Raw genomic sequence first — 50,284 nt, forward strand, 5'->3', positions numbered from 1 at the left:
CCACGGACACCTCCAGCCAACTGCTACGCCGAACGCTGGGTCCGAACCGTCCGAGCCGAATGCACTGACCGCCTGCTGATCTACGACGAACGCCACCTGCGATCGGTCCTGAACGAGTACGCCGAGCACGACAACGCGCACCGCCCACACCAGTCCCGCCAACAACGCCCACCTGATCAAGTCGAGCACGACGTGGTGCCGCTGGAAGGCCGGATTCAACGCCGAAAGGTGCTTGGCGGAGCCATCAACGAGTACCACCGAGCCGCCTGACTAACCCGAAGAAACACCAGCTCAAACCACGTGCACGAGTTTTGAAGCGGTACAGGGTTCCCGGTCGCGCCATCGGCGGGCGGCGCGACCGGGACGCGGCTCAGCTGATCGGGCCGAAGATCTCGGTGCGGTCGAAGTCGGCGTCCATGCCGTCCAGCACCGCTCCCAGTTGCTTCTCCTCGTACTTGAAGTGCGTCTCCATGACCGCCTCGATCCCGTCCAGGTGGCGGTGCGCCACCTCCGGGTCGGTCGAGTCGGCCACCGCCTTCCGCAATTCACCGATGAGGTGCTCGATCATGTTGTGGTCCTGAGTCAGCTTCGCGACCACTGGCGCCAGGTCGGGTCGCGCCCGTACCAGTTCCGGGAACAGCGAACCGTCCTCGGCGCGATGGTGGCCGGACAGGGCGGCGCAGAACCCGTGGCAGAACAACAGCAGGTCGGTGGTGGCGTCAGCGGGGTCGCCGCCGTCCAGTCCCGCGCGCGCCAGAGCCAACGCATTGCGCAGCTTGCCGTGCACCCGCTGCAATTCTCCGCCCCAGGCGGTGACGCGGTCAGTCGGCAAGGACGCCCTCCCGTCGCAGCCAGGCGGCGCACGCGGTCGTCCAGGACGCGGTGTGCGGCTCGCGCGCAATGAACCTATGTGGCTCGCCGCCGTATTCCACGCCGTCGGCCAGGCCGATGCCGTGGCTGCCGTCCGGGTAGACGTGCAACTCCACCGGTACTGCGGCTGCCGCCAGCGCCCGGGTCCACTCCAGCGCGTTAGGCAGGCCCGGCGGGTCCTGAGCGGTGGCCCATACGAAGGTCGGACACACCGACGCGTCCACATGCTTGGCCGGGGATAGCTCGTCCTTGATGGGCAGCAGGTCGCCGAGCAGGTTCTCGACCACCGGCGGCGGCAGCAGGTCGAGGTCGGCCAGCGCATAGGCCAGGATCGCGAAGTCCGGTCGGGGCGGGTCGGTGACGCCTTCCTCGATGGACAGGACCCGGCCGGTCATGAGCAGGCCGGCGAGTTGGCCGCCCGCGCTTGATCCGATAACGCCGACCCGGCCGACGTCGAGGCCGTGGTCACCGTCGCGGATGTGGTCCAACCCGGCCCGGGCGTCTTCGAGCGGGGCCGGGAACCGGTCCGGCAGCAGCCGGTAGGACAGGACGAAGGCGTGGATGCCGAGGCCGGACAGCCAGCGCGCGTAACCTTCGCCCTCGTGCGGTGGAAGTTCCCGGAAGCCGCCGCCGGGCAGGACGAGGACGGCGGGTCGAGGGCCGAAGAACCGGTCCTCGGCGGGGTAGAGCGTGATCTTCTGTGAAATTGAAGTGGGAATGGCCGTAGCCACCCTTTCGATACGACGCCTCCATGCCTGACGATCCATCCGCCACCAGCACGCGACGCTTCTTGACATTGTACCGCCAAGGCCAGATGGGCGATGGTCATCTTGGGTTGTTGACGCATTCCCGCAGGTCATAGAGATGTGATCTTGTCAGGCACGTAAGGCAAGTGGGCCCAGCCTCCACGGCAAGTTGCGGCGAAGGCGTGTCCAGGTGCGCCGTCGATGGTCCCGCACAGCCGGTCACCGCGCATCGCATGCCGCTGGACGCAGCCAACGACGACCGGGCATGGGCGGGCAAGGCCGCCGCGGCGCTGCCACACGCTCAGCACGTCCGACAGATCCAGGGCGTCATCGACTGCGCGCGTGGTCAGACGCACCGCAGTGGCCAGCAGCGTGGCCAACCGGCGCCGATCGCTGTGCCGACGCAGCAGCGAAGCCTTGCCGTCGATCCCGTACCGCGACAACTCCGCCAGCCGCCGCGGCGGCACCCCCGACACATCCAGCTCGACCATCCCCAGCGCGGCGATCTCGGTGGCCCGCTCCAGCGCCCGCACCGTCTGCGGGCCCGACACCCGCACCGGACCGTGCCGCAACCGGTCCAACTCCGACACCCGGGCCCGGCGGCACCTGAAGCAGCCAGTCCAACGTCGCCCGCTGACCCACGCTGAGCAGCCCGTACAGGCCGTCCCGCAACCGCTGATTGGCCGCCTCCCGCACCGACCCCACCAGCCGTTCCAGCGTCGTGGCCCCCGGCAGCAGCACCCGCCGCTCCCGCAGGTACTCGGCCACCTCGGCCGGCACCTGTCGGGGGTCGGCCATGAACCGGCCCAAGAACCGCACGCTGGTCAACTGGACCGCGAATCCCAGCCGGTTGTGATCTCGACGCTTGTCCTGGATCAGCTTCCGGTCGGTGTCGTCCAGGAAGAAATACCGCTCCAACTCCGCCCGCGACAGCGTCCCCGCGAACGCCCTGTACCCCGCTGCCTGCTCATCGGTCAGGAACTCGACCGCCACAACACCCTCCGAAGATCGACAAAACGACCCACGAAGGCTCCAGCGGCAAATAATCCCAGGTCAAACCGGCGCAGACGACTCCGAACGCTTAGCGCACGGTTTCACAGAGATGTTCCTCACCCCCCTAGACCCAATGCCGGTTAGTTAGGGCTGGGTCTGGATTTGCGAGCCCTTGGTGATCAAGACATGAGAACGGAGATCCGGTAGAACGGGTGATCTTCCCGAACCATCCGTCGCCCACTGGATCTCCGTTGAGTGCTGAGTCTGTCAGGTCGCAGCTAGCCTGCGCCATTGCTGTGGTGAATCGTCAGGTCCGAACGGCCGCGGGAGTGTTCGCTCCTGGCCATCTGGGTGAGCTGACACAGTTGGTGCCGTTCGAGATGGTCGATGAGGTGCTGGCCGAGGCGGGTGGCCGTGAGCGGCGGTTACGTGATCTGCCCTCGCGGGTGGTGGTGTATCTGCTGCTGGCGGCGGGCTTGTTCGCAGAACTGGGGTATCGGCAGGTGTGGGCCCGGCTGGTGTCGGGGCTGGCCCCAGCCGGGGTTCTCCCGAACCAGACGCAGGACGAGGGCACGGATGGAGCGGACCGTGGGTGGGTGGCCAGGCCGCTTCGGCCGACAGGTACGGGCGTGACGCCGTTTCGTCAGATCGCGGTGCCGGCGCAAGACGATGTCCGGGCGGATGAGCAGCCGCAGCCGGCGGAGGACCTCGCGGGGCAGCGACGTCAGGAGAGCGGCAAGAAGGCTCGGTCCTCGGGAGCGAATCTGAGTTTGGTGTCGGCGCCGAGTTGGCGTTCAAGGACGGTGATCTGGTGGCGCAGGGCGAGGATCTCGATGTCCTTGTCCCGATCGCCCACGGGGAGCAACCGCAGCGCGGTGTACGCGTTCGTGACGGTGAGACAGGCCAGACGAAGGAGCACGGCCGATCATCATGCCGTATGCGTTCGCCCTCTCCCGGTGGTTGGAGCTCGCGCCGCGACGTGAAGCCTCCAGATGGCCATGACCTGGGCGGATGTCATTATCGGCAGGCGCAGAGCCGGCGCAGGCCGTCCCGATCGCCAAGCCGGACGTGGACGAGAAGTGGATCGTCGTCCCCGCCGAGGTCGGGAACGTGCGGGTGCGGATCGTCAAGCCGGCCGGCTCGTGCGTGAGCTCGCCGTCGGCGTGAGAGCGGCGGTGTCGTTCGTGGAGTACGACCGCTCGCCCGAGGCCCGCTACCCGGTGGCCGTCGAGCAGGCTTACGCCACAGCCCGGTGGATCACGAGGTTCGGGGCCGAGGAGGGGCTGGACCCCTCGCGGCCGGCCGTCGCGGGCGGCGCGTCGGCTGAACCTGGGGACGTGCCGCCGTGATCGAAGGCCGTCCTCTCCGCTACCGCGTGGGCGGCGGAGAGGACAGGAGTCACCGGGTTCGCGTCACCAGCTCGCCGATCTCGGGGAGGACGGCGTCCGCGACCGTGATCTTCCGCTGGATGAGCCCGTTGGCGTGGAACAGGTCGGCGGCGTGCTGCTGCTCGGCGACGAACTCCGCGCTGACCGGGTGCAGCCCCCACGGGCGGGTGCGCAGCGCGTGCTCCCACGCGTCGAGGTCGCCGTCGAACAGGGCCGCGGCCTCGCGCGGGTGCTCCTCCGTCCAGTGGTCCGCCCGCTGCAGCGCGGTGACGATCCTGGCCAGCTCCTCCGGCCGTTCCTGGGCGAAGTCGCGGCGGGTGAACCAGAGCGAGCGGTGGCTGAACAGGCCCTCGGTCTCCACCAGCGTCCGGGTGCGCGATTCGACCGGCGTCAGGTACGGGTAGGAGCCCACCCAGGCGTCCACGTCGCCGTTCACCAGCAGCTCGGCGGCGTTGCCGTAGGCGTCCACCGGGACGATGTCGCCCCACCCGAGCCCGGCCCGCTCCAGCGCCAGCAGCAGCAGGGTGGTCTGCCAGGAGCCGTGCCCGAGCGCCACCCGCCTGCCCTTCAGCTCCGCCACCGAGCCGATCGGGGAGTCGTCCCGCACCACCAGGCGGCCGTTCTCGACCCGCGGCCCCGAGATCGCCACGTACGCGATGTCGTGCCCCTTGGCCTGGGCGGTGACCGGGGGCGTGGAGCCGGTGCCGATGAAGTCGTATCCGCCGTCGAACAGGTGGTCGCCGTGGACGGACGGCAGGGCCCGGGTGGGATCGACGCGCTCGCCCCGGCCGAGGGCGTTCAGGTCCACCCATTCGACGCCGGGCAGCAGGTCCAGGTGGCGGGCCACCCAGAGCGTGTTGTTCTGCGGGAAGAAGCCGACCTTGGTGGTCATCAGGAGCGTCCTTTCAGTAGCGGCAAAACGTGGCGGCCCACGCGGCGGGCCTCTTCGAGATGGGGGATCCCGGCCAGGATGAGGGCGTCCACCCCGAGGTCCAGCAGCCGGTCGAGGCGGTCGGCGACCTGGTGGTAGTCGCCGACCAGGCCGAAGGCCGGGCCGTCGCGCAGTTGGCTGAACCCGCCCCACACGTGCGGGGCGACCTCCAGGGCGCGGGGGTCGTCACCGGCTCCGGCGAGGAAGGCGCGGCTGCGTCGCACGCCGACGGAGTCGCCCTCGCCGGCGTCGCTCTCGCGCGGCCGGGCCCGCCAGCCGGCCTCGATCTCCGCCCACGCCTCCTCCTCGCTCTCCCGGGCCAGCAGGTCCACCCGCACGGCGAACCGGGGCGGGGTGGCACTGTGCGCGCGCACCGCGTCGAACTTCTCCTTCAGCGCCTCGAACGGCTCCAGCCAGGACAGGTAGTAGTCGGCGTGCCGGCCGGCGGCGTCGATGGCGGCGGGGGAGGAGCCGGAGAAGAAGATCTCGGGGAACGGCTGCCCGGCCAGTTCCTCCGGCAGCCCGGCGTTCTCCACCTGGTAGAAGCGGCCCCGGTGGGTGTGCCCGCCCTGCCAGACGCCCTTGAGCACGTCCAGGAACTCCGAGGTGCGCGCGTAGCGGTCGTCGTGGTCCACCTTGTCGCCCCACCAGAGCTGCGCCGGGCCGCCGCCGCCGGAGATGACGTTGTAGACGATCCGGCCGCCGGTGGCCCGTTGCAGCGTGGCCGTCATCCGGGCGGCCTGGACGGGGTGCAGGAAGCCGGGCTGGAAGGCCACCATGAAGCGGTACGACGTGGTCTCGCGGGCCAGTGTCGCGGCGGCGGCCCACGGGTCGTCGGTGTGCGGGAAGTTCGGCAGCAGCCCGCCGGTGAAGCCGCTGTCCTCGGCGGCCCTGGCGACCTCGGCCATGTAGTCGGCGTGGCTGTAGCCGTCGTCCCGGCCGTCCCTGGTGCCGGGGGCGGTGCCGCCGGGGGCGAAACCGCCTCGGCTGCGGACGCGGCGGCGCAGCGAGGGCTGGTCGCCCTCCATGTGAATGCGCCAGTAGATGTCAACGGTCAACAGACCGCTCCTTCACGTGCTCGCCGAGGCGGTAGACGTCCTCGGTCTGGAGGAAGAACTCGGTGACGCCGAGCGCGGCGTACTCGTCGGCGGCCTCGATCGAGGGCAGGTGCACGCCGTAGCGCAGGCCGGGCAACTCGGGGATGAGGGCCGCCAGGTCGTCACCGGCCGCGAAGACATGCACGTCGGCGTGGCGGCGCGACAGCTCCAGGGCCTCGGGCGAGGCGCCCGACAGGTGCACCTCGGGGAAGGGCGGGGACGACAGCGGCGCGCCGAAGCCGCCCTTGACCACCTCGTAGAAGTCCCCGCCGAAGTCGAACGGGCCGCCGCCCCAGACGCCCTTGGCCACGGTGAGGAACTCGTCGGCGCGGGCGAACCGGGCGGCGCCGGTCAGGAAGTCGCCCTGCGCCCTGGCCACGGCCGGGTCCAGATCCACCGCGAGCCGCCAGCCGAGCCGTCCGGCGGAGAAACGCTGCAGGGACGCCGAGAGCTTGGCCGCGTAGACCGGGGTGGCCACGGCCGGGTGGAACTCGGCGACGACCCGCAGGTGGCGGGTGCGGCGCAGGGCGTTGGCGGCGACGGCGAGAGATTCCTGGCCGGCGGGGTCGAAGGGCGAGAGCGCGCCCGCCCACCCGGACAGGTCCGCGGCCACGGCGGCCCGCCCGGCGGGGTCGGCGAGCACCGGCCGCACGTCGGTGACGAAGGCCGGCAGCTTGGCGGGGGCGGGGCTCGTGGTGGGCAGAACCAGGTGGAAGCGCGTGGTGCGGTGCGCCGTCATGCCGCCGCCCCCAGCGGGACCTCTTCCAGTAGGGCGTCGATGCGCGGGAGCAGCTCCCCGGCCAGCGGATCGATCTGGGTGTCCAGCACGAACAGGCCGCGCGTGACGTGCCGCGCGCCGAGCACGCTCAGCACCGGGCGCAGGGCGTAGTCCACGGCCAGCAGGTGGGCCGGGGTGCCGCCGGTGGCGATCGGCACCACCGTCTTGCCGGCGAACGCGCCCTGCGGCAGGACGTCCAGGAACGCCTTCAGCAGCCCGGTGTAGGACGCCTTGTAGATCGGGGTGGCGACGACGATCGTGTCGGCCGCGGCCACCTGCGCGGTGGCGCGGGCCAGCTCGGGATGGGCGGTGTCGCCGCGTAGCAGGGCCTCGGCGGGCAGGTCACGAAGGCGCAGTACGGTGGCGGGCCGGCCCAGCCGCCCGGCAAGGTGGTCGAGCAGGAGTACGGTGCGCGAGGCGGCCGATGGGCTGCCGGAGATGAGCAGGACGGACATGTCAGATCTTTCCTAGGGGTTCAGCGGAAACGGGCGGCGTCCGGGTCGGCCGCGGCGACTGGCCCGTCTCGTCGAGGAAGCCGGGCGGCGGCAGGTGGTACGGCGGCTCGGCGCCGGCCGGCAGGAGCGCGGGCTCCCGTTCGCGGGAGTCGAACTCCGCGCTGACCGCCGCCAGCGTCTCGGGCTGCTCGACCAGCGTGACCGCCGCCGTGGCCAGGTAGCGGGCGGCGGCCAGCAGCCCGGCGTGTGCGATCGGGGTGCCGGTCGCCGCGGTGGCCGCCCACGAGTGCAATGGCACCCCGAGCGGCACCACGGCCGCGACCAGGCTGAGGTGCGGCGCCGTCCAGCTCACCTCGGAGGTGTCGCTGGACGGGCCGCCGAGGTCAGGACCGGCGGGCGGGCGCAGCGGCAGCACCTCGCCGGCCAGGCCGGCGGCCGGCCGGCCGATCGCCGCCTGCAGCCGCCGCGCGAACGCGTGGTCGGCGTCGGTGAACGCCGGCGGCCCCAGCTCGCTCATCGTGTGGTGCAGCAGCTCGGCGCCCGCCCGGTTGCCGAGCCCCTGCCTGATGGCGGTGACCAGGCGGTGCTCCAGCCGGGTCCCGCTGCCGGCGGCGGCGGCGTGGGCGCAGGTCACGACCTGGTCGTAGAGGGTCCTGGCGGCGGCGGCCGTGGACTCGCGGACGTAGACCCAGACCGTCCGCAGGTCGGGGGTGACGTTGGGGGCGCCGCCGCCGCTGATCGTGTAGCTGACGCGGCCGGAGGGGGAGACATGGCCGGCGCGCAGGCGCTCGACCATCTCCGTCAGCAGCAGCGCGCCGTCCAGGCCGCTGCGGGTGCCCAGCGGGTTCGAGCCGTGGCCGGGCGAGCCGAGGAAGGAGAACGTGGCCGAGTACAGGGCGCTGGTGACGTCCCAGCCGGTGCCGGTGACGGGAGCGGGGTGCCAGTCGAGAAAGGCGTCCAGCCCGTCGTAGGCGCCGTCGCGCACCGCGTACGCCTTCCCGACCAGGTGCTCCTCGCCGGTGGACGCGAACACCTTGATCGTGGCCCGGCTCCCCAGTGCCGTGGCGGCGGCGATGGCCGCGCCTGCCGACGCCGCCGCCAGGGCGTTGTGGCCGCAGCCGTGGCCGGGGCCGTAGGCGGGGGCGTACTCGTCGCCCTCGAACGCGACCGGCTCGTGCCGGGCCGCGCCGGCCCGCTGGGACAGGCCGGGCAGGGCGTCGTACTCGACGTTGAAGCCCAGCACCGGCCCGCGGTCGCCGTGGGTGGCGACGAACGCGGCAGGCAGGCCGGCCGTGCCCCACGCGATCGTGAAGCCGTGCGCGCGCAGGAGCGCGGCGGTGGCCGGCGCCGAGCGCCATTCGCGCAGCGACGGCTCGGCGTAGGCCCAGATCCGGTCGGCGAGCCCGGTCAGCGCGGCGGCGTTCTCGGCGATCCAGCCCGCCGCCGTCATGGCCCTGCTCCCGGGCGCCGTCATGGCGCCGCTCCCGCGTGGGCGTCCACGCCGAGGTCGGCGAGGAGCCGGCGGCGCAGCTCGACGAAGTCGGGGTCGGTACGGTCGCGCGGCCGGTCGAGCTCGACCCGCGCATCGGTGACGAACGTGCCCGCGCGCAGCACCGCGATCCGGTCGGCGAGCAGGATCGCCTCCTCCACGTCATGCGTGACCAGCACCACGGCCGGGCGGTGCCGGGCGCACAGCTCGGCGATCAGGTCCTGCATGTGCAGCCGGGTCAGGGCGTCCAGCGCGGCGAACGGCTCGTCGAGCAGCAGCAGCTCCGGCTCGCGTACCAGGGCCCTGGCCAGCGCGACCCGCTGGGCCTCGCCGCCGGACAGCGTCGCGGGCCAGGCGTCGGCATGGCTGCTCAGCCCCACCTCGGCCAGGGCCGCCAGGCCCTTGGCGCGGGCGGCGCGACCTTGCCCGATGATCACGTTGGCGAGGGCGCGCTTGGACGGGACGAGCCGCGGCTCCTGGAAGACGACGGTGCGCACCGGCGGCACCAGCACGCTCCCGCCGCCGGCCGCGTCCAGCCCGGCCAGGATGCGCAGGAGCGTGGTCTTGCCGGTGCCGCTCGCGCCGAGCAGCGCCAGGAACTCGCCGCGCCGCACGTCCAGGTCCACCCCGTCCAGCACGGCCCGCTCGCCGAAGACCTTGCGCAGCCCCCGGGTGCGTACGGCGAGGCTCATCGGATCGTCACCGCCCTGCGCCAGGGCATCGTGACCCGCTCGGCCAGCCGCAGGGCCAGGTCGGCGGCGAGCCCGATCACCGCGTACAGCAGCACGCACAGAGCGAGGATGTCGGTGCGCAGGTAGTCGGTGGCCCGGGCCATGAGGTAGCCGAGCCCGGCCGTCACGTTGATCTCCTCGGCGGCGATGAGCGCGATCACGCTGAGCGTGGTGGACAACCGCAGCCCGGCGAAGATCGACGGCAGCGCGCCCGGCAGCACGACCTCGCGGGCGACGGCCAGCCGGCCCAGTCCGAACGAGCGGGCCGCCTCGACGACCTTGCGGTCCACGTTGCGCACCCCGCTGGAGACGTTGATGTACATGGGGAACGTGCAGGCCACCCCGATCAGCAGGATCTTGGACGCCTCCTCTATCCCGAACCAGACGATGAACAGCGAGGTCAGCGCCAGGAACGGGATGGCGCGCAGGGCCTGCATCGAGGAGTCGACGAGCTCCTCGCCGAGCCGGGTGAAGCCGGAGACGACGCCCAGCGTCAGCCCAGCGGAGGCGCCCAGCAGCAGGCCGAGCCCGGCCCTGGTGACCGATACGCGCAGCGCCTCGGGGAGCTGGCCGTCGGCCCACAGCTCGCCGAAGGTGTTGACGACGTCCTGAGGGCCGGCGAGCACGTCCTGGGTGAGGGCGCCGGTGGCGGTGGCCGCGTACCAGGCGGCGAGCAGCAGGACGGGGCCGGCGGCGCGCAGCGCGAGCGTGACGGCCGGGTGGCGGCCGGACGAGCGCGGCGGCTGGGGCGCGACGAGCCCTTCGACGCCGGCCTCCGTGTGAGTGGTCACGCTCATGACCGCGCGCTCCCGAGCGTGTTCACGTCCACGACGTGCTGGGAGACGTCCAGCGGCGCGGTGAGCACCTTCTGGTCGAGAAAGAACCTCGCCACGTCCTGATATTTCGTGATTTCGGCGGCGGTGACCGCCTGGACGGGCCTGCCCTTCTCCTGGATGCCGACCACGAGCTCCTTCTGCTCGCCCTGTACGGCCTGCGGGCCCGTCTGGGTGAAGACGTTCAGGTACGCCGCCGGATCGGCGATCTCCTTGGCACTGCCCTCCTTGATGAACGCGAACAGCGCCTTGACCACCTCGGGATGCTCCTGCAGCAGCTTGTTGGCGGCCACGTAGATCACGTAGTTGTCCGACTTGATCGCCTCGCCGTCGGCCAGGACGCGCGCGCCCAGATCGGTGACGGCGGGGATGAGGAAGGTGGAGAAGGTGGACCAGGCGTCCACCTTGCCCGAGCCGAAGACCGGCGCGGTCTGCGGCGGCGGCAGGTAGACCCGCTTGACCTTCTCGACCGGCACGCCGAACGTCTGCAACGCCTTGAGCAGCAGGTACTCGCTGGTGCCGCCGTGCCCGACGGCCACGCTGCGCCCGGCCAGATCGGCCACGGACCTGATCGGCGAGTCCTTCTTCACCACGATGCCCTCCCCGGCCAGGTCGGGCGGGACGGTGGCGAAGATCTTGAAACTCGGCTTGACGGCCAGCGCGGTGACGCCGGAGGTGATCGAGCCGGTGGCGATGTCGAGCGAGCCCGCGTTGATGGCCTGGGCGGCCGGGGCGAACACGGAGAAGTCACCGGCCCACTTGACCTTGGCGTTGACCTTGGCCAGGGCCGCGTCCAGGCTGCCGTCCTTCTTCGCGACGGCCAGGAAGCCGCTGTTGCCGGGGTCGGAGATGCGCACGACGACCTGCTCCTGGCCGGCGGCGGTGGTGGTGGTGTCCGGGCCGCCGCAGGCCGTGGCCAGGAGGGCGAGCGGAAGGGCGAGCAGCAGCTTACGCATGGGTGACTCCTTGGAGCGGGGTGTGGTCGGCCCAGGCGGCGACGTCCACGGGTGATTCGAGGAAGCCGTGGCCGCGCAGGAAGCGCTCCTGCTCGGCCAGCAGGTCGAGGCGTTCGGCGGACAGGTCGAGGTGGAGCGAGGCGCCGGGGCGGTAGGCCGCGGCCACGCCGGTCGCGCCGGCGCCGGTCTCCGCGCCCAGGATCCTGGCCACCTCGGACGGGTGCGCGGCGGCCCAGTCCGCGGCGCGCAGCAGGACGGCCAGGAAGCGGGTGACCACCTGCGGATGCTCGTCCAGCAGGCGCTGGTGGACGGTGATCGGGCGAGGGGTGCCGTTGTTGATCCGCGCGCGCCGGTCCGGCACGGCGTCCAGGTCGATGCCCACCTCCGCGCCGTGCCGCAGGGCGGCCTCGACGGCGAGCGCGCCCTTGACGTAGACGGCGTCCACCCGGCCGGCGGCCAGCGCGGCCAGCTCCGCCTCCCACTGGCCGCCGCCTGGCTCGGCCTCGACGTCCACCAGTTCGGCGTCATCGAGCCCGAGCCCGGCCAGGGAGAGCGCGCCGTGGAAACCGCGCAGGGCCATGGCCCGCCAGAAGTCGATGGCGATGCGATGCCGGGGCGCCGCCAGCCGCAGGCCCTTGAGCTGCTCGGGGCTCTCCAGGGCGGTGCCGCCGCGCACCAGCACGACCTGCCGCTCCTCGATCCAGGTGAGCCCGATGAGCCTGGTCGCCTCGCCGCGCGAGCGCGCCCACAGCGCCGGCACGTTGCCGCCCTCGCGGAACAGGCCGGTCAGAGCGTGGGTGTAGTGGGTCTCGCGGGGTACGCCGGGGTCGTCGTCCTGCAGCGAGCGGACCTCGATCCCGTCGCCGGCGAACTCTCCCGCCAGCCAGCCCTGGTCGGCCGCGATGCCTGTGGCGGTGGGGACGGGACAGCGGGTGAACCAGATGGCGTCGAGTGCGGCTGTGGTCATGGGCAGAGTTTGCAAGTAAATTGGTAGGAAATGCAAAGATTGTCCCGCGATGCGGGAAGCGTTCCCGGCCGGACCGGCTCTCACCTGGTCCCCGATCTCCCTACTCGGAAGACGGAGTTTCCCGCATGGCAACAGACGACAGCGTCCAGTCGGTGCGCAGGGCGATCGGCCTGCTCGGCTGCTTCGGGGGCGGTGACGCCTCGCTCGGCCTGTCCGACCTGGCGCGCAGGATGGGGCTGTCCACCTCGACCACCCACCGCCTGGCCAGGACGCTGGCCGCCACGGGCTTCCTGGAGCAGGAGGCGCGCACCGGCCGCTACCGGCTGGGGCCGTCCATCACGGAGCTGGGGCAGCTCTCCTTCCACCGGCGCGGCCTGCACCGCATCGCCCCCGAACTGGCCGAGCTGGCCCGCATCACCTCCGCCACCGTGGACCTGGCCGTTCGCAACGACCGGCACGCGGTCATCCTGAGCGGCGGCTCGCTCAACCCCGACAGCGGCGCCGGGCTGCGCCGCCCCCTGCACTCCACGGCGCTGGGCAAGGTGCTGCTGGCCTGGGATCCGGAGGGCAGCGCCGACCTGGAGGCGCTCGGCCCGCTGCCGGCGCTGACCGGCCGCACCATCGTGGACCACGCCGAACTGCGCGAGGAACTGGTCCGCGTGCGCGAGTCCGGGTACGCGCTCAACGACGGGGAGTCGGGCGACGGCATCCGCACCGTCGCGGTGCCGGTGCTCGACCGGCACAACCACGTCCGTTACGCGCTGGCCGTGCGCTCCACTCCGCTGGTCATCAGCGACGCGCGGATCGACTGGTTCGCCGCGCACGCGCGGGCCTGCGCCCGTGCGCTGGAGGTGCTGCTGATCCCACCGGCCGAGCGCCGCCTGCGCCCCTCCGCCTGAGTCACGCCTTCCGCCGGCTCCTGCCGCAGCCGGCGGCGGCGTTCCAGTTCACGTCGCGGGCGATGCGGCCCTGCGCCATCGCGGCGAGCCTGTCCTCGGCGTCCGCCCACGCCTCGCCGGCGGTGTCGCGGACGACGGTGGTGACGCGCAGGCCGAACTCCAGCGGCGGATGCGCGCGGCCGAGCCGGTCGGCGAGCCCCTGGGTGATTTTACGGGGAAGGTGTGACGGAGGCGAGGAGCGCCAGCTTCTCGGCGCTGCCGGTGCCGGGGTCCGGGTGCAGGACGATGAGCGTCTGGCCCGCCGCGCCGCTCACGCCCAGCCTCTCCCGGTTCAGCCACAGCTCACCGACCTGGGGATGGTCGAGGCGCTTGGGCGCGCCTTCGCACGTGTCCACGTCGTGGCGGGCCCAGAGCCTGCTGAACAGCGGGCTGGCGAGGGAGAGCTCGCCGACGAGTTCGACGAACCGGGGATCGTCGATGTCGGCGCCGACGGACTTGCGGAAGCCGGCGACCATGCCCTGCGCGGCGTTCTCCCAGTCCGGGTAGAGAGCCTGCTCGGCGGGGTCGAGGAACACGTCCCGCAGGCGGTTGCGCCCCGCCACGAGCCGCGGCGACAGGGCGGTCGCCGGCGCGTTGGCGGCCAGGACGTCGAAGGAGCGGCCCTCCACGTACGCGGGCAGCGCGAGCGCGGCGACGAGCTTGGCGATGCCCGTGGGAACGCTCTCCTTGCGGGGCCGCCGCCGTCGCCGCCGGGGATCGTCCGCCCCGAGGCGCAGTAGATGGGCCGTCGCGTCGTCGTCGAGCCGCAGCACGCGCGCGAGGGACACCAGCACCTGCGCGGACGGGTTGCGGTCGCGGCCCTGCTCCAGGCGCAGGTAGTAGTCGGCGCTGATGCCGGCGAGCATCGCGACCTCCTCCCGGCGCAGGCCCGGCACCCGCCGTACGCCCACGGAAGGGATGCCGGCCTGCTCAGGAGTGACGAGCTCCCGGCGGGCGCGTACGTATTCGCCCAGAAGGTTGGATTCGCCGCCCATGCGTCCCACGGTAATGGCGCACCTCGGCGCGTGCCTGGCCCCCTCACCCCCAGGATCGCGAGGGCTCTGGCTGCGTCGGCGGACGCGCGGAAACCTCACTCGGGAACGAACACCCCTTTGATGAGCAAGGAGCCGCACATGTCAACGTACGTGCTGGTACACGGGGCCTGGCACAGTGGACGATGCTGGGAGCGGGTGGTCCCGCTCCTGGCCTCGGCCGGGCATCAGGCGGCCGCGCCGTCGCTGACCGGCCACGGCGACAAGGCCCATCTGCTCGGCCCCGAGGTGGGACTGGACACCCACGCCGGCGACATCGTCGAGCTGATCACCGCGAACGACCTCACCGACGTGATCCTGGTCGGCCACAGCTACGCCGGGCTGGTCATCTCCTCCGCCGCCAACCGCATCCCGGAACGCATCGCCCACCTGGTCTACCTCGACGCGATGGTCCCGGAGGACGGCGAGAGCGCGGTGGACGTGCAACCCGTCACCCAGGCCCTCATCGACCGTGCCGCGCAGTCCGGGACCGGCTGGCGGATCCCGCCGATGCCCGAGCTGCCGCCGCCCATGGGCCTGTTCGGCGTCACCGACCCGGCGGACGTGGCCTGGCTGCGGGCGATGCTGTCGGACCAGCCGGCGCTCTGCCTCCAGCAGCCGGTCCGGCTGGACAACCCCGCCACGCACGCGATCCCGCGGACGCACATCCACTGCGTCGCGGGCGTACCGGAGGGCATCACGCGGCGGCCCGTCCCGGCGACGCAGCCCAACGGCAGCCCGGCACGGGTGTGGGAGCTGCCGACGGGCCACGACTGCATGATCACCATGCCGGCCGAGCTCACCGAACTGCTGCTCAAGCTGGGGTGACCCGGTGGCCTGGGGCAGACCGGGATCCAGTTGCCGTGGAAGCCCGTGGGGATGCGCACCGGGACGTGCACCTCGGCGAGCGGGGGGCGTGCCAGGTCGGCGGCGTCCAGGATGGCCGGTAACTCGTACCGGCGCCGCGGTCGTGGGCGAACGTTCACCAGGAGGCCCTCGTTCTCACCGGTCCCTGCCCAAGGCACGAAGACGGCCTCGCCGCAGGTGTGGCCTGGAGGAAGGCGGTGAACCGCGCGTTCGCCGCCGCCGGTGAGGTCGTAAGCGTAGATCTCCGACCGCTCGGGCTCGGCGTCCAGGGAGAAGCTCGTCGCGTAGCCGTGACGGTGGGGCAGCCCGAGAACCGAGTCGGCCACCGGGGGATGTTAGCTGGGCGCGTCGGCGAGTGATTCTTCGGCGACCGCCCCCGACCTCAGGTCCAGCGTCCAGCGGTACACGACCGGAAGCCTGCCCTCCAGATCGTCGGCGCTGCCACGCCACAGCGTGGGGACGCGGGGGCCAGGGACGGTGCTCGTGTCGCCCCGCGGGTCCTCGAAGGCGTTCATGGTGTGCCACACGTAGCACGGGGCGACGTCGAATCAGCGTACGGGCGCGTCGTCGCCCGCCGTACGCGCCAGCACGCCGAACCGGGCGCGGTGCGCGTCGTCCCAGCGCCACGGCGGCCCGCCCGTGCGGCCTGGGCGTGGTCGAAGACGACCGGCAGATCCATGAAGATCACGTGGTTTCTGGTGATGGCGAAGTCGTGCATCATCGTCGCGCGCGGCACGTCCACGACCCGCGTCTGCACCACCTCACCGACCGCCGAGACGCGGAAGCAGGTCAGGTACGGCGGGTGCAGCTGATATCCGAAGAACGGGATTGCGGGACGTTGTCACCGGACGTACCGAGGCATTGTTGTAGAGGATCCACTTCAGGTCGACGTACTCCCCGTCTTCCAGGCCTTCCCTCGTGGACCTGGTGGAGGGTGGACGGCGCCGGCACGCCGGCATCGCCTCCTCGGCGGAGGCGTAAATCCGTGGTGTGGGCGGCGCGTGCCGTACTACAGTCGGGCACGCCTTCACCTCGCGGCTGCTGAACCACGAGGCCCGCGGCGGCGGCTCCGGTCCGTCGCCTTCTTCGGCGCGCTTTCGGTCGCGCCCGCCCCTTGCATCGCTTTTCAGCAGCCCGAAGGACTTCACCATCATGCGCACCCGTCAGGACCGCCGTCTCCTGCGCCGCGACGAGCAGTGGCTCACCCTCCCCAACCCTTGGGACATCCCCGTCGACATCTGTGCCGACGAACGTGTGCCTCTCGAACCGGCCGCCGTCGACGAAGTGCTGTCCGTCCTGGAGACCGCCGACACCCTCGACCGCCTCGCCGAGGCCGTACCCGGCCACGACGGTCCGCTGCCCCGCCTGGTCCGCCTCGTCCTCACCCCTGACTTCCACAAGGGCGCGGGCATCCCGATCGGCACGGTCATCGAGACCGAGGGCGCGCTGCTCCCGCAGGCGGTCGGCAACGACGTCAACTGCGGCATGCGGCTTGAGGTGACCTCACTCACCGTGGAGCAGGTACGGCCGCGCCTGGACGCCCTGGAACGGCGGCTGCGGCACCTGTTCTTCGAGGGCGGCCGTCGCATCGCCCTCACCCCCGCCCAGCGGGAGGCACTCCTGCGCGACGGGCTCCCAGGGCTCATGCTCACCGGCGACGCCCCCTGGCAGGGTCAACAGCCGACCGACACCGAGGACTGCCTGGATCGCATGCACGCTCCGGCGCACCCGACCGGTACCGCCGAGGCGTTCGCCGACTGGATCACCAGCGCGGGCGGCACCGAGGCCGCCAGCCATGACAGCCTGATAGGCAGCATCGGCGGCGGCAACCACTTCGCCGAACTGCAGTACGTGGCACGGATCCACGACCCCGCCGCCGCGTACGCGTGGGGCCTGACGGCGGGCGCGGTCGTCCTGATGGTGCACAGCGGCTCACTGGCGCTGGGGCACCAGGCCAACGCCACGGCGCTGGACCGGCTGCGCCGGACCTGGCCGCCGGGGTTGTCGCGACCCCGCAACCAGATCCTGCCGTTCCTGCTGGACGAGCGCACGGCCGCCGCCCGGCGCCGCTACCTGGACGCCTTCGGCAACGCCGCCAACTTCGCCTCAGGCAATCGGTTCTTCCTCGCCCTCACCATGCGGGCCGGGCTCGCCGCCGAATGCGGCCAGATGACGGCGCGCCTGGTCTACGACGCGCCGCACAACCTGTTCTGGCAGGAGGAGGACCGCGTCATCCACCGCAAAGGCGCGACGCCGGCGGGTGGTCACGAGCAGATGAGCGGCGGCCCGTACGCGATCTGGGGTGAGCCCGTGATCGTGCCCGGGTCGATGGGAGCGTCGAGCTACCTGCTGCGGGGCCACGGCAACGCCCGCACGTTGGCCAGCGCCTGCCACGGCGCCGGACGGCGGGTCCCGCGCGGCGCCACCGCACGGGCCGGCGACCGCGACCTCGACGCGTTCCTGCGGGAGTTCCGCGTGGTCACGCCGCTGGACCACCGCGATCCGACCGTGGCGCGCCGCGCGGACGTGATGGCGGCCTGGCGGCGCGACCTCAAGCAGGAAGCTCCGTGGGCGTACAAGGACATCGGGCCCGTGGTGTCGAGCCTGCACGCGGGAGGTGTGGCGGACCCGGTGGCCGAGTTGCGCCCGCTCCTCACTGTCAAGGGCTGACCACCCGCCCTCGGCTGCCGTCCCATGTAGAGGCCGCCTCACAGCTCGGGGTACATGGTGATCGCCAAGCCCTTGACAGGGGGGTGCCGCTCGAATGCCCGGCGTCATCGTCGGCGAATGGCCGGCCCAGTTGCGATCGTCGGGACTAGGCAGGCCTGCACGGTAAACGTACCGTCATCACATGAATACAGAAAGTAGCAGTGTTGTGCGGGAAGGTCACCGCCAACCACCCCCACCCGCCAACCGCAGACGCCGAGAGATCCGGCGGCGAGGAGTCGCCGCCGGCCTGACCGTGCTGGCGTTCCTCACCACCACAGCCGCCCCGGCCGCGGCGGCCACCCACCTGTCAGCGCAGCGGAGCATGCGGGTCAACACCTGCGACCGGGGCACCTTCTACTCCTTCGACCAGTGGTCCAAGGGCAACGCGCAGCTGTGCGTGAACACCTGGCAGCGCGCCGACGGCAGCTACGCGGTCGAGGCATCCTTCTACGCCGACTTCTACTACTACTGGGGGGCCGCCTGGTACTCCGACGGGACCTGCGTGTTCGGCTGCTCCCTGAGCGGCCATTTCGCCCTCGAAAAGAGCGACGGTTCGCGCATGTACGGCTGGTTCAGCAACAGCCTGAACGGCAACTCCGGCTGGGCCGGCCACACCTTCGACGTGGGCAGCGGCCGCTACCAGCTGACCGCCTCCGTACGCAAGGAAGGCGGCTACTGGCGCAACCAGGGAAGTGGCCAGTACTCCGCCAGTTCCGTCGTCCCGATGAACGACCTGAAGATCACAGTCGACCTCCCCTGAACGACCGCCGCCCCACACCCTGCCCGCAGGCGGGATAGCCTGAACGGCCATCTGACCACGGCCACGAGGGCTGGTACGAGGGGCTACCCGACCGCTTCTTCAACGCCGTCCGTACGGGGCGCGGACATGCGCTCCAAGGGTGGGCGCATCGAACGCCTCCACCCGCCCCCGTCCTGAAGGGCTTCCCGCGCGGGTCTCCGGCCCGGGAAGCCCTTCGCCGTGTTCGAGGTCCGGCCGCCGCGCAGGCCGTGCCCCAGACCGTCGTTCACCGGGCGGGGTTGCTGGGCGTGAGTCACCGCGCCGGCGAGGGGCCGCACGCGCGAGTGGATGCCTGCCAACGGTTGCACGAGAAGGGCTCGCTCCCGATCAGGCACGAGCCCTTCTCGGGCCTATCCGCGAGTGATGCTTTCTCCGTCGTAGGTTCCCTCGGAGCAGACCGCGCCATATATGGGGTCGAACGAGACGTACCCCCCACCGGCGATGCAGTCGGCTCGGGTAACCGCCGGGGCGGCGCCGGCGGCCGCGGCCGTTCCGAGCAGTAGTGCGGCGGAGGCCGCGCCTGCGGCGGCGAGCTTGAGAATCGGATGCATGGTTCTCCCATCGTTGGGGGAACAGCTGTCTTGCCGGTTCCCCTCCCTCCGGATGACTACCGATCGTCGCCTGCAACTACACTCTGCTATCGCTCTGGCTCGGGATGTGGTTGCTCCGCCCTGTTCCTGATCGCCGCGGTAGCCGCCCGAGTTGGAGCACGACCTGATCTCCGAGCGCACTCTGGACGGCCTGGACGCCCGCCCGCGCCGCCGGCAGGGGTTGGCGGACGCCCGGCTCCGGTCACCGACGACGTGCTCGCCGTGGCGCGGGCCCGTCGCGGCCTGCGGCCAGTTGGTCATCCACATCGCCCGGGAGCTCGGTGTGGGCCGCTCGACGCTGTACCGGGCGCTGGAGGGCGACGACCAGGGCAGTCCCATGGTCTGACCGCTCCGCTGGATCGGGTGGCCGGGTGTGCCGTTCGCCGGTCCGGTCCGCGGCACCTCAAGACGGCACCTGCGGCCCTGGTCGTGTGGATCTGCTGACCGGGCGGACTCAGCCGTTCAGGGTTTGATGCTCGACCGCCAGGTCAGCGGGGAATGATGTCCTTGCTTTTCTCCCCGCGTCCTGTGGCAGGCTTGCGACGATGATGGCGGAGCGGGTGCTGCGCTACCCGATCAGTTCCCATCTAGGCCATCTGCGTGGTCTGGTGCACGCTCACGCGCACGCCGGTGGTCTGGCCGGGGAGCGGTTAGAGGATCCGCCCGGAGACATCCTCCACCTGAACCGCGACAGCGCCAGGCCGGGCGAGGAGGGTGAGCGTACCGGCCGCGCCCCCGTGGTCGAGCACGTTGGTGACCGCCTCGTTGATCGCCAGCACCTGGGCATACCCGGTGGATCGGCAAGGGCGCCTGATCCGTCGTTGTGAGAAACCGGTCCGGCCTTGGCTGTGCCACAACAGGGGCAAGCAGGACAGGGCATTGGGGCAGCGTGTCGGCATCGTCCTCGCCCGGATATGGGTGAGGCGGTGATGCGGGTCGGGCGGTTACGTGCGGGGCGGCTGCGCTACCGGATCGGGTGGGAAGAGCTGCTGCACCAGCCGGGCGATGTGTTCGCCGCCCGGCCCGACGGGCCGTTCCGGACGAGCCTGAGCGATCTCGCCTGCGATGTTGCGGTGTCGTCAAGGAGCACCGCGTCCGTCTGGAGGCCGCGCCGTGCCGTCGCCTTCGTCCCTCATCGTCTCATATGAGCCTCTTGCACCAGGAGTCCCGGGGACGCATTGACGGGAACAAGAGGAGAAGGATACGTTCCGAAAGATTCACGGTTGTCCAAGGGAAATCCGGTGAGATGCCGGTGCGGACGCGCCACTGTATCCGGGACGCAGATCCCGGGAGCCAGGTCGCTTGGGCAGCCGTGACCTCGCTAGATGGGACGCGTCACCCTGAGGAGGCTTGACATGAGTGGGTTGTCCACCCCTTCGTCCATTCCCTTTCCGCGCCTGCGGCCCTGGCTGCTGGCCGTACCTGTGCTGTTGCTCGTGGCGTACCTGGTGCTGATGGACAACGGTGCCATCTCCCAGACGGGCACGTTCCTGCACGAACTCATGCACGACGGGCGGCACCTGCTCGGCGTGCCGTGCCACTAGAGGCCGGGATGGTACGCATCCTGCTGGTCAGGGGCCTGCTCGTAGGGCTGCTGGCCGGACTGGTCGCGGGCGGCTTCGCCTTGGCCTTCGGTGAGCCGCGGGTGGACGACGCCATTGCCCTGGAGGAAGCCGCCGCACAGGTGGCCTCACCGGAGCCCGCCGGGCACGCCGAGGAGGCCGGCCACAGCCACGGCGAGGAGGCCGAGGTGAGCAGGCCCGTGCAGAAGGGCGGGCTCTTCCTGGCCACGGGCCTGTACGGACTCGCCGTCGGAGGCGTCTTCGCGCTCGTGTTCGCGGGCCTGCGCGGGCGGGTCGGACCGCGATCCGACGGACGGCTCGCCCTGGCCGCGGCCGGGACGGCGTTCGCCGCAGTCATCGTCGTTCCTTTCGTGAAATATCCCGCCAATCCACCGGCGGTCGGTGATCCCGACACCATCAACAGCCGCACGCTGCTCTATGTGGTGATGATCCTCGTCGGCCTGGCCGCGACCGCGATCGCCGTCGCGACGGCCCGCCGCATCACCGCGGGCCCCTGGGCTCGCTGGGTGGGGACGGTCGTCGCCTTCCTGGTGCCGGTGGTGGCCGCCTGGTGGTTGCTGCCGACGGTCAACGAAGTGCCCGACGGCTTCCCGGCAACGCTGCTGTGGCAGTTCAGGCTCGCCTCGATCGGCACCCAGCTCGTCTTCTGGACGGCGTTCGGCGTGCTGTTCGGCTGGGCGAGCGATCGCGTGCCCCGGCGTACGGCGGCTCCGGCGCACGTCGCCGCGCCGGGCTGAGAGGAGTGCTCTTCGTCCGGCACGCGACGACGCCGGGGATGCGGGCCGCGTGTTTCCCCTCCGACGAGGAGGCGGATCCGGCCGGCCTGGCCAAGGCCGCCGCGTTGACCCTCACGACGGCCTCCGTCGTGTGGGCGGCCCCTGCCAGGGCGGCACTGCAGACCGCCCGTGCCATGGGGCTGCCCGCGCGCGAGTCCGCCGCCCTCGCGGAGGCGGACTGCGGCCGGTGGGTCGGCCTCTCCTTCGAGCAGGTGGCGCGGGAGGAGCCGGAGGCGCTGGCGCGCTGGCTCACCGACGCCGGCGCGGCGCCGCACGGCGGCGAGTCCCGCACGGCGCACGCGGTCAGGGTGGCGAGCTGGCTCGACTCCGTCCGCGACGAGCCGGACCAGGTCGTCGTCTGCGAGGTCGGGACCATCAGGGCGGCGCTCGCCCATGCTCTGCGGCTGGACCCGCTCGGCGCCACCCGCTTCGACGTGGCGCCCCTGTCCACCACCGAGCTGGTCGTCGTCCGGGACGGCTGGCGGATCTCTCATGTCAACCGGAAGGTCTGAGGTTTTGATCGTCACGTATCCGTTCAGTGCCGTCGTCGGGCTGGCGGACCTGAAGCTGGCTCTGGTGCTGAACGCGGTCTCGCCGCGGGTGGGCGGAGTGCTGGTACGCGGGGAGAAGGGCACCGCCAAGTCCACGATCGTGCGGGCGCTGGCGGCACAGTTGCCCACCGTCGAGGTGGTGCCCGGCTGCCGGTTCGCCTGCGATCCCGGCGCGCCTGACCCCGATTGCCCGGACGGCCCCCACGAGCCGGGCGCCGAAGGCGTCGCCCGTCCCGCCGTCCTGGTGGAGCTGCCGGTGGGCGCGTCGGAGGATCGCCTGGTCGGCTCGCTCGACGTGGAACGGGCGCTGACGGAGGGGGTGAAGGCGTTCGAGCCGGGGCTGCTGGCGGCGGCGCATCGCGGAGTGTTGTACGTGGACGAGGTGAACCTGCTGCACGACCACCTCGTCGACCTCCTGCTCGACGCCGCCGCGCTGGGCACGTGCTACGTCGAGCGCGAGTCGATGTCGGTGCGGCACGCCGCCCGCTTCCTGCTGGTAGGGACGATGAACCCGGAGGAGGGGGAGTTGCGCCCGCAACTCCTCGACCGGTTCGGGCTGACGGTCGAGGTGAAGGCCTCCCGCGACCCCGGCGAACGCGCCGAGGTGGTGCGGCGCCGCCTCGCCTTCGACGCCGACGCCCCGGCGTTCGCGAGCCGATGGGCCGCCGAGGAGACGGCGCTGGCCCGGAGCATCGTCGCGGCCAGGGCGCGGGTCTCCGCGGTGCGGCTGCCTGACGCGCGGCTGCGACAGATCGCGACCGTCTGCGCGGAGTTCGAGGTGGACGGGCTGCGGGCGGACCTCGTCACGGCGAACGCCGCCATGGCCCACGCCGCCTGGCAGGGCCGGGACACGGTGACCACCGAGGACGTGCGGGCCGCGGCCCGGCTGGCGCTGCCGCACCGCAGGCGGCGCGACCCGTTCGACGCGCCCGGCCTGGACGAGGAGCTGCTCGACGAGCTCCTGCGGCGCACCTCAGAGGACGAAGAGCCCGACGATCCGGGGCCGGGGAACGATGCCGGCCCCGACGGCACGCCGCCGGACGCTCAACCACCGGCCCGCCCCGAGGACGGCGATCCCGCGGGGGACGCCGCGTCGTCCGGGCGTCCGGGCGACCCGGCAGGGCCAGAACCGGGGCCGGCCGAGGGACCTGAAGCTGGGAGCGCACAGGCGGGAGCTCCGGCCGCGGAGACGGGGGCGGCAGGGCAGATCGCCGGGGTGAGCGCTCCGTACCGGGTGCCGCTGCTGGAGGTTCCGGGCCTGGGGGAAGGCGCCGTGGGCAGGCGGTCCCGGTCGCGGACCCGGCAGGGGCGGAGCATCGGCGCGCGACGTCCGTCCGGTCCGGTGCGCGACCTGCACGTCATGGCGACGGTGCTGGCCGCCGCGCCGCAGCAGAGGAGGCGCGGGCGCAGCGGGCCGGGGCTGGTGCTGCGCGGCGACGATCTGCGCGAGGCGGTGCGCGAGGGCAGGGAGGGCAACCTCGTGCTGTTCGTGGTGGACGCGAGCGGTTCGATGGCCGCCCGCAAGCGCATGACCGCGGTCAAGACCGCCGTCCTCAGCCTGTTGCTGGACGCCTACCAGCGGCGGGACAAGGTCGGACTGATCACCTTTCGGGGAGCGGGCGCCCAGGTGGCGTTGCCGCCCACGTCCTCGGTGGAGGCGGGCGCGGCACGGCTGCGGTCCCTGCCCACCGGCGGCCGAACGCCGCTGGCGGCCGGGCTGACCCGCGCGGCGGAGGTGCTGCGGGTGGAGCGGCTGCGCGACCCGGCCCGGCGTCCGCTGCTGGTACTGGTGACCGACGGGCGGGCCACGGCGGGCGGCGACGTGGACCGGGCCGCCGGACTGCTGTCCGGCACCGCGTCGGTGGTCGTGGACTGCGAGAACGGGCCGGTCAGGCTCGGCCTGGCCGTCCGGCTGGCGTCCCGGCTGCGTGCCCGTCTGGTTTCTCTCGACTCCATGGCCGACCTCGGGGCGGTCGTCCGTGACTACAGGAAGGCGATCTGATCATGCCGCAGGGAAAGCCGGCCGTCGTGCCGGACGACGGCCTCACCACACGCCAGCGGCGCACCCGTCCGCTGCTGATGGTTCACACCGGCCCTGGCAAGGGCAAGTCCACGGCTGCGTTCGGGATGGCGTTGCGAGCCTGGAACCAGGGCTGGCCGGTCGGGGTGTTCCAGTTCGTGAAGTCGGCCAAGTGGCGCATCGGCGAGGAGCGGGCGCTCCAGGTGCTCGGTGAGAGCGGCGAGGGCGGCGCGGTGACCTGGCACAAGATGGGCGAGGGCTGGTCGTGGATCCAGCGGCCAGGCACCGAGGAGGACCACGCGGCCGACGCCCGCGAGGGCTGGGAGCAGATCAAGCGCGACCTGGCCGCCGAGACGTACCGGTTCTACGTTCTGGACGAGTTCACCTACCCCCTGAAGTGGGGCTGGCTGGACCTGGACGACGTGCTGACGGCGCTGACGTCCCGGCCGGGGAACCAGCACGTCGTGATCACCGGCCGGGACGCGCCCGAGCGGCTGATCGAGGCCGCCGACCTGGTTACCGAGATGAGCAAGGTGCGCCATCCCATGGACGCCGGGCAGAAGGGACAGAAGGGCATCGAGTGGTAGTTCCCCGGCTCGTCGTCGCGGCTCCGTCGTCGGGCAGCGGCAAGACGACGGTGGCCACGGGGCTCATGGCGGCGCTGCGGGCGCGCGGGCTGCGGGTGTCGCCCCACAAGGTGGGGCCCGACTACATCGACCCGGGCTACCACGCGCTGGCGAGCGGGCGTCCCGGCCGGAACCTGGATCCCTGGCTCGTCGGCGAGGAACTGGTCGCTCCGCTGTTCCTGCACGGCGCGGCCGGGTGCGACGTGGCGGTGGTCGAGGGCGTGATGGGCCTGTTCGACGGCAGGGGGGACACCGGCTTCGCCTCGACCGCGCACGTCGCGACGCTGCTGGACGCGCCGGTGGTGCTGGTCGTGGACGCGGCCAGGCAGAGCAGATCGGTGGCGGCGGTGGTGCACGGGTTCGCCACCTTCGACCCGGACGTGCGGGTGGGCGGGGTGGTGCTCAACCGGGTGGGCTCCGATCGGCACGAGGAGCTGTGCCGGTCCGCGCTGGCGGCGGCGGGCGTCCCTGTGCTGGGGGCGATCCGCCGCGACGACGCCGTGGCCACGCCCTCCCGGCATCTGGGGCTGGTACCCGCCGCCGAGCGCCGGGCCGAGGCGGTCGCCGCCGTGGACCGGCTGGCCGCGCTGGTGGCGCGTTCGTGCGACCTGGACGCGTTGTTGCGGCTGGCGTGCTCTGCTCCTCCGCTGGGCGGCCCCTCTTGGGCGCCGCCGACGCTCCGCGCGACGAGCGACCGGCCGGTGGTGGCCGTGGCCGGTGGGGCGGCGTTCACCTTCGGCTACGCCGAGCAGGTCGAGCTGCTGCGGGCGGCGGGCGCGGAGGTGGCCGTCTTCGACCCGCTGCGCGACACGCGGCTGCCGGACGGGACCGGCGCGATCGTGATCGGCGGCGGCTTCCCGGAGATGTACGCCGCCGAACTGGCCGCCAACGAGCCCTTGCGCGAGCAGGTCGCCGCCTTCCCCGGCCCGATCGCCGCCGAGTGCGCGGGACTGCTGTACCTGTGCGACGAGCTGGACGGGCAGCGCATGTGCGGGCGTGTCCCCGGGCGGGCGCGGATGACGTCCCGGCTGACGCTCGGCTACCGGGACGCCGTCGCGCTGCGGCGCTCGCCGCTCACCAGGACGGGCGAGCGGCTGCGCGGGCACGAGTTCCACCGCACCGCCGTCGAGTACGCCGCCCCGCCCCTGCTGAGCTGGGACGGCGGCCACGACGGGTACGGCGACCCCGGCGTGACCGCGTCCTACCTGCACCTGCACTGGGCGGGTGCGCCGCACCTGGCTCAGCGGCTGGTGTCGTCCTCCAGGTCGCCCTCGGTCTTGAGGTAGACCTCCCGCAGGTCGCGCAGGACCTCCGGGTCGGGGTGCTGCCACATGCCGCGCTCGGCGGCCTCAAGGAGGCGTTCGGCGATGCCGTGCAGCGCCCAGGGGTTCGAGCGGGCCATGAACTCCTGGTTCTCGGGGTCGAGCACGTAGGTCTCGGTGAGTTTGTCGTACATCCAGTCGGCGACCACGCCGGTCGTGGCGTCGTAGCCGAACAGGTAGTCGACGGTGGCGGCCAGCTCGAAGGCGCCCTTGTAGCCGTGGCGGCGCATGGCGGCCAGCCAGCGCGGGTTGACCACCCTGGCGCGGAAGATCCGCGAGGTCTCCTCCGACAGGGTGCGGGTGCGGACGGCGTCGGGGCGGGTGCTGTCGCCGATGTAGGCGGCCGGGGCCCTGCCGGTGAGCGCCCGCACGGTGGCGATCATGCCGCCGTGGTACTGGAAGTAGTCGTCGGAGTCGGCGATGTCGTGCTCGCGGGTGTCGACGTTCTTGGCGGCGACGGCGATGCGGCGGTAGGCGTCCTCCATCTGGGGGCGGGCGGCGACGCCGTCGAGGCCGCGGCCGTAGGCGTAGCCGCCCCACACGGCGTACACCTCGGCCAGGTCGGCGTCGTCGCGCCAGTTGCGGCTGTCGATCAACGGCAGCAGCCCGGCCCCGTACGCGCCGGGCGCGGAGCCGAAGACGCGCATCGTGGCCAGGCGCTCGTCGCCGCCCGTCGCGGCCACATGGGCGCGGACGTAGTTGTCCTCGGCCGGCTCATCCAGCGACGCGACCAGCCGTACGGCGTCGTCGAGCATGGCCACCACGTGCGGGAAGGCGTCGCGGAAGAAGCCGCTGATGCGGACCGTCACGTCGATGCGCGGACGGCCCAGCTCGGCGAGCGGGACCGGCTCCAGGCGGGTGACGCGACGCGAGGCCTCGTCCCATTCGGGGCGGACGCCGAGCAGGGCCAGCACCTCGGCGACGTCGTCGCCCGCCGTGCGCATGGCGCTGGTCCCCCACACCGACAGCCCGACCGAGCGCGGCCACTCGCCGGTGTCGGCGCGGTAGCGCTCCAGCAGCGACTCCGCCATGGCCTGGCCGGTCTCCCAGGCCAGGCGGCTGGGCACCGCCCGGGGATCCACGGAGTAGAAGTTGCGGCCGGTGGGCAGCACATTGACCAGGCCGCGCAGCGGCGAACCGCTGGGTCCGGCGGGGACGTAGCCGCCGTCCAGGGCGTGCAGGACGTGGTCGAGCTCGTCGGTGGTGCGGGCCAGGCGCGGCACCATCTCGGTGGCGGCGAAGGCCAGCACGCGCGCCACGAGCTCCACCCGTTCCCCGGACGCGTGGCCCGACATGGCAGGAGCGACACCGGGCGCCCCGCCCGACGCGGCAGGAGCGACAGCGGGCGCGACGCCCAGTGCCGCGCGGGCGACGGTGGGGGCCGCCTCCGGGGCCCAGGAGTGCTCCTCCATGGCCTCGACCAGGGCGCGGGCGGTCGATTCCGCGCGGTCCACTTCGCCCAGCCCCGCCGTCCCGTCCTCGGACAGGCCCAGTGCCTCACGCAGGCCGGGCAGCGTCTCCTGACCGGCCCACATCTGCCGGGCGCGCAGCATGGCCAGCACCAGGTCCACCCGCACCTGGCCGGTGGGCGCCTGGCCGAGGACGTGCAGGCCGTCGCGGATCTGCGCGTCCTTCACCTCGCACAACCAGCCGTCCACGTGCAGGATGAGGTCGTCGAACTCGCTGTCGTGCGGCCGGTCGGCCAGCCCGAGGTCGTGGTCGAGCCGGGCGGCCTGGATCAGCGTCCAGATCTGCGCCCGGATCGCGGGCAGCTTGGCGGGGTCCATGGCGGCGATCGTGGCGTGCTCGTCCAGGAGCTGCTCCAGCCGGGCGATGTCGCCGTAGGTGTCGGCGCGGGCCATCGGCGGCACCAGGTGGTCCACCAGCACGGCGTGCGCCCGCCGCTTGGCCTGCGTGCCCTCTCCTGGATCGTTCACCAGGAACGGGTAGATCAGCGGCAGGTCGCCGATGGCCGCGTCGGTGCCGCACGCGGCCGACATCCCCGCCGACTTGCCGGGCAGCCACTCCAGGTTGCCGTGCTTGCCGACGTGCACCATCGCGTGCGCGCCGAACTCGGCCGACAGCCAGTGGTAGGCGGCCAGGTAGTGGTGGCTGGGCGGCAGGTCGGGGTCGTGGTAGATGGCGATCGGGTTCTCCCCGAAGCCGCGCGGCGGCTGCACCATCACCACCAGGTTCCCGGCCCGCAGCGCGGCCAGCACGATGTCGGTCCCGCTGTCGCCCTCGTGCACGAACAACTCTCCGGGCGGCGGTCCCCAGTGCCGTTCCATCTCCTCCCGCAGCTGCGCGGGCAGCGTCCGGTACCACTGCTCGTAGGAGGCGGCGGAGATGCGGACCGGGTTGCCCGCCAGGTGCTCCTCGGTCAGCCAGTCCTGGTCCTGGCCGCCGGCGGCGATCAGCGCGTGGATGAGCGCGTCGCCGTCCTGCTCGGCCACGCCGGGGAAGCCGTCGCCCAGGTCGTAACCTGCCTCGGCGAGCCTGGCCAGCAGCCGGACGGTGCTCGCGGGGGTGTCCAGCCCGACCGCGTTGCCGACGCGGGAGTGCTTGGTCGGGTACGCCGACAACATCACCACCAGCCGCCGCTCGGCGGGAGGAGTGTGCCGCAGCAGGCCATGGCGCACCGCGATGCCCGCCACCCGGGCGGCCCGCTCGGGGTCGGCGACGTAGACGGTCAGCCCGTCGGGGTCGATCTCCTTGAACGAGAACGGCACCGTGATGATCCGCCCGTCGAACTCCGGGATCGCCACCTGGGAGGCGGCGTCCAGCGGCGACAGCCCGTCGTCGTTCTCCTCCCATGCCTGCCGGGTGGTGGTCAGGCAGAGTCCTTGCAGGATCGGCACGTCGAGCTCGGCCAGCGCGCCGACGTCCCATGCCCCGTCGTCGCCGCCCGCTCCCGCGGTGGCCGGACGGGAGCCACCCGCCGCCAGCACCGTGACGACCAGGGCGTCCGCCGTACGCAGCGTGTCGAGCAGCTCCGGCTCGGCCGCGCGCAGGGACGAGCAGAAGACCGGCAGCGCCTGCCCGCCCGCGTCCTCGACGGCGTCGCACAACGCTTCGACGAACGCGGTGTTGCCCGCCATGTGGTGCGCCCGGTAGTACAGCACCCCCACCACGGGACCGCCGGTGGTCCTGGCCGGGCGGTCCAGCCTTCCCCAGGTGGGAGCCGGGGCGGGCGGCTCGAACCCGTGCCCGGTCAGCAGGACGGTGTCGGACAGGAACGCGTGCAGCTGGGCCAGGTTGGCCGGGCCGCCATGGGCCAGGTAGGCGTGCGCCTCGGCGCACACCCCGCCGCTGACCGTGGACAGCTCCATCAGCTCGGCGTCGGGAGCCTGCTCCCCGCCCAGCACCACCACCGGGCGCGGCCCGGCCAGCAGCGCGTCGAGCCCTTCCTCCCAGGCCCGCCGCCCGCCCAGCAGACGCACCACGACGAGGTCGGTCCCCTCCGTCAGGCCGGGGACGTCATCGGCGGTCAGCCGGGCGGGATTGCCCAGACGGTAGCCCGCGCCGCAGGCGCGAGCGCTGAGCAGGTCGGTGTCGGAGGTGGAGAGCAGCAGAACGGTACGGCTGTCGCCAGGCACGGCACATTCCTCCCTCGGGGTCCTCGCCCCGGTCGCAGGTGACGCGACGGCAGGAGTCTCCTGGCTCCCGGATCGACGCTCACCCCGGCCTTCCCACCCGTCTCCGGGCAGTGGCCTCGTGGTGGGGTTCGCTCCCCGGTCACAGTGGCGGGACCGCGCCGGATTCACACCGGCTTCCTCCCATTGCCATCGCCTACGCCGAAGCTTACGGCAGGAGCGACCCGTCCCAGAAGTGGCGTTACGATCCCTTCGTGCCTGTAGGTGACTCTTCCGGACGTACGCGTCCTGATGCCTGCCCGGGGGCGCTCCAGGTGCACGAGGCCGCCGACGGCCCGCTCGCCCGCGTGCGCCTGCCCGGCGGTGCGGTGTCCGCCGCGCAGCTCGGCGTGCTCGCCATGTGCGCGGCCGAGCTGGGCTCGGGCGTGATCGAGCTGACGTCGCGGGCGAACGTCCAGGTGCGGGGGCTGCGCTCGCCGGAGGTCTTCGCCGGGCGGATCGCGGCGGCCGGGCTGCTGCCGTCGCCCGCGCACGAGCGGGTGCGCAACATCCTGGCCTCGCCGCTGGGCGGGCGCGGTCCCGACGGGCTGCTGGACGTGCTGGCGATGGCGGACGCCCTGGACCGGGCGCTGTGCGCGCGGCCCCGGCTGTCCGCCCTGCCGGGACGGTTCCTGTTCGCCCTGGACGACGGCACGCGGGACGTCGCCGGACTCGGTGCGGACGTCACCTACCTGGCGACCGGACGGCTGCTGCTCGCCGGCACCGACACCGGGCTGACCGTCGTCCCGGACGCGGCCGTCCCGCTCATGATCGACGCAGCCGAGGCGTTCCTGGACGAGCTGCCCGCCGATGGCCCCCGCGTCTGGCGCATCCGCGAGCTGCCCGACGGTCCCGCCAGAATCGCCACCCGCCTGCGCGACGACCCGTCCGGGATCATGACCCGCCTGCGCGACGGCGAACCGGGCAGGACGGACACCCTGCCCGCCGCGCGCCGCCCGTCCGCGGGCAGGATCGCGCAGCGGGACGGCCGCGTGGCGATCGAGGCCCTCGTGCCGCTCGGCCGGCTGACGTCCGCCCAGGCCGGGGCCCTCGCGGACACCGGACGGCCGGTGCGTCTGACACCCTGGCGAACCGTCGTCCTGCCCGATCTCTCCCCCCGCGAGGCGGACCGGGCCGAGCAGACGCTCGCCGCCATCGGGCTCCCCACCGACCCGGACTCCCCTTGGGCCGGGGTCACCGCCTGCACCGGCCGCCCCGGCTGCGCGAAGGCACTCGCCGACGTGCGGGCGGACGCCCGGCGCTGGGTACGAGGCAGCGCTCACGCCCCCGCCACGCCCGTCCACTGGGCCGGTTGCGAGCGGCGCTGCGGCCTGCCACGCGGCCCGGTCCTCCAGATGATCGCGACCACCAACGGATATGAGGAACGCCAGGAGTGAGCGACTACATCCGCGAAGGGGCCGAGATCTACCGGCGCTCGTTCGCGACCATCCGCGCCGAGACCGACCTCACGGGCATGCCACCCGAGGTGGCCCAGGTGGCGGTACGCGTGATCCACGCGTGCGGCATGACCGACCTCGTCACCGATCTGGCCTGGTCCCCGCAGGTGGTCGTGCGTGCCCGGGAGGCGCTGCGCGGCGGCGCGCCCGTGTTGTGCGACGCCATGATGGTCGCCTCGGGCGTGACCAGAGGCAGGCTGCCCGCCGGGAACGAGGTCCTGTGCACGCTGGGCGATCCGCGCGTGCCGGAGCTGGCCGAACGTCTCGGCACCACCCGCAGCGCCGCCGCCCTGGAGCTGTGGCGCGACCGCCTGGAAGGCGCGGTGGTGGCGATCGGCAACGCGCCGACCGCCCTGTTCCGGCTGCTGGAGCTGGTGGCCGAGGGCGCGGGACGCCCCGCGGCCGTGCTCGGCATCCCGGTCGGCTTCATCGGCGCGGCCGAGTCCAAGCAGGCGCTGGCGGACAGCGACCTGGAGTACCTGGTGGTGCACGGCCGTCGTGGCGGCAGTGCGATGACGGCTGCGGCGGTCAACGCCATCGCGAGCGAGACGGAGTGACGAGGATGACAGGACGCCTGTACGGGGTCGGCCTCGGTCCCGGCGACCCGGAGCTGGTCACGGTCAGGACGGCCCGGCTGATCGGCGAGGCCGACGTGATCGCCTACCACGCCGCCCGGCACGGCCGCAGCATCGCCCGTTCGATCGCGCTGCCGTACATGCGCGAGGGGCAGATCGAGGAGCTGCTGCTCTACCCGCTGACCACGGAGACCGCCGACCACCCGGGCGGCTACCAGGGGGCGCTCGACGACTTCTACGCCGACTGCGCCGAACGCCTGGCCGCCCACCTGGACGCGGGCCGCACGGTGGTCGTGCTGGCGGAGGGCGACCCGCTGTTCTACGGCTCCTACATGCACATGCACAAGCGCCTCGCCCACCGCTATCCGACCGAGGTCGTACCGGGGGTCACCTCGGTCAGCGCCGCCGCCGCCGTGCTCGGGCGTCCGCTGGTGGAGCGGGACGAGGTGCTGACCGTGCTGCCCGGCACGCTGCCCGCCGAGGCGCTGGCCGAGCGGCTGCGCGACACCGACTCCGCCGCCGTGCTCAAACTGGGCCGCACGTTCGAGAAGGTGCGTGACGCGCTGGCCGAGGCCGGGCGGCTCGACGACGCCTGGTACGTCGAGCGCGCCACCATGGGCGCCGAGCGGGTCGCGCCGCTCAAGGACGTGGACCCGGCCGGCGTCCCGTACTTCTCGCTGGCCCTGCTCACCAGCCCGGCCGAGCGCACCTTCGTCCCCGAACGCCCGGAGCCGGAGGGGGCCGGCGAGGTGGTCGTGGTCGGGCTGGGCCCGGCCGGGCGGCCGTGGCTGACGCCGGAGGCGCAGGAGGCGCTGGCCGCCGCCACCGACCTCGTCGGGTACGGCCCCTACGTTGACCGCGTGGCCCCGAACCCCCGCCAGCGCCGCCACCGCACCGACAACAGGGTGGAGGCCGAACGCGCCAGGCACGCCCTTGAGCTGGCCCGGGACGGGGCCCGCGTGGCGGTCGTGTCGTCCGGCGACCCGGGCGTGTTCGCCATGGCCAGCGCCGTGCTCGAAGCCGCCGCCGACTTCCCGGACGTGCCGGTGCGGATCGTGCCGGGACTGACCGCCGCCCAGGCGGTGGCGGCCAGGGCGGGCGCGCCACTCGGTCACGACTACTGCGTGTTGTCGCTGTCCGACCTGCTCAAGCCGTGGGAGGTGGTGGCCGACCGGCTGTCCGCCGCCGCGCGGGCCGACCTGGTGCTGGCGATCTACAACCCGGCCTCGCGCAGCCGTACGTGGCAGGTCGCCGCCGCCCGGGACGTGCTGCTGGAGCACCGTACGCCGGACACCCCCGTGGTGATCGGCCGCGACGTCGGCGGCCCGGAGGAGAGCGTCACGGTCACCACGCTCGGCGAGCTGGACCCCGGCCAGGTGGACATGCGCTGCCTGCTGATCATCGGCTCGTCCACGACCCGGGCCACCGAAGACGGCGTCGTCTACACCCCGCGCCGCTACCCCTGAACCCAGGCCACCGCCGCCGCCACGCTGTCCGTCGCCCGGACGCCCACGGGCAGCGGCGGCCGGTCCACCATGATCACTGGCAGGCCGAGCTCACGCGCCGCGTCGAGCTTGGCCATGGTCATGCTCCCGCCACTGTCCTTGGTCACCAGCACGTCGAGGCGGTGCTCCCGGATCAGGGCGCGCTCACCCTCGACGGTGTACGGTCCACGGTCGAGCAGGACGTGCACGTTCGCCGGCACCGGCCCTTCCGGCGGGTCCACCGACCTGGCCAGCAACCACACGCCCGGCAGCGGTGCGAACACCGGCAGGCTGCGGCGGCCGGTAGTGAGGAAGATCCGGCTCTCACGGCCGGCCACGCCCCACCGGGTCGTGGCCAGCAGCCCGGCCGCCGCCTGGAGTGAGCCGACCCGCAGCCACGCATCGCCCGGCCCCTCCCGCCACCCCGGACGCCGCAGCACCAGCAGCGGCACCCCGGTCGCCGACGAGGCCGCGACCCCCGAGGCGGTCATCCGCTCCGCGAACGGATGCGTGGCGTCGATCAGCACGTCGATGCGCTCCTTCAGCAGCCACGCGGCCAGGCCCGACGGCCCGCCGAACCCGCCTTCCCGTACCTCGCCCACGGGAAGCCGCGGGTTGTTCACCCGCCCCGCCAGCGACGACACCACGCGCAGCCCGGGATCGGCGGCCAGCTGGGCGGCCAGAGCCCGCGCCTCCGCGGTTCCGCCGAGGATCAGGACCCGTCGCACGCCCGCTCCCTCGCCGCGCTGTAGAGATGGCTGTCGGGGAACTGCGTCGCCGACAGCACCCGCCCGACGACGATCACGGCCGTCCGCCGGATCCCGGCCTCGTGGACCTGCCCGGCGATGTCGGCCAGTGTCCCGCGCAGGATCAGCTCGTCGGCCCGGCTCGCCCGCGCCACCACGGCCACCGGGCAGTCCGGGCCGTAGGAGGGCAGCAGCTCGGCCACCACCGCGTCGATCCGCTGCACGGCCAGGTGCAGCACCATCGTGGCCCGGCTCGCGCCGAGCGTGCCGAGGTCCTCGCCGTCCGGCATGGGGGTGGCGCGGACGGAGGTACGCGTCAGGATGACCGTCTGGCCGACACCGGGCACGGTCAGCTCCCGGCCCAGCGCGGCCGCCGCGGCCGCGAACGCCGGAACACCCGGCACCACCTCGTACGGCACCCCGAGCCCGTCCAGCCTGCGCATCTGCTCGGCCACCGCGCTGAACACCGACGGGTCACCCGAGTGCAGCCGGGTGACGTCGAGACCGTCACGGTGCGCGGCGGCCAGCTCGGCGACGATCTCGTCGAGTGTCAGGGCGGCCGTGTCCACCAGCCTGGCCCCCGGTGGGCAGGCGTCCAGCAGCTCGCGCGGCACCAGCGACCCGGCGTACAGGCAGACCGGCGACGACTCCAGCCGCCGCAGGCCGCGCAGAGTGATCAGATCGGCGGCCCCGGGACCGGCTCCGACGAAGTACACGGTCACGGTGAGTCCTTCCTGATGATCGACCACACGGTCACCGGCATCGCCGCCCGCCATCCGGTGAACCCGCCGACCGGCGACGCCCGCTGGACGCTCAGGCGCACCAGGTCGCCGCCGAGCCTGCCGTACCAGTGGGCGAGGACGGCCTCGGACTCCAGGGTGACGGCGTTCACCACCAGCCGGCCGCCGGGGCGCAGCGCCGACCAGCAACGTTCCAGCAGGCCGGGGGCGGTCGCGCCGCCGCCGACGAACACCGCGTCCGGCTCGGGCAGCCCGTCCAGCGCCCCCGGAGCCTTGCCCTCGACCACGCGCATCGACGGCACGCCGAGCCGCTCGGCGTTGCGCCGGACGGCGGCGGCCCGGTCGCCCCTGCTCTCGATCGCCACGGCCGCGCACGACGGGTGGCTGCGCATCCACTCGACGGCGATGCTGCCCGCCCCCGCGCCGACGTCCCACAGCAGCTCGCCGGGCATCGGGGCCAGGCGGGACAGGCTGACGGCGCGGACCTCCCGCTTGGTGAGCTGCCCGTCGTGCTCGAACGCGCCGTCCGGCAGCCCCGGCACTCTGGCCAGGGGCTCGGCGTCCCGGGCGAGGGCGCACTCGACGGCGATCACGTGCAGCGGGGACACCTCGCCTATCATCCAGCCCTCCGCCGTTCCCCGCTGCCCGGACTCCTCGGGGGCGCCCAGGTCGGACAGCACCGTCATCGGGCTCGGGCCGTACCCGTGCCCGACAAGCAGCTCTGCGACCACCGACGGGGAGGTCGGTCCCGAGCCGAGTACGACGACGCGGCGGCCCGGCTGAAGCACCGCGGCCAGGGTCGCGGGCGGGCGGCCCACCAGACTGACCACGTCCACCTGCTCGACCGGCCAGCCCAGCCGGGCGCAGGCCAGCGACAACGAGGACACGTGCGGCAGCACGAGGACGCGCTCCGCTCCCAGCAGCCGGACCAGCGTCGAACCGACGCCGTAGAACATGGGATCCCCGCTGGCCAGCACGCACACCTCACGATCCGCGTATCTGTCCATGAGCGCGGGCAGAGCGGGCAGCAGCGGCGACGGCCAGCTCACGCGTTCGGCGGCCGTCGCAGGCACGAGGTCAAGCTGCCGAATGCTGCCCATGACCACGTCGGCGGCTTCTACCGCCCGGCGCGGGCCCGGAGCCAGGCCGTCCCAGCCTTCCGCGCCGATCCCGACGACCGTGATCATGTGTCACCCAGCACGCGCGTCATCCGGCTCTCCACGACAAATCCGGCTCTCCACGACAACCCGCGAAGGTTCACCCAGGGGTGCCCGCAGCGCCGGAAAGCGGCCAAGGCGTCGCCCTGCTCGGCCAGGTTCACGATCCTCCTCTATGGCAAAGTGCGAGCGACATCGTATATCTGCCTATCTGGCAGACTTTGGCGGGTGAAACGGCTCCTCGTCATCGGGATCGGCGCAGGCGACCCCGACCATCTCACCCTGCAGGCGGTCAAGGCCATCGCCGCCACGGACGTGTTCTTCATCGTCGACAAGGGTGAAGTCAAGCACGAGTTGATCCAACTCCGGCTCGACCTGATCGCGCAGCACAGTCGGAATCCGTACCGGATCGCCGAGGCCCGCGACCCGGAACGCGATCGCGCAGCCCCCGCCTACACTGCCGCCGTCGAGGACTGGCGCTCGCGCCGCTCGCTCGCCTGCGAAGCGCTCATCCGCGACGAGCTCGGCGACGGCGAGACCGGCGCGTTCCTGGTGTGGGGCGACCCGGCCGTCTACGACAGCACGCTCGCCATCCTCGACGAGATCCTTCGACGCGGGCACGTCGCCTTCGATGTCGAGGTCATCCCCGGCATCAGCAGCGTCGCCGCCCTCACAGCCCGCCACCGCATCGGCCTCACCCAGGTCGGCCGGCCCACGCACCTCACCACCGGCCGCCGCCTGGCCGAGCAGGGCCCCACCGCCGACGACGTGGTCGTCATGCTCGACGCCCACTCGTCCTTCATCGGTCTCGACGACTTCCACATCTATTGGGGCGCCTACCTCGGGACACCTGACGAGATCCTGGTGTCGGGGCCGGTGCGCGAGGTCGGCGAACGCATCCGACGGCTGCGTGAGGAGGCCCGCGCTCGTAAGGGCTGGATCATGGACACGTACCTGCTACGCCGAATGCCACCGAGGGACCGCTGACCCGACACCGAGGTTCATGGGAGATCGCATTCCCTGGTCCCACCGGTTCGGCCGATCACCTGCACGCGCCCCGAACGTCCTTCCGCGCAGGAACGCCGCCCGATCTGGGCGACCGAGTCGATCGCGATGCCTTCGAGGGGAAAGCCGGCCCACCTATCCTGTGGGTGCCGAATACTCGTCCGTGCAGGTCGCGGGGCGAGGGGTGATCACGCGTTCCCGTCCGGAGAAGCGCAAGGGCTCAACGGAACGGTATGACGATCCGTCGTGTTGCGGCGCATGGCCTACCTCGCGATGACGAGCTGAGACGGTCCGCTGTCCCGGAGGTCGGCTGAGCAGAGGTTTCGTGTTGTCGTCCTCGGTCCGGTGGTGATCGTGGCCGCCGTCCTCGCTCTGCCGGCCGTATTCCTCGCTGGAGAAACGACGATCTCGAAACCGCCAGACCATGGCCGCGCGGAGGAACTCCCCGTGGTCGCGAAGGGCAAGTGCCGGGTCGCCTTCGGCCAGAGAACGGCCCGGCACCTGTCGTGATCAGATCAACGCCTGCGGCAGGAGGGGACTCGCGAGCGATGGCACCCGGCTCAACTCGTCGATGCGGCAACGCGTACCGCCGCCGCGGCCGCGAACGCGGAGTCCGGTCAGACATCCCTGGAGCCGGGATGTCAAGCAGCGAGATCCTCTTGTCGGTGTGACCAAGCGGTTGCCCGGTCGTAGAGAGTGTGTGTTTTGAGGCAGCCGTGCAGGATGCCGACGAGGCGGTTGCCGACCTGGCGCAGGGCGGCGTTGTGGCTGAGGTCGCGGGTTTTGAGCTGGTCGTAGTAGGCGCGGACGGCCGGATCGTGCAAGATCGCTGCGCTGGCCTGCATGTGCAGGGCGTCGATGAGGCGGTCGTTGTGGATGAACCGGGCATGGACGGACTTGGACCTGCCCGATTGCCGGGTGATCGGTGAGGTCCCGGCGTAGTTCTTGCGGGCCTTGGCGCTGGCGTAGCGGCCGCGCGCGTCGCCGAACTCCGCGAGCACCCGGGCGCCGAGGATGGCGCCGATACCGGGCTGGCTGAGCAGGATCTCAGCGTCCGAGTGCCGGCCAAAATGGGCCTCGACCTGCCTTTCAAGGGTGGCGATCTGGGTGTTGAGGGTCTGCAGGACCGCGACGGTCGCCGCCACGGTGGCCGCGTAAGCGGACGCGACCAGGTCGCTTTGCCCGAGATGCTCGGCGTGTAGTTCGGCCTGGATCGCGGCGGCCTTGGCGCTCTTGTCGCGGTAGCCCTTCAGCGCCGCGGTGATCTGGGTGACGGTCAGCCGTGCCGCTGCATGCGGGGTGGGGGCTTTGGCCAGCAGGGCGAGCACAGCCGTGCTGGTCAGGCCGAGCGGCTGGTAGGCCGCGAGCGCGGCGGGGAAGTAGTCCCGCAGTGCCGAGCGCAGCCGCAGCATGTGCCGAGTCCGTTCCCAGATCATCGTCTGATGCGCGCGGGCGACGACCTTGACCGCCTCGGCCTCATCGGAGTCGGCGGCGATCTGGCGGAGCTGGTGGCGGCGTGTGCGCACCATGTCGGCCAGCGCGTGCGCGTCGGCCTTGTCGCTCTTGGCCCCGGAGTTGCCCATCACCTCCCGGTGCCGGGCGGCTTGTTTGGGGTTCACCCCGAACACCCGGTAGCCGGCCGCGACCAGCGCGCGCACCCACGGTCCCCGGTCGGTCTCGATGCACACCAGCACCTCGGCCGGTTCGGCGTCCTGGGGCAGGACCGAGGCGACCAGCTCGTGGAAGCGGGCCACCCCCGCGGCACCCTCGGGCAACCGGGCCCGCTTGACCGCCCGGCCCTGCTCGTCCTGCACCTCCACATCATGGTGGTCCTCGGCCCGGTCATCACCGACGAACAGCACCCGATCCTCCAACCCCTCGACGACGCCATCAGGCAGCCCGCAGGAGCCGGTCGACGTGCTAATGGATCAGTACTCACGCCACCAGGGCGGGCACGACATCCCATCAGTGATCAAACCCCTGATCACTGGTGAGGGCACGGTCTGACCCCAGGACTCAAACATCGGTCCAGCGGACGGAAGTGCTCACTCACCAGCGGCTACCAGGTACCGAGTCTGCCCGATCAGCCGACCCGGTACCTCCCATTAGCGGACGGCGATGCGTTGGGTGCGTGAGAAGCGGCCCAGCCCGCGCAGCCGATCGCTGAGTCCGGCCCCGACCTGCCGGCTGAGCCTGGCCGGCTCGCCTTTGGCGTCGAACAGGCTGAGAGCGAGCCGATCCTCAGGCGGACGACGCGCGCCGTGATCACGAAGTGTCACTGGAGCACCAGATGGCCGGTCACGTCGGCAGCGAGGAGTTCTTCCAGTTCGGCGAGGTCGCCGCTCTGCGCCGCGGCGATGAACGTCCGTACGAGGCATCGGTGCGCGGCGACGTTGACCGGCCGGCGTCGCTCGGCGTCGAGGTGTACGTGGGCGCGCAGTACGAGCTGGCGCGCGTGGTCCGCGCTCAGGTGCAGGACTTCGGAGATTCGGCGGTACGGGTAGTCGAAGGCCTTGCGGAGGAGATAGGTGGCCCGTTCGGCGGGTGTCAGCTTCTCCAGCAGCAGCCGGATCGCCAGATCGGCCGCCTCATGTCGTTCGGCCGCAGTCTCAGGGCTGACGCCGTGGTCCACGCTCTCCGGGAGCCAGGGGCCGCTGGACGTCTCGCGGCGCCTGCGGGCCGACTTGGTGACATTGACGGCGAGCCTGGTGGTGGTCAGCGCGAGAAACGCGGGCGGGCTCAGGACGGCCGATCGGTCGGCCCGTTCCCAGCGGAGCCACGCCTCCTGCACCACGTCCTCGGCCTCTCCCACGTCGTCGAGGACGCGAAAGGCGATCCCGAAGAGCCGGGACCGTGAGGTGATGAATGCCGAGACGGCCGTGTCCAACCCCGCTGACCGAACGGTCGTCAGCGGTCTCCGCCGCGCCGTGTCCAGGCGACTCCAACAGGTCGTTCGTCATGGTCCCAGCTCCCTTCGCACGGCATCCAGCGATGCCGGTGCGATCACGGTCGCCTGCCGGACCCCTCCATCGCGCCCTGGGAGACCCTGGTCGACACCCTGGTTCACGGTCGCGACCGCGACAGGGCCCCGTCAGGAGGCCGGTCACCGTGCCGGGCATCCGGCGTCCGATCCGGGTGACGGAGCCAGCGATTCTGGCAAGGTTTCGCGGTGTGCGTCACAAAGCTTGCGAGCTGTCCGGTCATTGCTGAATGACACAGCAGAAAGGTGACACCATGAGCAAGTACGTCCTGGAACCAGCGGCGCAAGCATTCGCCGACGCCACCGCCAAGCCCCCCTTCCTGTACGAGCTCGGGCCCGAGGCCGCCCGCAAGGTGCTCGACGACGTCCAGGCCGCTCCGACCGACATGCCCGACGTCCAGGAAAAGTGGATCACGGTGCCGGCCGAGGCCGGCGAGGTGAGGGTGCGCATCGTCAAACCGGTCGGCGCCGAAGGACAGCTGCCGGCCGTCCTGTACGTCCATGGCGGTGGCTGGATCCTCGGGGGTACCGCCACCCACGACAGGCTCGTCAGGGAACTGGCCGTCAAGGTGAACGCCGCGATCGTGTTCGTCGAGTACGACCGCTCGCCCGAGGCCCGCCATCCCGTCGCGATCGAGCAGGCGTACGCCACCGCGAAGTGGATCTGCGAGCACGGGGCCGCCGAAGGCATCGACGGCTCCCGCCTCGCCGTCGCCGGGGACTCCGTCGGCGGGAACATGAGCGCGGTCCTGGCCATCCTGGCCAAGCGGCGCGGCGACGTCACCTTCGTGCACCAGTCGCTGTACTACCCGGTCACGGACGCGGGCCAGGACACCGGCAGCTACCGCGAGTTCGCCGACGGACCGCATCTCACGGCCAAGGCCATGGCCTGGTTCTGGGACGCCTACCTGCCCGAGAAGGACAAGCGCGACGACATCACTGTCTCGCCGCTACGGGCGAGCGTCGAGGAGCTCGCCGGGCTCCCCGAGGCCTTCCTCATCGTGGACGAGAACGACGTCCTGCGCGACGAGGGCGAAGCCTACGGCCGCAAGCTCACCGAGGCCGGCGTCCGCACCACGATCGTCCGCTACAACGGCACCATCCACGACTTCATGATGCTCAACCCCCTGCGTGGTACCGCCGCCACGACGGGTGCCATCGAGCAGGCCGTCCACGTCCTCCGCAAGGCACTCGGCGGCGACCGACCAGACAGGAGGGAATCATGACCCAGCAGAAACCGACCGTCGTTCTCGTGCCCGGCGGCTTCGCGAAATCCGCCCGTTGACCTGGCGTGGAGATCCCTCCCGTCCTGGTTCGTCTTCGGCGACGCCGACCTCAGCATTCCGGTCGCCCCGCACCGCTGCATGGCGGATCGAGCCGGCGCCAAGGGGGCACGCGACATGCCCGGCGCGTCGCACGTGCTCAGCGTCTCCCAGCCCGAAGCCGTGACCGCGTCGATTCTCGAGGCCCTGCACACGGTCGCGGCGTAGCCCGTTCTGTGGTGAGGTCCCCGGCGGCGCGGCCGGGGACCTCGGTCCCACGACGAGAAGCCCGGACGCCCCGCCGACGAGCCCCCCGAGACCGGCGGCGCATCCACCGAGCTGTCACAGATCCGGGCAGTCGCCCGGTCCATGGAAGAGATGCTCCTCCCGACCTCTGAAAGGAACCATCATGAACACTGCGGAACAGCCCGTCATCGTCCTGGTCCACGGCGCCTTCGCCGAGTCCGCGAGCTGGAACGGCGTCATCCGCGGCCTGCACGACCACCGGTTCGCCGCCGTCGCCGCGGCCAACCCGCTACGCGGCCTCGAGGACGACGCCGCGTACGTGCGTGACGTGGTCGCCGGCCTCGGCCGGCCGGTCGTCCTGGTCGGACACTCCTACGGCGGTATGGTGATCACCGAGGCGGCGGCCGGGAACGCTGCCGTCCGCGCATTGGTCTACGTCGCGGCCTTCGCTCCCGAGCCCGGCGAGAGCGCGTTGCTGCTGTCCGGCAAGTTCGAGGGCAGCACTCTGGGTGGCGCGCTGGCCGCCTACCCGCTCGCCTCGGGCGGCACCGAGTTCCGTATCGACGAGGACAGGTTCCACCATCAGTTCTGCGCCGACCTCGACCCCGACCAGGCCGCGCTGATGGCCGCCACCCAGCGGCCGGTGACCGAACGGGCGCTGAGCGACGGGCTGACGGCGGACGAGGCGGCCTGGCGTACCAGGCCGTCATGGTTCGTCCACGGGGAGCGGGACCTCAACATCCCCGCCGCCGCGTTGCGGTTCATGGCCGAACGCGCCGGTTCGCGCGGAACCCGCGAGATCGCCGGTGCCTCCCACGCCGTCGCGACCTCGCAGCCCGACGCCGTGACCGCTGCCGTTCTGGACGCCGCCGTCCATGTCCAGGGGTGATGCGCCGATGCCGGTGACCGGGAGGGCCCGCCTGTGGGACCAGCTCGGAGTCTTCCACACGTCCTGGGCCGAGATCTTGGGGGACCCACACCGCCGCGGCGAGTAGCCGACAGATGCAGACACGAAAGGTTCCTGGTGCACGCATGGTCGTCTCCGAACGGCTCAAGCCCCCGATCGGCTTCGCGCGAGCCTGCGCCATGCCGCTGGCGCTGAGCCATCGGCACCTTCCCGGTACGTGCCTGGTCGCGGTCGGTGGCGAGGTCGACCTCGCCACCAGCGGCCGGTTGGCCGACTACATCGACCGCGTCCGCCGGCCCGGCGACCAGGTGGTCTTCGACCTGACCGAGCTGTCGTTCCTGGACTGCTCTGGCCTCCGGGTCCTGATCGCCAGTGCCCGGCGGGCCGCTGCCGACGGCGCGGTCGTACGACTGGCAGGGGTCCGCGGCGCCCCCGCCCGGCTGCTGGAGGTCGCCCGGGTCGGCCTGCTCCTGCCGGTGTTCGACACCGTCGAGCACGCCCTCGCCGCCGTCGCCAGGGCCGGCTGAAAGCCGCCCACCCCGGCGCCGCCCACTGACCACGACCGCCTGCGGGCGCCGGAGGTCCCTACCGGCCCGTCCATCCCTGTGCACCAGGCGGCGATCATGACTCTCCGCCGGCATGTGGGGCGGCGCCACCCCGGCGCCGCCCACTGACCACGACCGCCTGCGGGCGCCGGAGGTCCCTACCGGCCCGTCCATCCCTGTGCACCAGGCGGCAGGCCACGGCCTGATCGCCGGCCCGTCCTCTCCTGTCACAGAACCGATGGGCTGTCTTGTCTTGCGTGCAGGACAGACTCACCCACCGACAGGAGAGCGACCTTGGCACCAACCCCCACCACCATCCGCATCCGGGCCAGGATGAGTGCCCGTCCCATCGACGAGCCGCACCGCGCGTCGAGTCCGCTGGAGCTCCTGTTCGACCTGACCTTCGTGGTCGCGGTCGCGGCGGTCACCGCCCGGCTGGCGCACGATCTCGCCGACGGTCACGGATGGGCCGGGGTGGTCCCGTTCCTCCAGGTGTTCTTCGCGATCTGGTGGGCGTGGATGAACTTCACCTGGTTCGCCTCGTCCTACGACACCGACGACGTCCCCTACCGGCTGCTGACCATGCTCCAGATGGCCGGCGTGCTGGTGCTGGCCGCCGGGGTGCCCGCCGCGGCCGGTGAGGCTGATTTCGGCATCGTCACGCTGGGTTATCTCATCATGCGGGCAGGGCTCGTCGCCCAGTGGCTGCGGGCCGGGTTCGAGGACGGCGCGAGCCGCCGCACCGCGCTGCGCTACGCGGGCGGCATCACCGTGTTGCAGCTGGGCTGGGTCCTCCGGTTCTTCCTGGTGGAGGCGGGCACGTTGCCGGCGGCGTCCGGGCTCCCGGTCTTCGTCGGCCTGGTCGTCCTGGAACTGGCGGTCCCGCGGTGGGCGGAACGGGTGCGGCCGACCACCTGGCACCCGCACCACATCGCCGAGCGCTACGGCCTGTTCACGATCATCCTGCTCGGGGAGAGCATCCTTGCCGCCACCAGAGGGGTTGAGGGGGCGCTCGGTGCGGAGGGGATCGGCGTTCCCTTCGTCGTCATCGCGGGCTCCGGCCTCGTGCTGCTGTTCGCTCTGTGGTGGTTGTACTTCCTCGTGCAGGCGGGCGAGGGGCTCAGCGACCGCCGTCATCGGTCCTATCTGTGGGGATACGGCCACTACGGCATCTTCGCTGCCATGGCCGCGCTCGGCGCCGGGCTGGAGGTGGCGGTGGAGCAGAGCGGGCACCACGTCGCGGCGTCGCCGACGGCGCTCGGGTACGCGGTCGCCGTTCCGGTGGCGTCGTATCTCGCCTTGTTGTGGGCGGTGCACGCACTGGTCCTCGCCACGCCGGTCATCCTTCCCGCCGCGCTCGCGGGCTGCGTCGCCGTCGTCCTGGCAGCACCGCTCGCGGCGCCCTGGGCCGGCGTGACCGCGGTGGTGGCGGCGATCGCGGCCTGCTGCGTCCTGCTGGTCGCCGGCACGATCTGGTCCGCGGCGGTCGCGGCGCGTCGTCGAGGCCAGGAGTGACCGGCAGGCATGTCACAAGCCGGGCCCATCCTTCGGTCGTGTTCCGTGTAGGGCTTTCGTCGCCGCGGTCAAGGGAGCGCCCATGCATACGCCGGAGAGTCGGATCGCCACGCCCGTCCTGGTCATCGGGACAGGAGGGGCCGGGTTGCGGGCGGCCATCGAGCTCGCCGAGCGGGGGGTCGGTGTGCTCGCGGTGGGCAAGCGGCCCAAGGCGGACGCGCACACCGCGCTCGCAGCCGGTGGGATCAACGCGCCGCTGGCCACCATGGATCCCGAGGACAGCTGGCAACAGCACGCGGCCGACACCCTCAAGGAGAGCTACCTGCTCGCCGATCCGCGCACGGTGCGCATCGTCACCGAGGGCGCGGCGCGCGGCATCGCAGACCTGGAACGCTACGGGATGCCGTTCGCCCGTGAGCTGGACGGGCGGATCTCGCAGCGCTTCTTCGGCGCGCACACCTACCGGCGCACCGCCTACGCCGGGGACTACACCGGGCTGGAGATCCAGCGCACGCTGATCAACCGCGCGGCGCAGCTCGACATCCCCGTCCTCGACACCGTCTACATCACCCGCATCCTGGTCCGTGACAACACGGTCTTCGGCGCGTACGGGTTCGACCTGTCGGACGGCAGCCGCTACGTCATCCACGCCGACGCGGTCATCCTGGCCGCCGGCGGGCACACGCGGATCTGGCGGCGCACTTCCTCCCGCAGGGACGAGAACACCGGCGACTCCTTCCGCCTGGCCGTACTGGCCGGCTGCCGTCTCCGCGACCCCGAACTGGTGCAGTTCCACCCGTCCGGCCTCATCGCACCCGAGAACGCGGCCGGCACCCTCGTCTCGGAGGCGGCGCGGGGCGAGGGCGGAATCCTCCGCAACCACCTGGGCGAACGGTTCATGTCCCGCTACGACCCTGGGCGCATGGAACTGTCCACCCGCGATCGCGTCGCCCTGGCCGCCTACACCGAGATCAAGGCAGGCCGCGGGACTCCGGACGGCGGCGTCTGGCTGGACGTCTCGCACCTGTCCAGACAGACGATCATGACCAGGTTGCCCCGCGTCTACCGGACGCTGCTGGAACTGCAGATGCTCGACATCACCAAGGACCCGATCGAGATCGCCCCGACCGCCCACTACTCCATGGGCGGCGTGTGGGTGCGGCCGGAGGACCACGGCACGGACGTCGACGGCCTGTACGCGATAGGGGAGGCGGCCAGCGGCCTGCACGGCGCCAACCGCCTCGGCGGCAACTCGCTCATCGAGCTCCTCGTTCACGGCCGGATCACCGGGCAGGCCGCGGCTGAGTTCGTCGCGGGCCGGCAGGCCCACCTCCGTGCGGCCGAGGTGCTGGCGGAGGCTCGGGCGGAGGTGGACGGGCTCCTCGCCGCGGACGGGCCGGAGAACGTGCGGGTGCTGCAGCGGGCCGTCCGCGACCTCATGAGCGAGTACGCCGGCGTCGTGCGCGACGAGAGCGGCCTGCGCACGGGCCTGGCCGAACTCGCCGAGGTGGAGACGCGCATCGGGGAGATCGGCGTGCATCCGGACATCGCCGGCTTCCAGGATCTGGCATACGCCTTCGACCTGAAGTCCGCGGCGCTCGCCGCCCGGGCGACGATCGACGCCGCCCTTGAGCGTCGCGAGACCCGCGGTTGCCACAACCGCTCCGACTACCCGGAGCTCGACCCGGCGCTGCGGGTCAACCTGGTGTGGTCCGGCCCGGGAATGGTGCAGAGGGAGGCGATCCCGCCGATCCCCGCCGAGATCGCGTCGCTCATGCGCGAGGTCTCGACCGTCGGGAAGCTCGTCGAGTAGCCATCGGTCCTGCACCAAGCCACCTGCTCGTGGCGATCACACCTGTCCGGGGGCCGGGCCACGGTACGGAAGAAATCTCCGGCTGTTGTCACAAAGCCTGAGTGGCGCCCGGTCTTAGCTGGCGACCGGCCGCAACCGGACGCGCCGGCGGACAGGAAGGCTTCTCATGAAGATCGTGGTAATCGGCGGGACCGGTCTGATCGGCTCGAAGCTCGTGACGAAGCTGACCGAGCACGGTCACGAGGCGGTGGCCGCGGCGCCCGGCACCGGTGTCAACACCCTCACCGGCGAAGGGCTGGCCGAGGTGCTGGCCGGCGCGAACGCCGTGGTGGACGTATCGAACTCGCCGTCGTTCGAGCGTGCCGCGGTGCTGGAGTTCTTCGAGACCTCCACCCGCAACCTGCTCGCCGCGGAGGCGGCGGCCGGTGTCGGCCACCACGTCGCGGTGTCCATCGTGGGCACCGAGCGCATGCCGGAGAACGGCTACTTCGCGGCGAAGATCGCGCAGGAGAAGCTCATCGAGAAGTCGTCGATCCCGTTCTCGCTCGTGCACGCGACGCAGTTCTTCGAGTTCGCTCATGGCATCGCGGACGAGTCCACGGTCGACGGCAAGGTGCACGTCGCGCCCGTGCGCTTCCAGCCCATCGCGGGCGACGACGTCGCCCAGGCGGTCGGCCGGACCGCGGCCGGCGCACCGCTGAACGGCCGGGTGGAGGTGGCCGGGCCCGAGCAGTTCCGGATGGACGAGTTCTTCCGCCAGGCCCTGGCCGCCTGGGGCGACCCGCGGGAGGTCGTCACCGACCCGCACGCGCGCTACTTCGGCAGCGAGCTGAGCGAGTACAGCCTGGTGCCCGTCGACCGCGCCGCCTCGGGCCAGATCCGCTACCTCGACTGGCTCAAGGCCACCGCCACGTAGCGGCCCGGCCCGGCTCGGCAAGTGCCGCCCGGCGCCGGTCCGGCAGGGCGTCCACCACGCTCGGAACACCCCTGACGACCACCGAAGCAGGACATCATGAAACACCTTGAACCACAGCGAACCGCCGCAGCCGACCCCGGGTCAGGCTCCATCGACACCCTCGACAGCCTGCGTGAACACCTGCAGTGGGCGATCGAGCTGGAACACGCGACCCTGCCGCCGTACCTGTGCGCCCTGTACTCGCTCGACCCGGAGCGGAACCGGCAAGCCGTCGAAGTGGTCAGCACCGTCTTCGTCGAGGAGATGCTGCACCTGGCGCTGGCCGCCAACCTGCTCAACGCCGTCGGCGGCAGCCCGCGGCTCGACACGCCGCGGATGCTGCCGCCCCATCCCCGGCGACTGCCCCACGGTGACCTGGAGGTGTCGCTGCTGCCGTTCGGCGCGGAGGCGCTCGAGATGTTCCTGCGCCTCGAACGTCCGGCGCCGCCCGGCGCCCCGGCGCAGGGCGACGGCTACGAGACGATCGGGCAGTTCTACGCCGCGATCGAGCAGGGCCTGCGCCGGCTGTGCGACCGGCTCGGCGAGCGGCAGGTCTTCTCCGGCGACCCCGCCCGTCAGGTGAACTCCAGCCACTTCCGGCACACGGCGGGATTCCTGTTCGCGGTCGAGGACCTGGAGTCCGCTCTGGGGGCGCTGAAGGAGATCGTCGAACAGGGCGAAGGCATGGACGGCGGCGAGGTCTGGGACGGCGACGCGGACGTCTTCCACCCCGATCGGGACGAGGTCGCGCACTACTACCGCTTCCAGGAGCTCAAGCTCGGCCGCAGGTACCAGCGGGGGGACACCCCGCGGTCCGGGCCCACCGGCGAGGTGGTCCCGGTGGACCCGGCCGGCGTCCTGCCGATGCGACCCAACCCGGGGCCCGCCGAGCCCGGCAGCGCCGCCCGCGCCGCGCAGGAAAGGTTCGACCAGACCTACTGCACCCTGCTGAACCAGCTCGAACAGGCCTTCAACGGCGCCCCGAAGCGGCTCGCGACCGCCACCGGCACCATGTTCACGCTCAGGGCCCAGGCCCAGGCCCTGATGCGGATGTCCGGCGGCGACGGAACCACGGCCGGCCCCACCTTCGTCTATGTGCCACCCGAGTCACGCGGGTGAGCACCGGCGGCGCGTCTCCACCGTGGTCACGCCGGCCGGCGTGGTCGCTGCCGCACCACGCGGGTGTCGGGGCCGGCCCTACCCGGCGCGAACCAGCATCTCGTTGACGGCGACCCGTCGCTCCCGCGTGACGATGTAGCTGATCGCGTCCGCGACGTCCTCCGGTCGCAGCCCCTCCGTTCCGCCGGCCGACCGGAGGGCGGCGTCGCCGAGACGGGTCTCCTGCTCGATGTCCACGGTGCCGGGCACCACCACGCTCACCCGGACGCCTTCGCCGAGCAGTTCCTGGCGGAGCGATTCGGCGAACGCGTCCAGGCCGGACTTGGTCATGCCGTAGACGCTGCTCCCCGGCCGGGCGGCCCGCCCGCTGGAACACCTCATTAGGTGTCCAGCACCCCCAGAAGTGTTTCATCCCCTGGTCAGGTGCACCGGCGGTGACATTAGCAGCGTGGTTGCCCGGCTGCTTCGGCCCGGAACTTCTATCTCTGCCCAGGGGAAAACGGCCTGCGGACAGCTTTCAGGACTTCATGATGACGATCTTCTTCGGCTGGCGGAGCAGAGTGTTTTCGCGATCGAGGTGCCCATACACCGTGCTACGCGGAACCCCGAACAGATCGGCGATCTGCTGAACGGTCTTGGTCCGGTCGTCATACAGCTGCTGGGCAAGGGTGGCCTGGTCGGCGGTGAGCTTGGGCCGGCGCCCGCCGACGCGGCCTCGAGCGTGAGCGGAGGCCAGGCCGTCGTTGGTGTTGGCCACGATCAGCTCGCGCTGCAGCTCGGCCAGGACGCTCAGCATGCCGAACATCGCCCGGCCCTCCATCGTGTCGGTGTCGATGCCTTGCTCGATCACATGCAGGCCCACCCCGCGCATGCGCAACTCGGCGCCAAGGGTCACCAGGTGCAGCACCGAGCGCGAGAGCCGATCCAGCCGGGTGACCTTCAAGGTGTCGCCGGAGCGCAGCATCCGCAGCACGATGTCGAGTTCGGGGCGCGAGGCCTTCGCGCCGCTGGCGTGATCGAGATGGACGTTGTCTTCGGCGACGCCGGCCCGAAGAAGCGCGTCGATCTGATGGACGGGGTTCTGGTCGGCGGTCGAGACGCGCGCGTAGCCGAAAAGCAAGTGTCGGAAACTATCAGAGGCATCGTTATCCGACATTGATTTTCGACGCGCGTTGTCGACACTGCTCACCTGGGCCGATGAGGTTGGCGACCAGAGTGTCGATAGACGATCGTTTTCCGACACGCACCCCGCGAAGAACGTCCGAACCGAAACGTGCGCCTGCACTATCAGTCACCTATGTCACAGAGGGTGCTACCGCCAAAATCCGGTCCGATCCTCCCCAGAGGCCGAACCTCCCGCTCCCGCACGGCGCGGCGAGCCGTCACGCGTCGAGGTCAGTTGTTGGCCTCCAGCAGGCGGGCGCCGAGGGCGGTCAGGTGGTGGTGGACGGCCCGGCCGTTGCGGCGGGTGGCGATCAGTCCGGCGTTGCGCAGCACGGTGACATGCTCGGAGGCGGTCGAGGCGCTGACCTTGAGCCGCCCGGCCAGCTCGTCCGTACGGCAGCCGGGCCCCCCGACGGCCCGCATCACCCGCGCCCGCGCCCGCCCGACCAGCGCGGCGAGCGTGTCGAAGGCCGGCGACGGCATCGCCTGGCGGCCGCTGTCGGGGATGGGAACCGTGAGCACCGAGCTGCGCCGATCTTGGGTCGTCGCGATGCCCAGGTAACGGGGCGAGGCGCCGGCGATCGGATGGATCAGCAGGCCGCGTCCGCCGAGATCGATCGTGCGATCCGGTCCGCCCGTGACGATCATGCCGCTGCCGTCCCAGGACAGCCGCGGGCTGAGCGTGCTGAGCGCCGAGCCGAGCCCGATCCGCGCCGCGGTCTCCTGGTAGGCGGCCAGGCTGGCTTCGAGCCGGCGGCGCATGCCGGGCCATTCGGGGGCGAGGAAGCGGTGGAAGAGCACGTACATGCTGTCGGCCAGGGCCCGGCGGAACCGCGCGGGGTCCATGTCGAGGTCGGGCCGTCCCGGCAGCCCGCTGAAGCGCCACAGGTCGCCGCCGAACTCCCGCTCCTGCGGCGGGGTGTCCAGGGCGGCGAG

At 72.1% G+C, this 50,284-nt stretch carries 52 protein-coding genes, 3 pseudogenes and 2 riboswitches; of the genes and pseudogenes, 26 read left to right on the plus strand and 29 right to left on the minus strand.

Annotated features, from left to right (window positions below; all coding sequences use genetic code 11):
• Positions 1-270, plus strand: a 270-nt coding sequence (locus IEZ27_RS50965) for an integrase core domain-containing protein (protein ID WP_189653892.1), incomplete at its 5' end; no start/stop codon positions are given.
• Positions 271-370: 100 nt separating this feature from the next.
• Here IEZ27_RS50965 and IEZ27_RS50970 read toward each other — a convergent pair.
• The 4 genes and pseudogenes from IEZ27_RS50970 to IEZ27_RS55725 form a co-directional block, all read right to left on the minus strand.
• Entirely contained in the window at positions 371-832 is a 462-nt protein-coding gene (locus tag IEZ27_RS50970; protein ID WP_189653893.1) for a hemerythrin domain-containing protein, read from the minus strand.
• Positions 822-1,601, minus strand: coding sequence for an alpha/beta hydrolase (locus IEZ27_RS50975; protein WP_229825091.1), 780 nt, complete (start codon positions 1,599-1,601; stop codon positions 822-824). The genes IEZ27_RS50970 and IEZ27_RS50975 overlap by 11 nt, the downstream gene beginning before the upstream one ends.
• A gap of 125 nt (positions 1,602-1,726) precedes the next feature.
• Entirely contained in the window at positions 1,727-2,206 is a 480-nt protein-coding gene (locus IEZ27_RS54640; protein ID WP_229825092.1) for a hypothetical protein, read from the minus strand.
• A 172-nt stretch (positions 2,207-2,378) separates the two neighbouring features.
• Positions 2,379-2,609, minus strand: a pseudogene (locus tag IEZ27_RS55725) (DUF4158 domain-containing protein); the annotation flags it as partial.
• Positions 2,610-2,938: 329 nt separating this feature from the next.
• Here IEZ27_RS55725 and IEZ27_RS50985 point away from each other — a divergent pair.
• A pseudogene (locus tag IEZ27_RS50985) lies at positions 2,939-3,136 on the plus strand (transposase domain-containing protein); the annotation flags it as partial.
• A 197-nt stretch (positions 3,137-3,333) separates the two neighbouring features.
• Here the strand turns inward: IEZ27_RS50985 and IEZ27_RS54645 are convergent.
• Positions 3,334-3,528: a hypothetical protein gene (locus IEZ27_RS54645; RefSeq protein ID WP_229825093.1), complete on the minus strand. Its 195-nt coding sequence runs from the start codon at positions 3,526-3,528 to the stop codon at positions 3,334-3,336.
• A 92-nt stretch (positions 3,529-3,620) separates the two neighbouring features.
• On the opposite strand from IEZ27_RS54645, the gene IEZ27_RS54650 reads away from it, so the two are divergent.
• Both IEZ27_RS54650 and IEZ27_RS54655 read left to right on the plus strand, forming a co-directional pair.
• Positions 3,621-3,776, plus strand: a complete 156-nt coding sequence (locus IEZ27_RS54650; RefSeq protein ID WP_229825094.1) for a hypothetical protein — start codon at positions 3,621-3,623, stop codon at positions 3,774-3,776.
• Entirely contained in the window at positions 3,752-3,958 is a 207-nt protein-coding gene (locus IEZ27_RS54655; protein ID WP_229825095.1) for an alpha/beta hydrolase fold domain-containing protein, read from the plus strand. The genes IEZ27_RS54650 and IEZ27_RS54655 overlap by 25 nt, the downstream gene beginning before the upstream one ends.
• 49 nt (positions 3,959-4,007) lie before the next feature.
• Here IEZ27_RS54655 and IEZ27_RS51000 read toward each other — a convergent pair whose 3' ends face one another.
• Genes IEZ27_RS51000 through IEZ27_RS51040 form a run of 9 tightly spaced genes read right to left on the minus strand, consistent with a single transcriptional unit; the run spans position 4,008 to position 12,234 of the window.
• Positions 4,008-4,889 (minus strand): ABC transporter substrate-binding protein, encoded by an 882-nt coding sequence (locus IEZ27_RS51000; RefSeq protein WP_189653895.1) that lies wholly within the window; start codon positions 4,887-4,889, stop codon positions 4,008-4,010.
• Positions 4,889-5,986 (minus strand): LLM class flavin-dependent oxidoreductase, encoded by a 1,098-nt coding sequence (locus IEZ27_RS51005; protein WP_189653896.1) that lies wholly within the window; start codon positions 5,984-5,986, stop codon positions 4,889-4,891. Before IEZ27_RS51005 ends, IEZ27_RS51000 begins: the two co-directional genes overlap by 1 nt.
• Positions 5,976-6,764 carry an LLM class flavin-dependent oxidoreductase gene (locus IEZ27_RS51010; protein WP_189653897.1) on the minus strand — a complete coding sequence of 263 codons (789 nt, stop codon included), beginning with the start codon at positions 6,762-6,764 and terminating at the stop codon, positions 5,976-5,978. The genes IEZ27_RS51005 and IEZ27_RS51010 overlap by 11 nt, the downstream gene beginning before the upstream one ends.
• Complete coding sequence (gene ssuE, locus IEZ27_RS51015; protein WP_189653898.1) at positions 6,761-7,258, minus strand: NADPH-dependent FMN reductase; 498 nt, start codon at positions 7,256-7,258, stop codon at positions 6,761-6,763. Before ssuE ends, IEZ27_RS51010 begins: the two co-directional genes overlap by 4 nt.
• Before the next feature lies 1 nt (position 7,259).
• Complete coding sequence (locus IEZ27_RS51020; protein WP_189653899.1) at positions 7,260-8,732, minus strand: zinc-binding metallopeptidase family protein; 1,473 nt, start codon at positions 8,730-8,732, stop codon at positions 7,260-7,262.
• Positions 8,729-9,439 (minus strand): ABC transporter ATP-binding protein, encoded by a 711-nt coding sequence (locus IEZ27_RS51025; RefSeq protein ID WP_189653900.1) that lies wholly within the window; start codon positions 9,437-9,439, stop codon positions 8,729-8,731. The genes IEZ27_RS51020 and IEZ27_RS51025 overlap by 4 nt, the downstream gene beginning before the upstream one ends.
• Positions 9,436-10,275, minus strand: coding sequence for an ABC transporter permease (locus IEZ27_RS51030; protein ID WP_189653901.1), 840 nt, complete (start codon positions 10,273-10,275; stop codon positions 9,436-9,438). Before IEZ27_RS51030 ends, IEZ27_RS51025 begins: the two co-directional genes overlap by 4 nt.
• On the minus strand, positions 10,272-11,267 hold the full coding sequence (locus tag IEZ27_RS51035; protein ID WP_189653902.1) for an ABC transporter substrate-binding protein: 996 nt from the start codon (positions 11,265-11,267) through the stop codon (positions 10,272-10,274). The genes IEZ27_RS51030 and IEZ27_RS51035 overlap by 4 nt, the downstream gene beginning before the upstream one ends.
• On the minus strand, positions 11,260-12,234 hold the full coding sequence (locus IEZ27_RS51040; protein WP_189653903.1) for an ABC transporter substrate-binding protein: 975 nt from the start codon (positions 12,232-12,234) through the stop codon (positions 11,260-11,262). Before IEZ27_RS51040 ends, IEZ27_RS51035 begins: the two co-directional genes overlap by 8 nt.
• Before the next feature lie 125 nt (positions 12,235-12,359).
• On the opposite strand from IEZ27_RS51040, the gene IEZ27_RS51045 reads away from it, so the two are divergent.
• On the plus strand, positions 12,360-13,133 hold the full coding sequence (locus IEZ27_RS51045; protein WP_125629983.1) for an IclR family transcriptional regulator: 774 nt from the start codon (positions 12,360-12,362) through the stop codon (positions 13,131-13,133).
• A 209-nt stretch (positions 13,134-13,342) separates the two neighbouring features.
• Here IEZ27_RS51045 and IEZ27_RS51050 read toward each other — a convergent pair whose 3' ends face one another.
• Positions 13,343-14,167, minus strand: a complete 825-nt coding sequence (locus IEZ27_RS51050) for a helix-turn-helix domain-containing protein (protein ID WP_189653904.1) — start codon at positions 14,165-14,167, stop codon at positions 13,343-13,345.
• Between the two features lie 138 nt (positions 14,168-14,305).
• Here IEZ27_RS51050 and IEZ27_RS51055 point away from each other — a divergent pair, with 138 nt between their 5' ends.
• Entirely contained in the window at positions 14,306-15,031 is a 726-nt protein-coding gene (locus IEZ27_RS51055; protein ID WP_189653905.1) for an alpha/beta fold hydrolase, read from the plus strand.
• Positions 15,032-15,063: 32 nt separating this feature from the next.
• On the opposite strand, the pseudogene IEZ27_RS55730 reads toward IEZ27_RS51055, so the two are convergent.
• The 3 genes and pseudogenes from IEZ27_RS55730 to IEZ27_RS55735 form a co-directional block, all read right to left on the minus strand.
• Positions 15,064-15,396, minus strand: a pseudogene (locus IEZ27_RS55730) (carotenoid oxygenase family protein); the annotation flags it as partial.
• Between the two features lie 9 nt (positions 15,397-15,405).
• Complete coding sequence (locus IEZ27_RS51065) at positions 15,406-15,585, minus strand: hypothetical protein (protein WP_189653906.1); 180 nt, start codon at positions 15,583-15,585, stop codon at positions 15,406-15,408.
• Positions 15,582-15,899 carry a carotenoid oxygenase family protein gene (locus IEZ27_RS55735; RefSeq protein WP_189653934.1) on the minus strand — a complete coding sequence of 106 codons (318 nt, stop codon included), beginning with the start codon at positions 15,897-15,899 and terminating at the stop codon, positions 15,582-15,584. Before IEZ27_RS55735 ends, IEZ27_RS51065 begins: the two co-directional genes overlap by 4 nt.
• A 323-nt stretch (positions 15,900-16,222) precedes the next feature.
• On the opposite strand from IEZ27_RS55735, the gene IEZ27_RS51075 reads away from it, so the two are divergent.
• The 3 genes from IEZ27_RS51075 to IEZ27_RS51085 all read left to right on the plus strand — a co-directional run bounded on the left by IEZ27_RS51075 (position 16,223) and on the right by IEZ27_RS51085 (position 19,514).
• On the plus strand, positions 16,223-17,740 hold the full coding sequence (locus tag IEZ27_RS51075; RefSeq protein ID WP_189653907.1) for an RtcB family protein: 1,518 nt from the start codon (positions 16,223-16,225) through the stop codon (positions 17,738-17,740).
• A gap of 181 nt (positions 17,741-17,921) precedes the next feature.
• Entirely contained in the window at positions 17,922-18,539 is a 618-nt protein-coding gene (locus IEZ27_RS51080) for a hypothetical protein (RefSeq protein ID WP_189653908.1), read from the plus strand.
• Between the two features lie 741 nt (positions 18,540-19,280).
• On the plus strand, positions 19,281-19,514 hold the full coding sequence (locus IEZ27_RS51085; protein ID WP_189653909.1) for a helix-turn-helix domain-containing protein: 234 nt from the start codon (positions 19,281-19,283) through the stop codon (positions 19,512-19,514).
• 304 nt (positions 19,515-19,818) lie between these two features.
• Here the strand turns inward: IEZ27_RS51085 and IEZ27_RS55210 are convergent, their stop codons facing one another.
• Positions 19,819-19,947, minus strand: coding sequence for a hypothetical protein (locus IEZ27_RS55210; protein ID WP_268246137.1), 129 nt, complete (start codon positions 19,945-19,947; stop codon positions 19,819-19,821).
• Positions 19,948-20,373: 426 nt separating this feature from the next.
• A riboswitch (adenosylcobalamin (AdoCbl) riboswitch) is annotated at positions 20,374-20,520 on the plus strand.
• Between the two features lie 3 nt (positions 20,521-20,523).
• Here IEZ27_RS55210 and IEZ27_RS51090 point away from each other — a divergent pair.
• From IEZ27_RS51090 to IEZ27_RS51115, 6 genes are read left to right on the plus strand one after another with little or no spacing between them, the layout of a single operon-like run.
• Positions 20,524-20,712, plus strand: coding sequence for a CbtB domain-containing protein (locus IEZ27_RS51090; RefSeq protein WP_189653910.1), 189 nt, complete (start codon positions 20,524-20,526; stop codon positions 20,710-20,712).
• 8 nt (positions 20,713-20,720) lie between these two features.
• Complete coding sequence (locus IEZ27_RS51095; RefSeq protein WP_189653911.1) at positions 20,721-21,488, plus strand: CbtA family protein; 768 nt, start codon at positions 20,721-20,723, stop codon at positions 21,486-21,488.
• Between the two features lie 5 nt (positions 21,489-21,493).
• Positions 21,494-22,039, plus strand: a complete 546-nt coding sequence (locus IEZ27_RS51100) for a histidine phosphatase family protein (protein WP_189653912.1) — start codon at positions 21,494-21,496, stop codon at positions 22,037-22,039.
• Entirely contained in the window at positions 22,020-24,080 is a 2,061-nt protein-coding gene (locus tag IEZ27_RS51105) for a magnesium chelatase subunit D family protein (protein ID WP_189653913.1), read from the plus strand. Before IEZ27_RS51100 ends, IEZ27_RS51105 begins: the two co-directional genes overlap by 20 nt.
• Before the next feature lie 2 nt (positions 24,081-24,082).
• Positions 24,083-24,685, plus strand: coding sequence for a cob(I)yrinic acid a,c-diamide adenosyltransferase (gene cobO, locus IEZ27_RS51110; RefSeq protein WP_189653914.1), 603 nt, complete (start codon positions 24,083-24,085; stop codon positions 24,683-24,685).
• Positions 24,679-26,010 (plus strand): cobyrinate a,c-diamide synthase, encoded by a 1,332-nt coding sequence (locus IEZ27_RS51115; protein ID WP_189653915.1) that lies wholly within the window; start codon positions 24,679-24,681, stop codon positions 26,008-26,010. Before cobO ends, IEZ27_RS51115 begins: the two co-directional genes overlap by 7 nt.
• Here the strand turns inward: IEZ27_RS51115 and cobN are convergent.
• Positions 25,965-29,642: a cobaltochelatase subunit CobN gene (gene cobN / locus IEZ27_RS51120; RefSeq protein ID WP_229825098.1), complete on the minus strand. Its 3,678-nt coding sequence runs from the start codon at positions 29,640-29,642 to the stop codon at positions 25,965-25,967. The two genes, IEZ27_RS51115 and cobN, sit on opposite strands and share 46 nt — an antisense overlap.
• 53 nt (positions 29,643-29,695) lie before the next feature.
• Positions 29,696-29,822: riboswitch (cobalamin riboswitch) on the minus strand.
• Positions 29,823-29,893: 71 nt separating this feature from the next.
• Between cobN and cobG the strand changes: the two genes are divergently transcribed.
• From cobG to IEZ27_RS51135, 3 genes are read left to right on the plus strand one after another with little or no spacing between them, the layout of a single operon-like run.
• The gene (gene cobG / locus IEZ27_RS51125) at positions 29,894-31,075 is read left to right on the plus strand and encodes a precorrin-3B synthase (protein ID WP_189653916.1); all 1,182 of its coding nucleotides are present in this window, start codon (positions 29,894-29,896) and stop codon (positions 31,073-31,075) included.
• A complete protein-coding gene (locus IEZ27_RS51130) occupies positions 31,072-31,692 on the plus strand; it encodes a precorrin-8X methylmutase (RefSeq protein ID WP_189653917.1) in 621 nt (206 codons plus the stop codon). The genes cobG and IEZ27_RS51130 overlap by 4 nt, the downstream gene beginning before the upstream one ends.
• A 5-nt stretch (positions 31,693-31,697) precedes the next feature.
• Positions 31,698-33,176 (plus strand): precorrin-2 C(20)-methyltransferase, encoded by a 1,479-nt coding sequence (locus tag IEZ27_RS51135; protein ID WP_189653918.1) that lies wholly within the window; start codon positions 31,698-31,700, stop codon positions 33,174-33,176.
• Here IEZ27_RS51135 and IEZ27_RS51140 read toward each other — a convergent pair.
• The 3 genes from IEZ27_RS51140 to cbiE are packed head-to-tail and all read right to left on the minus strand — an operon-like array spanning position 33,167 to position 35,867.
• A complete protein-coding gene (locus IEZ27_RS51140) occupies positions 33,167-33,922 on the minus strand; it encodes a cobalt-precorrin-6A reductase (RefSeq protein ID WP_189653919.1) in 756 nt (251 codons plus the stop codon). The two genes, IEZ27_RS51135 and IEZ27_RS51140, sit on opposite strands and share 10 nt — an antisense overlap.
• Entirely contained in the window at positions 33,907-34,662 is a 756-nt protein-coding gene (gene cobM, locus IEZ27_RS51145; protein WP_189653920.1) for a precorrin-4 C(11)-methyltransferase, read from the minus strand. The genes IEZ27_RS51140 and cobM overlap by 16 nt, the downstream gene beginning before the upstream one ends.
• Positions 34,659-35,867, minus strand: a complete 1,209-nt coding sequence (gene cbiE, locus IEZ27_RS51150) for a precorrin-6y C5,15-methyltransferase (decarboxylating) subunit CbiE (RefSeq protein ID WP_189653921.1) — start codon at positions 35,865-35,867, stop codon at positions 34,659-34,661. The genes cobM and cbiE overlap by 4 nt, the downstream gene beginning before the upstream one ends.
• Positions 35,868-36,065: 198 nt before the next feature.
• Here cbiE and cobF point away from each other — a divergent pair, with 198 nt between their 5' ends.
• Positions 36,066-36,824: a precorrin-6A synthase (deacetylating) gene (cobF, locus tag IEZ27_RS51155; protein WP_189653922.1), complete on the plus strand. Its 759-nt coding sequence runs from the start codon at positions 36,066-36,068 to the stop codon at positions 36,822-36,824.
• Positions 36,825-37,483: 659 nt separating this feature from the next.
• Here the strand turns inward: cobF and IEZ27_RS51160 are convergent.
• The 3 genes from IEZ27_RS51160 to IEZ27_RS51165 all read right to left on the minus strand — a co-directional run bounded on the left by IEZ27_RS51160 (position 37,484) and on the right by IEZ27_RS51165 (position 39,654).
• Positions 37,484-38,704 (minus strand): IS110 family RNA-guided transposase, encoded by a 1,221-nt coding sequence (locus IEZ27_RS51160; protein ID WP_189653923.1) that lies wholly within the window; start codon positions 38,702-38,704, stop codon positions 37,484-37,486.
• A 243-nt stretch (positions 38,705-38,947) separates the two neighbouring features.
• Positions 38,948-39,220 carry an NACHT N-terminal helical domain 7-containing protein gene (locus tag IEZ27_RS55740; protein ID WP_379478660.1) on the minus strand — a complete coding sequence of 91 codons (273 nt, stop codon included), beginning with the start codon at positions 39,218-39,220 and terminating at the stop codon, positions 38,948-38,950.
• Positions 39,118-39,654, minus strand: a complete 537-nt coding sequence (locus IEZ27_RS51165) for a sigma factor-like helix-turn-helix DNA-binding protein (RefSeq protein ID WP_229825099.1) — start codon at positions 39,652-39,654, stop codon at positions 39,118-39,120. The genes IEZ27_RS55740 and IEZ27_RS51165 overlap by 103 nt, the downstream gene beginning before the upstream one ends.
• 422 nt (positions 39,655-40,076) lie before the next feature.
• Between IEZ27_RS51165 and IEZ27_RS51170 the strand changes: the two genes are divergently transcribed.
• The 7 genes from IEZ27_RS51170 to IEZ27_RS51200 all read left to right on the plus strand — a co-directional run bounded on the left by IEZ27_RS51170 (position 40,077) and on the right by IEZ27_RS51200 (position 48,184).
• Positions 40,077-41,048: an alpha/beta hydrolase gene (locus IEZ27_RS51170; RefSeq protein WP_189653925.1), complete on the plus strand. Its 972-nt coding sequence runs from the start codon at positions 40,077-40,079 to the stop codon at positions 41,046-41,048.
• A gap of 445 nt (positions 41,049-41,493) precedes the next feature.
• On the plus strand, positions 41,494-42,219 hold the full coding sequence (locus IEZ27_RS51175; RefSeq protein WP_189653926.1) for an alpha/beta fold hydrolase: 726 nt from the start codon (positions 41,494-41,496) through the stop codon (positions 42,217-42,219).
• 143 nt (positions 42,220-42,362) lie between these two features.
• Positions 42,363-42,764: an STAS domain-containing protein gene (locus tag IEZ27_RS51180; protein WP_189653927.1), complete on the plus strand. Its 402-nt coding sequence runs from the start codon at positions 42,363-42,365 to the stop codon at positions 42,762-42,764.
• A gap of 312 nt (positions 42,765-43,076) precedes the next feature.
• The gene (locus IEZ27_RS51185; protein ID WP_229825100.1) at positions 43,077-44,297 is read left to right on the plus strand and encodes a low temperature requirement protein A; all 1,221 of its coding nucleotides are present in this window, start codon (positions 43,077-43,079) and stop codon (positions 44,295-44,297) included.
• 82 nt (positions 44,298-44,379) lie between these two features.
• Positions 44,380-46,110 carry an L-aspartate oxidase gene (locus tag IEZ27_RS51190; RefSeq protein ID WP_189653928.1) on the plus strand — a complete coding sequence of 577 codons (1,731 nt, stop codon included), beginning with the start codon at positions 44,380-44,382 and terminating at the stop codon, positions 46,108-46,110.
• 166 nt (positions 46,111-46,276) lie between these two features.
• On the plus strand, positions 46,277-47,026 hold the full coding sequence (locus IEZ27_RS51195) for an SDR family oxidoreductase (RefSeq protein WP_189653929.1): 750 nt from the start codon (positions 46,277-46,279) through the stop codon (positions 47,024-47,026).
• Between the two features lie 96 nt (positions 47,027-47,122).
• Positions 47,123-48,184 carry a ferritin-like domain-containing protein gene (locus IEZ27_RS51200; RefSeq protein ID WP_189653930.1) on the plus strand — a complete coding sequence of 354 codons (1,062 nt, stop codon included), beginning with the start codon at positions 47,123-47,125 and terminating at the stop codon, positions 48,182-48,184.
• Positions 48,185-48,262: 78 nt separating this feature from the next.
• Here the strand turns inward: IEZ27_RS51200 and IEZ27_RS51205 are convergent, their stop codons facing one another.
• The 3 genes from IEZ27_RS51205 to IEZ27_RS51215 all read right to left on the minus strand — a co-directional run.
• Positions 48,263-48,565, minus strand: coding sequence for an SDR family oxidoreductase (locus tag IEZ27_RS51205; protein WP_189653931.1), 303 nt, complete (start codon positions 48,563-48,565; stop codon positions 48,263-48,265).
• A 136-nt stretch (positions 48,566-48,701) separates the two neighbouring features.
• The gene (locus IEZ27_RS51210) at positions 48,702-49,304 is read right to left on the minus strand and encodes a recombinase family protein (protein ID WP_189653932.1); all 603 of its coding nucleotides are present in this window, start codon (positions 49,302-49,304) and stop codon (positions 48,702-48,704) included.
• Between the two features lie 275 nt (positions 49,305-49,579).
• Positions 49,580-50,284 (minus strand): ArsR/SmtB family transcription factor (locus IEZ27_RS51215; RefSeq protein ID WP_189653933.1); only part of this gene is annotated, 705 nt, incomplete at its 5' end.

Origin of the sequence: Nonomuraea spiralis, assembly GCF_014648435.1 — a bacterium.
GTDB lineage: Bacteria > Actinomycetota > Actinomycetes > Streptosporangiales > Streptosporangiaceae > Nonomuraea > Nonomuraea spiralis.

Coding starts and splice junctions, on each gene's coding strand:
- IEZ27_RS51190 (WP_189653928.1), top strand. CDS start 44,380: ATGCATACGCCGGAGAGTCGGATCGCCACGCCCGTCCTGGTCATCGGG.
- IEZ27_RS51135 (WP_189653918.1), top strand. CDS start 31,698: ATGACAGGACGCCTGTACGGGGTCGGCCTCGGTCCCGGCGACCCGGAG.
- IEZ27_RS51010 (WP_189653897.1), bottom strand. CDS start 6,764: ATGACGGCGCACCGCACCACGCGCTTCCACCTGGTTCTGCCCACCACG.
- IEZ27_RS51170 (WP_189653925.1), top strand. CDS start 40,077: ATGAGCAAGTACGTCCTGGAACCAGCGGCGCAAGCATTCGCCGACGCC.
- IEZ27_RS51055 (WP_189653905.1), top strand. CDS start 14,306: ATGTCAACGTACGTGCTGGTACACGGGGCCTGGCACAGTGGACGATGC.
- cobO (WP_189653914.1), top strand. CDS start 24,083: ATGCCGCAGGGAAAGCCGGCCGTCGTGCCGGACGACGGCCTCACCACA.
- IEZ27_RS51035 (WP_189653902.1), bottom strand. CDS start 11,267: ATGCGTAAGCTGCTGCTCGCCCTTCCGCTCGCCCTCCTGGCCACGGCC.
- IEZ27_RS51175 (WP_189653926.1), top strand. CDS start 41,494: ATGAACACTGCGGAACAGCCCGTCATCGTCCTGGTCCACGGCGCCTTC.
- IEZ27_RS51000 (WP_189653895.1), bottom strand. CDS start 4,889: ATGACCACCAAGGTCGGCTTCTTCCCGCAGAACAACACGCTCTGGGTG.
- IEZ27_RS51040 (WP_189653903.1), bottom strand. CDS start 12,234: ATGACCACAGCCGCACTCGACGCCATCTGGTTCACCCGCTGTCCCGTC.
- IEZ27_RS51025 (WP_189653900.1), bottom strand. CDS start 9,439: ATGAGCCTCGCCGTACGCACCCGGGGGCTGCGCAAGGTCTTCGGCGAG.
- IEZ27_RS55740 (WP_379478660.1), bottom strand. CDS start 39,220: ATGCCTCGTACGGACGTTCATCGCCGCGGCGCAGAGCGGCGACCTCGC.
- IEZ27_RS51030 (WP_189653901.1), bottom strand. CDS start 10,275: ATGAGCGTGACCACTCACACGGAGGCCGGCGTCGAAGGGCTCGTCGCG.
- cbiE (WP_189653921.1), bottom strand. CDS start 35,867: ATGATCACGGTCGTCGGGATCGGCGCGGAAGGCTGGGACGGCCTGGCT.
- ssuE (WP_189653898.1), bottom strand. CDS start 7,258: ATGTCCGTCCTGCTCATCTCCGGCAGCCCATCGGCCGCCTCGCGCACC.
- IEZ27_RS51050 (WP_189653904.1), bottom strand. CDS start 14,167: ATGGGCGGCGAATCCAACCTTCTGGGCGAATACGTACGCGCCCGCCGG.
- IEZ27_RS51195 (WP_189653929.1), top strand. CDS start 46,277: ATGAAGATCGTGGTAATCGGCGGGACCGGTCTGATCGGCTCGAAGCTC.
- IEZ27_RS51075 (WP_189653907.1), top strand. CDS start 16,223: ATGCGCACCCGTCAGGACCGCCGTCTCCTGCGCCGCGACGAGCAGTGG.
- IEZ27_RS51090 (WP_189653910.1), top strand. CDS start 20,524: ATGAGTGGGTTGTCCACCCCTTCGTCCATTCCCTTTCCGCGCCTGCGG.
- IEZ27_RS51180 (WP_189653927.1), top strand. CDS start 42,363: ATGGTCGTCTCCGAACGGCTCAAGCCCCCGATCGGCTTCGCGCGAGCC.
- IEZ27_RS51200 (WP_189653930.1), top strand. CDS start 47,123: ATGAAACACCTTGAACCACAGCGAACCGCCGCAGCCGACCCCGGGTCA.
- IEZ27_RS51020 (WP_189653899.1), bottom strand. CDS start 8,732: ATGACGGCGCCCGGGAGCAGGGCCATGACGGCGGCGGGCTGGATCGCC.
- IEZ27_RS51065 (WP_189653906.1), bottom strand. CDS start 15,585: ATGAACGCCTTCGAGGACCCGCGGGGCGACACGAGCACCGTCCCTGGC.
- IEZ27_RS54650 (WP_229825094.1), top strand. CDS start 3,621: ATGTCATTATCGGCAGGCGCAGAGCCGGCGCAGGCCGTCCCGATCGCC.
- IEZ27_RS51205 (WP_189653931.1), bottom strand. CDS start 48,565: ATGAGGTGTTCCAGCGGGCGGGCCGCCCGGCCGGGGAGCAGCGTCTAC.
- IEZ27_RS51095 (WP_189653911.1), top strand. CDS start 20,721: ATGGTACGCATCCTGCTGGTCAGGGGCCTGCTCGTAGGGCTGCTGGCC.
- IEZ27_RS51080 (WP_189653908.1), top strand. CDS start 17,922: ATGAATACAGAAAGTAGCAGTGTTGTGCGGGAAGGTCACCGCCAACCA.
- IEZ27_RS51045 (WP_125629983.1), top strand. CDS start 12,360: ATGGCAACAGACGACAGCGTCCAGTCGGTGCGCAGGGCGATCGGCCTG.
- IEZ27_RS51105 (WP_189653913.1), top strand. CDS start 22,020: ATGTCAACCGGAAGGTCTGAGGTTTTGATCGTCACGTATCCGTTCAGT.